This window comes from Chlorogloeopsis fritschii PCC 6912, from assembly GCF_000317285.1.
Taxonomy (GTDB): Bacteria; Cyanobacteriota; Cyanobacteriia; order Cyanobacteriales; family Nostocaceae; genus Chlorogloeopsis; species Chlorogloeopsis fritschii.
On sequence record NZ_AJLN01000102.1, the window covers coordinates 1 to 42,920 of the forward strand.

The window sequence follows — 42,920 nt, forward strand, 5'->3', positions numbered from 1 at the left end:
CCTAATTTTCCTCAAACCCTTTTTTTACGTTGTGGACAGTGCCCACCTTACGGTTTTAGAACTTACTTATGATGCGTTTACCATAGGTTCCCTAAAAGCAACGTGCAGATGTTTTGGCCCGTGGAACACGATATTGTTTGCCCATTCAACCTTTTCATCTAGCAAGTGCAGTTCGGGTAAACGGTTAAGCAGGACATTCAAAGCAATAGCCGCCTCGGCACGTGCCAATGCAGCGCCAAGGCAGAAGTGAATACCACTACCAAAGCCGGAGTGCTTGCAGTCTTGACGTTGGATATCAAGGAAATCTGGATTGACAAAGCGTGCAGGATCTCGGTTAGCAGAGCCAAGTACTAACCCTACGCTGTCACCACGTCGGATGAGTTTACCGCCAATCTCAATGTCTGCAAAAGCCCAGCGCGTCACCATTTGCACGGGGCTGTCGTAACGTATGAGTTCTTCTACTGCTCCGGTAATGAGTTCTGGGTGAGATCGCAACAAATTAAGGGCATCCGGATTGCGAAGCAACGCCAGTGTTCCTTTGGCAATCAGGTTAATCGTGGTTTCGTGACCGGCTGTAAGGAGATGGATGCATGTGGCGAGAACTTCTTCATCGTTGAGTTTATTGCCCTCGTCTTGAGCCTTGACTAAGGCAGTGATTAGATCCTGGCGTGGTTCGGTGTGTCGTTGCCCGATCGCCTGTTTAAAGTAGTCGATAAATCCCCAAGTAGCCTGCTCGGCTTGAGCGTAAACCTCTGGTGAGGGAGTCAGACGAGAGGCGCTGGCGTGCTGTAAAGCTAGCGCCCATTCACGGAACATTGGGCGATCGCTCGCATCTACTCCTAACATAGTAGCGATGACCATGACTGGCAGAGGAAAGGCAAAATCTTCAACTAAGTCCATCTCGCCACGGGCTTGAACCCGATCCAGTAAACTATCAGCAATGTTAAAGATAGCTGGACGGATGTTTTCAACCATCCTGGGGGAAAATACTTTGTTGACTAGCGATCGCAACCGCGTGTGATCGGGTGGATCTCGAAAAACCATCCAGTTGCCAACCATCGACCGAAATCCTTTATAGGCAGCTGGCACTGGTGCACCTTCACCATCATCTCGGACTTTTGAAGCTTCACGACCGAATTTAGGACTTTCCAGCACCTGCATTACATCTTCATAACGAAACAGATACCAAGCACCAGGCAACCGGGGATTAGAAGCGACTCCCCAATGAATCGGATCTTCCTCTCTGTAGCGTCGGTAGAATTTGTAGGGATCTTCAATGACTTCAGATATAAATGGATTTAGTCTTTCAATCGTGGAAATTGTCATTATGAATATCCAATTAGGCTTTAGTTTTTTCTTCTTCCTTTGCGCTCTTTGTGTTCTTTGTGGTTCGTTCTCTTACTCATCGAATTTAGTCTGGTGGGCTACTAGTCCTAGTGTTCGACCATGCAAGTTAATGAACTAACCACAAAGGACGCTTTAGACGCGCAGCGGCTTCCCGTAAGGGTAGGACACAAAGGAAGAATGAAAGAAGAGAAATTAAAAAGTAGGTTTAGTCGGCAAAGTTGGTGTGGCGGACTACTAGCCCGCGTAAACTGGTGCTTCTTCTAAAGGTGGCAATTCTAACGGATATCGCAGTGCAGCCAGCATCCTTGCCATTTGCTCGTGCCCGGAGCGCTGAACCCGCATTACAGAAGGTCTCGACTCCAAACGCCTTACATAATCTGTTAAGGCTGGCAGATGTTTGTAGCTATAAACTATCCGCAAGTAGGTGAGGGTTGGGGCAGCAGCGCAGTCTGCTAGGGAGAACTCTTCACCTGCTAGCCAAGTGCGCCCTTGCAGCCGCTCTTCCAAAAGAGTGCACCCCGTTTCTAACAGCCGCTTTGCTTTAACGACGCCTTTGCCATCCCGTTCCTCAACCGGGCGTTGGGTGTTGGCAAATAGTACCTCACGTCCACCGTTGATATACATATCGATAACTCGCTCCAGTAAGCGAACCTTTAAAGCAAGTTCTGGATCTTTGGGAATGAGGCGAGGTTCGTTTTGACAGTACTGTTCGAGGTATTCAATGATGATGGCAGCCTCTATAATTACCTGACCTCGATCAGTTACAAGCGTTGGAATTTTACCAAAGGGATTAACTTGGGTATAGCGCGATCGCGCTTCGGGATTGAAAAGATTTACTTCGATGGGTGTGAAATTTATGCCCTTTTCGTAGAGAGCGATGAGAACTCGCTGGGAGTAGGATGAGGCAGGAGCGTAGTAGAATTTCATATTTAAAAATAGCCTCGAACACGGTCAATTACTGTGGTTGGATCGCTCGGCAATTTATCCCCTCTCCAAGCTACGTGTCCGTCAGGACGCACTAAGATATAGGCGCGCTCGTAGAGATTGGCAGTTTCAGGATTATTGATTTGTATGCTTGTAAAAGGTACATATCTTTGCTGACAAGCTTTCTCGAAGTTTTCGACTCCTTGCTCTCCTTGGAAGCACATCAACACAAAACTGTGACCGAATAAATCTAAGGTAGATTTTCCAGGCTCTAACCAAGCGTGGGGCGCTCGACAGCCTGGATAGCTACTTTGCGTCCACTGATGAGGATCGTTAATGGGTGGTGGACAGTCGTCAGGAATAATAGCAGGCGACTCGTAGCGGAAACCGAAGTGAATTCCTGGTGCTTCAAACTCCCGTCGCACATCACCGCGCTCCATTTTTGCAGCCATCTGCTTGCGTGCTTGTTCACCTGCGTCAGAGTCGTCCATAATCTCTGGAGACAAGGTGCGCTTGAGGGTGCGTTGCAAATTGACGTTGGCTTCTTCCATATTTCGCACCGCAATGGGACGCCGCTCAGTTTCATAAGTATCAAGTAGGTTAGAACCCCCCCAACCTTTAAGAACAGCCGCCAACTTCCAACCCAGATCAACTGCATCAGCGATGCCAGTGTTCATACCGAAACCACCGGAAGGCGAAAGAGTGTGAGCAGAATCGCCAACAAAAAATATGCGATCGCTACGGAAATGTTCGGCGACTCGGTGGGTAAGGTGCCACTGAAGGCTAGAAAGAATTTCTATTGGTGTATCGATACCAAGCGCCTCTTCAACCGCTTCTTGAGGATCGCGCATTTCGCCGTCTTCCTGTGGAACTGCTGTTAAGCGATACAACCCCTTGCCGTCAATTGAGCGGAGGGGATACCGCAACCTCTTGGGGTTAACCATATAGAATACTAAGGCTTTACGCGAACCCAGAATTTCCGGTAGCTCTGGTGCTTGGAAAAGAATATTCTGAAATATCCGTGTGGGGTGATATGCCGGAGCGTCAACGCCACATTCCTTACGGATTGGACTTTTAGCACCGTCGCAAGCTACTAAGTATTTGGCGTAAATTGTCTCTGTATTTTCACTATCAAGATAAGTTACTTGAGCAACAACACTATCATCTTTCTGCTCAAAGTTCTCTAAACGGCAGAGCAGGCGCACCGGGCCATAAGGATATTGACCCAGGTTACGTATTAACAAAGGTATAAGCCAGTGGTGAGGACAGGGATGCTCTGGTTCTGGTGTATAAACAGGTAAAGGTCTTTCGCCAGCAGACGGAAAATTAAGCCGAAAAATTTCGTGACCACCAACAGTGGTAACCCAGGCAATATCTAGGGGATGGTCGTAGGGCCAGCCAGCATCGCGTAGTTGTTGGGCAATACCCCATCTCCGACAGAGTTCCATTGAGCGTGGCCCGACAGTACCCACCTTCGGGTGAGTAATTACCCCATCAGACTCCTCAACGAGGATACAATCAATACCCTGATAGCGTAGTTCCAACGCCATCGCTAAACCGACAGGGCCGCCGCCGACAATTAGGACATCTGTTTCAATAATGTTATTATTCATACGCATACATTTCTTCTAATTAAATTTAGTGATGAGTGCCTAAGTAGTTGTTCAATAGCCGCAACTGAAGAATGAAAGAAACACAAACTTCTTCCTTCTGCCTTATATCAATGTAGGCGCTGAGGATTTTTGGCAAAATCTTCAAAGAATTTCGTGTAGAAATCGAACATCTCATAAACGGTGCTGTGAATTGCCCCACACTCCCTAGCTCTACGGGCTAAACTTTCAAATCGACGGGCGATCGCTTCACAGGCAACTTCTGGTGTAGGAATATACATTGGCATAGCAATCTCGAAAGTTGGCCCTGCTGTCTTGCCGCGCTTACCGGAAGGCATACTCACAAGCAGTTCACCTAGAGGGCGCATCATGCCTGTCATCACATCAATGGCAGCGTTCATGATTTTTGAGCGTCTGAGACTAGCGGTGGGCGTTAACCCAAAGTGCTGCACCATCAGTTGCATCATAATGAAGTAACACTCATCGAAAATTTGCATCACAGCACGAGTTTCAGGAATAGTAACGACGCTGCTATTGCCATCCCGATAATGGAGTGTGGGGTTACGCAATGCAGGGTAAGCAGGGTTCCACGGAATCAGACTGCCTGTGGGAGTGATATGCTGTTGGGCTAGCGCCTCAGCCAGATGTCGAAATTGTTGGAAGTGGGATTGCTCAAATTTGGGTGAGTTGGGGTTGCATCCCTCTCCCTGCTCAACGATAAACTCTATGGCAAACAGGGCGCTTTCCACATCGTCAACCTGCAACTGATAGTCTGGGTGGACTTTGTTAAAATCTTCACGCAAGAACAGGTGATGTTCCCCCCCGACACGACCCTTTTTAACCACAAATAGATCTGGGATATTTTTAATCGCTTGGCGAATTTGCCGATATAACTCACTTAAAGAGCCATAACCGTGGAGGCGATCGGCTGTTGGATCGCTGTGTTCGATATCGTTAGCAAGGTCTTTCTCTAGAAAATCAGGCCATTCAAAGCGCATGAACCGCTGTATAGTTGTGGCAGTGAACGGTTCGAGCGCAAAATCCACTTCAATGGGGAAGCGTCGATTTAGCTCGCTAAAGTTGGGTACTGCCGGATAAAAAGGCTCACCCATAGCCATAAGGATATTGTTGACCATCAAAAAGTGGATCATTTCCTCATGGGAAACTTCCAGCAACACTCCTCGCATCCCGTAATTGCGCACTTCCTCGCCGTTACCACAAGCTAGGTATAATTGTTCTTGCGTCCACAAACCACGACTTACGTATTCTTGTCCGGTGACGTAGTTGGGGATCGAGTAAGCCGCGTAGATGTATTGCAGCATCACTGCTACTTCTAATTCTGCGGCATGACGCAGGGCAACAACCAATTCATCGCGAGTTTGAATGGTGCGTTGAGTGCGTTTTGGCACAGGTTCAGAATCAGGGACATAGCCCACTTGCTGCTGATTGTGCAGGAACTTACGTAGGAGCATTGCCTTTGGTTGGGAAAGGTCTCGTGTTGGCGGCATATAATATGTCTTGCCGCGATTGTTGGGGTCAGACATCTGCCACATTAGCCGAGCGTAGGTTTCTACTTTGCAGCGATCGGCGAGGCTAAAAACTTCTGCTTTCATGAAGGAGAAGCATAGCTCGTAGTAAGCCAAGATGTGTTCGTAAATTAAGTTGAAGTCTACTGCCTCATCCGCAACTTCCTCCAAGTACCAGTCATCGGGCAACACCCGCACAGCAAAGGAACCAGTACCAGACCAGAAGCCAAGCAAATCATCGTTATCGTAGGCGAGAATTGCTTGATCGGGGTGGTTAGGGTTACAGGGTAGTTCGTCGGGTTGAGCCGACAGTAGTACCCGTGTAGTTCCTGGTTGGACGCCGTGCAAAGTTATCCATCCACGCCCCTCACAGTTGGTTGAAACTACGCACGTAGGGGCAAAGTCGTTAATTTCCTCTCGCTTGCCCCCTTTGAAATGTAGGATGTTCAGTTCAGAACTAGGGGGGAAGTGGAAAGTTTGACCAAAGTTAGCGGTGTCTCGTTCAAATTCATAGCCTAGCTGAGGCAATCCTCTAGGATTGTAGAACTGTTGTAGATAGATGCTTTCGACTGCCGCAGGACGCCCTCGGACAAATGAGCGTATCTCTATTTCTTCTGTGTAATCTTGACCGCGCTTCCAGTCAGGAAACTCCAAAAATAGACAAGCGTCATCTACCTGGAGATTGATTTCTTTTTCCTGAACCAGAATTTGTCCTTGTTCGTCTATAATGCACAAACCTTGCTGTTCAATTTCATTACGCAGATTTTCAAAGGGTTCTGCTAGCGGTATGTCTACAATGCCGCTAGTGAGTTGATGTGCCTCTTTTTGGTAAGCTTCTGTAGGAATTCGTGCCACTAGACGTTGGCTTTTGACTGTACGTAATTCCAACTCACCCAGGTCAAGTTTAGAAGCGATCGCATGAGTTGGCCCCGGCCCCGCTTTCACTGCCCGCCCCACACACGGCACTGCTGTAACCATATTCAGGCTGACACCTTGATGAGTAACCTGGACAGTAAGGTTAGATAGCGCTTTTTCTTCCCTACCTTCGGAAGCCGCTCCGCGTCTACTGCCATCTGCCGGTTGGTGAGCGAAGTCGAACCACTGCCCTTTGACTTCTTTCTTAGGTGTCATACCGTTTCTTTGTGAAGCCGCGCCAAATTTTCTCCATACCTCCTCTCTTTGTGTACTTTGTGTCCTTTGTGGTTCGTTTTTCTTTCTTGCGCGCAGCGCATCTTCATACAGAATTGGTATCAACAATCGCCCGTGAGGATAAGTACTCATCTCGCCCTCACACCACAAACCGATACTTCCATGCAGTTCCCAGAAGGTTGGCGAATCGGGTTGCAGTGGGGTTGACATATTACTTAAGCCAAACTGCACAACCAGTCCCAACACATCGTCACGATTCATTGCCTCGCGTAACAACGATACGGTTGGTGAAAGTGTAGTCTCTTCACCCCACAGCAAATCTTTGGCTACTTTAGAGATAGTGAACTGATGTACAGCCGCACGCTGAAACTCACTGTTAAGGCAGTGTGCAGGCAATTCGCGAATATAGTTGAAATTCTGCCAGCGGGCAGGTTGCATCCCTTCTACAGGAGCCGAGAACATATTTGGGACTTCATGGGAGTTGCCTTTTCGCCCAAAGCTTAACTGTCCCACCATAATTGTGGTTGTCCAGTTGGATGCAGGATCGCAATCAAAGATGCGGGCACGATTGAAGGTAGTTCCCAAGTATTCGTTGTAGTGACCCCACATATCAACGCTGCGTCCCACTACTGGATCTTTTTGGTCAATTTCTCCAAACTCACGTTGGGTGCTGACAATTTTTGCATCTATGGCAAAATGACCATTACCCCCAAAATCCCATCCCATAGCCATGCTAAAAGGGCCATTGTCATCCCATTGCCCTTGGGCGTTAAACCTTGGCCCCAATTTATATAAATATTCGTGGAACTCAGACAATGAACGGTGGTGGTCGAAGCGAACACCGTTCATATAAACAGTATTGCTACCTAGATCCACTAGACCGTTTTTCTGTCCTGTGGGCGCGTGGATACGGGCAAAACCCTGGAAATGTAGGCGGGGGAAATCCAAGATGCTCATAGCTTTTCAATCAGGGGGCTAGGGACTGGGACTGGGGACTGGGGACAGGAAAACCGTAACCTCTCACCTATGCCCCGTAACCTACTAAAGTAGGAGCATTGACTTTTTCGACAGACACCGATGGGGTTGGAGTCGTAGATTTAGTAGCAGGCTTGGAGGCGGCAATATCGTATACTGCTTCTATGGATGACTCGATCGCACCCTGAAGCCAAGCTGGAAATCTGGAACAATGCTCGCCAGCAAACAAGAGTGTATTCTGGGGTCTGGCAGCTTCTAGGTAATGGATGTGGTGGTTAGATTCACTTGTGATGTCACCGCCCCAAGGAATAGAGCATCCACCAGCGCTCCACTTGTAGTTACCCCAGGCGATCGTTGCCATGTTGACAACCATACCGGGTGTTTCAATTTCAGGGTGAAGCTTGCTCGCAGCATTTTTCACAAAGGCGTAACGCTCTTGTTCGGACATCATGCCCAAGTGATCTGCATCGTCACCGATGGTGTAGCTAGCCAGCAGCGTGCTACTACTAGCAGGATTACACTCAACAGAAGGATAGTAGATTTGGCGGATGCCTTCGTCGTTGAATGAAGCACCACCCTTAATTCCGGCTTTTTGCCAGAAAGGCTCAGTGCAGTGAAACAGAACCTTGGTTGCTGGACAGTAAAAAGTGTTGTGGATAGAGGCAAGTTTATCATCGTCAAACCCGCCTAACTCCATCTGACGGACTATAGAAAAGGGGATTGTACACACTACGTAATCACAATGACGTGTACGTAGCTGCCCTTCTTCTAAGTAGGACACTTTTACGTAGTCTTCGTGTACGTGCAGACCCACTACCTTTTGGTTAAACTTGATCGGAGCTTTCACTGCTGCAGCGAGATGGTTGACGAGCTGATCCATCCCTCCTTCTAGTTGCAATAAATCGTGGCTTGTTTCAACCAGGATATCACTCAGGAACATATCGAGTGCTTTACTGCACCGCGCCCGCAAGCTTGGGTTTGCCTTGATAAAACTATGGAGGTCTATGGTTTGACTATGATCGTTAAAATATGGCTCTAAATCTAACCTCTCTAACTCGTCCATCAATTTTGAAGAGAGGTCGCACTCTAGACTGTAGCGCAGATTACCAGGAGATATCACATCCACAATTGTCTTGAACCAAGCTGCAAACAGCTTAGTTTTTTCACTGTAGCGCGTGTCCGAGAAAATACTTGGATAACGTTTTTGAAATATCTGAGGTGCATCCTTCATGCGGAAGACTTTTCCTTGGATACTCATCAGAGCATTTTGCTCCTCGAAGACTGTGACAAACTTGCAGAGCTTGTCAGCCAGCCCCATTTCATGTATGTAGTGTAGAACGTGTTTGTGTTCGCTGGGGATACGCATTGCCCCAAGTTCCCCGTAAGCAGCATTAGAGCCATCTGTGAAGCGATGAGTCCAGACTCGACCCCCAATGCGCGAGCTTCCTTCCATAATATCCACTTGATGGCCTAAACGCTCAAGCTCATAGGCTGCTACCAGACCTGCAATGCCAGCACCCAAGATGGTCACGCGCTTGCCTTCGTGGCGATTCGCCTGCTTGCACATATTAAGCATTCTTTTAATATCCATTGGCAAAATACTCCGAATTCTCTGGCAAAATAGCGAATCACTGTTGCATTTCTACTTTTCTACTGAAGAAATTGAGCAAGCTGTTCCAACTTTTTCCAGGCAAGCCCACTGTGAAGAATTTCTCTGGCAAGAACAACAGCTTTAGCAAAAGTATCAAAATAATCGCTAGACTTCGGTACTGTTTCGCCGACATAGAGCGCTAAAGCCGTATTTAATACCACTACATCTTGTTGTGCTTGAGTACCTTTGCCTTGCAAGACTGCCTTGAGAATTTCCGCATTTTCTCGGACATCTCCACCTCGTAGTTCACTAGTTGGAGTTGGGTTGAAACCTAGATACTGAGGATCTAATTCCAGCAGGTGCATTTTTTGATTTGTCACTACAGCCAAGTCAGTTTTATCTGCCAAACCTGCTTCGTCTAATTTCTCGCGCCCGTGAAGTACGATCGCCCGACGAATTCCCAGTTGATGTAAAACTTGAGCAAAAGTCTCAACCACTGCCGGATTGTTAACACCAACAACTTGTCCTGTTGGTCGCAAAGGATTGATTAAAGGGCCAAGTAAGTTAAAAATTGTTCGTACTTTCAGTGCTTTTCGCAGTGGTGCGATCGCTTTCAAGGCTGGATGCCAATCTGGTGCAAACAAAAAAGTAATGCCAACTTCTTCAACCGCTTCTTGAGTTTTCTTGGTGCTGGCCTTCAAATTTAAACCCAAAGCTTCTAACACATCAGCCGAGCCAGTTTTACCCGATGCCGAACGATTGCCATGCTTGGCAACTTTTACCCCAGCTGCGGCGGTGACAAAGGCAACAGCTGTAGAAATATTAAATGTTGAAGCTCCATCTCCGCCAGTACCGCAAGTATCAACGAGTGGTGAAGTTCCAACAACGCGATCGCGTAAGGTGGCTTTTAATGATTGAGAATATAGAACCTTAACCATACCCAGCAATTCTTCAGCAGATACTCCTTTCGCCTGAATTGCTGCTAAAATCGCACCTGACATTACAGGAGGAATAGCTTCTGCCAGCCAACCGTACATTAAATCGGAAGCTTGGGAAACCGAAAGTGATTGACGGTCTAGTAATTGCTGCAATATTACAGACCAATTGGGGGAGTCGTTATTTAGGGAATTTGTTTCAACACCGATAGTTGCTGTAACCATAAGATTGGGGATCGGGTACTGGTGATTGGGTACTGGGTATTAGGGATTGGTGACTGGGCAATTAAATTTTGGATTTCGGATTTGCGATTTTGGATTGGAATTGAATCCAAAATCTAAAATTCCTAGTCCCCAGTCCCTAGTCCCTAGTCCCTATTCCTCTTGAGGCGACTGTCTGCACATCCTTGTCGCCACGCCCGGAACAGTTGATGACAATTCGGGGACTATCGACCAGTTGTGGGCAAAGAGTTTCTAAATATGCGATCGCATGAGCCGTTTCTAATGCTGGAATAATCCCTTCTAGTTGCGAGAGCCGTTGAAATGCTTGTAGTGCTTGTTGGTCTGTCACACTATAGTACTCAGCACGCCCCATTTCTTTGAGATAACTATGTTCAGGCCCTACTCCGGGATAATCTAGCCCTGCACTGATTGAGTGTGCCTCAACAATCTGACCATCTTCATCTTGGAGTACATAACTCATGGCTCCATGCAATACCCCAACTCTTCCTTTTGTCAGAGTTGCTGCGTGCTTTTGGGTGTCAACACCTTCACCCGCAGCCTCAACACCAATCAGGCGCACAGAAGGTTCATCAACAAACTCATGAAACAGTCCGATCGCATTGGAACCTCCACCCACACAAGCTAGGAGAATATCTGGTAGCCCTCCCCATTTTTCTTGTGCTTGAGCGCGAGTTTCCTCACCAATAACTGCGTGAAAGTCTCGTACTATCATTGGGTAGGGATGCGGCCCTGCAACCGAACCCAGGATGTAGTGAGTCGTTTCTACATTTGTCACCCAATCCCGAATTGCTTCAGAAGTTGCATCTTTGAGGGTTCCCGTTCCTGCTTCTACAGAGCGAACCTCTGCTCCCATCAAACGCATCCGAAATACATTCAGGGCTTGCCGTTCCATGTCATGGATGCCCATATAAATTACGCACTGTAGACCAAAGCGAGCACATACTGTAGCAGTGGCAACACCGTGCTGGCCAGCTCCTGTTTCTGCAACTATGCGCTGTTTGCCCATACGCTTTGCTAATAGCACTTGGGCCAGAGCGTTGTTAATTTTGTGAGCGCCTGTATGGTTTAAGTCTTCACGTTTTAAGTAAATCTGCGGCCCTGTGCCATCAGTTCTAGCATAGCGAGCAGTTAAACGCTCGGCAAAGTAGAGTGGAGTAGGGCGTCCGACATAGTCCCGTAGCAGCGCCTGGAGTTCTTGCTGGAATTGTGGATCGATACGGTACTGCTTAAATGCAGATTCCAACTCAATCAGCGCTGAAATTAAAGTTTCGGGTACGTATTTACCGCCAAATTGACCAAATCTGCCGTTTGCATCGGGTTGCTGACTGAGGAGTTGAGTTGCAGCTTCTATTGCTTGTGTATTTATTAACATTGGATTTACCGAATAATACTGGAATAAAAGTGAAATAAATTTGGTTTCTCTAGTGGTTTATCGCACGCCATCGAAAAATATATTTTTTAACGCACAGGAGCGCAAAGAAGCGCAGAGTTTTGAACTCTTCTTACCTTCTGCCGTCTGCCGTCTGCCTTCCGCCTTCTATCGATGTCTTCAAATCACTACAGAAATCTTTAATAGCTCGCAGCCCTCGATATGGCGTGCTTTCTGCCAAACGCTCTACAAAAGCACTGCCGACAATAACAGCATCCGCGCCCCATTCTTTTACCTGACGAGCATGTTCTGGCCCTGATATACCAAAACCAACACCGATGGGTTTGTCTGTAACGTTGCGGATTTCTTTTAGTACATCTCTAACGCGTGTTTGGAGATGAGAACGCATACCAGTCACGCCGGTTACGCTTACTAGGTAAATAAATCCACGAGATTGACGAGCGATCGTCTCGATACGTTCTTTTGAACTTGTAGGAGTTACTAACAAGATGACTTCAATTCCGACAGCATCAGCAAGCTCTAGCAGATCGCTTGCTTCATCCAAAGGTAGATCTGGCACCACTAATCCTTTGATTCCCGATGCCGCAGCTTGTTCTAGAAATGAAATTTTACCCAAATTCAAAATTGGGTTGTAGTAAGTAAAAAGGATGATAGGCGATCGCAAGCTACGAGTGACTGTTTGAGCCATTTCTAAAACGTTAGCCAAGCGAATTCCCTGTTTTAAGGCACGGGTTGCTGCCGCTTGAATCACAGGCCCGTCCGCCAATGGATCTGAGTAGGGAACTCCAAGTTCAATGAAATCAGCACCACTCGAATCTAAAACTCGTAGAGCTTCTGCTGTAATTTCCAAATCGGGATCGCCAGCTGTTACAAAGGGAATCAAAGCACACTGATTGCTTGCTCGTAAAGATTCAAAATGATGGGAAATAGAAGTCATAAGTAGTCGTGCAAAATAAATGATCTATTTAGGCAAGGGAACAGGGAACGGGGAACAGTAAAGGAATACAGCGATTTTAGTCGTGTTGAAAAATGGCTAAATATTTATGCATAGGTACTTATGAAGCGTGAAGGATGAAGTTGTTCAGCCTTCATATTTTATCCTTTAGCCTTTTTACTGCCTGTTCTAAATCAGCTTGCTTGATTAGGGATTCGCCAATCAGGGCTGCTTCGGCTCCCGCCTGGGCAACAAAGGCTAGGTCAGCGGATGTGTACAAACCAGACTCACTCACGACTGTTATACCTAAACTCATTAACTTTTCCCGACGCTCTATCAATAAGCGTTGAGTTGTTTTTAAGTCAACAGTAAAGTCTTGAAGATTGCGGTTGTTAATCCCTACCAATTGCACATTTGATAGCTTTAGCACCCGATCAAGCTCATCTAGAGTATGCACCTCTACTAAGGCAGTCATGCCCAGATACTGAACGAGTTGAAGAAAACTTTGCAGAGTTTGATCGGATAATATGGCAGCAATCAATAATACCGCATCGGCTCCATTAACTCGTGCCAAGTAAATTTGATAAGGGTCAATAATGAATTCCTTGCATAACAACGGCAGTGCTACACTCTTTCTTATTTTTTGCAGATTCTCAAAACTGCCTTGAAAGAATTTTTCGTCTGTCAGTACTGATAGACAAGTAGCGCCACCTCGCTTGTATGCCTGAGCAATTTCAATTGGATCAAAGTCAGCACGAATGACTCCTTTACTGGGTGAGGCTTTTTTAACCTCTGCAATTAAGCTAGGTTTAATAGGATTCTGCTGTAAGGCACCCAGGAAATCTTGGAGAGGAGGAGCAGCACTAATCTGATTTTGTAAATCAACCAAAGGTAGCTGCTCGCTCATGAGTACAACTTCTTTTTGTTTGTGCCATACAATCTCTTCAAGAATATGGCTCGGTAAAACCGAGTGTGCAGGCACCTGGTTATTTATTTCAAGGGTAGAGACACTCTTGCTTGCATCCATACGGAACCGGGGTGATTGATGGTAACTCAGAAAAATTCTGCAAATAAACAGGTGGACATAATTAAACGTAAAATGCCAACCAGTAACACTCCTCCTGAAGATACTTTTTCCTTCTGCCTTCTTATGCAGCGACAATTGAGGAGGATTTTTTAGTTGCGTATACACTAACTACATTTTTAATAATTGCTAAACCGACTCCTCCAGCCAAAGTCATGATTGATTCTGGATGGAACTGAACACCCACTATGGGTAGTGTTTGATGCTCGATACCCATAATCACACCATCATCTGAAATTGCTGTAACTTTTAGTTCTTTAGGTAGACGCTCAGGTAAAGCAAATAAAGAGTGATATCTACCAACTTCAAATGATTGTGGTAAGTTTTTGAAGATGACAGACTCGGTCGCAACTACAGAAACACGAGACATCTTGCCATGTTGGGGATAGCCAAGCACTCCCAGTTCACCTCCGAAAGCTTCAACAATTGCCTGCAATCCCAAACAAACACCAAAGATGGGAATTTGCCGTTTGATGCAAGCTGCGATTGTTTCTGCCATACAAAAGTCATGAGGTCTACCAGGGCCAGGAGATAAAACAACAAGGTCTGGGCGTTCTGTATCAAAGACTGATTGGGAAAAGCCGTGACGTAATGTTTTGACAGTAGCACCAGTCTGACGAATGTAGTTGGCAAGTGTGTGTACAAAAGAGTCTTCATAGTCAATTAGTAAGACACGCTTGCCAGGTTCTATGCTGGTCTGCTGATGTTCAATTTCTAAGCTACTTGAGAAATCACTACTTTTGAGTTTAGCCTGATAAAGTGTCTGGAAGAGGGCAGCAGCTTTGGTGATAGTTTCTTGAGCTTCGGCTTCGGGAATTGAATCGTAAAGAACTGTCGCACCCACCCTCACTTCTGCTATTGAATCTTTCAACTGAATAGTTCGCAGGATTAGACCAGTGTTCAAATCACCTTGGAAGGTTAAGTATCCGACAGCTCCACCGTACCAACGCCGAGGGCTACGCTCGTGCTGTTCGATAAACTGCATTGCCCAACGTTTTGGTGCTCCTGTGACTGTGACTGCCCATAGGTGGGTAAGAAATGCATCTAAGGCATCAAACTCAGGTCGCAGTGTCCCTTCAACGTGGTCAACTGTATGGATTAAATGGCTGTACAACTCAATTTGACGACGACCAATTACTCGTACTGAGCCGGGTTCACAGATCCGTGACTTATCGTTACGATCCACGTCAGTACACATCGTTAATTCTGCTTCATCCTTACCTGAGTTTAATAGCTTCAGGATTTGAGCAGCATCATCAATGGCATTTTGTCCTCGTTTGATAGTACCGCTGATTGGGCAAGTTTCGACGCGTCTGTTTTCAGTTCGTACAAACATTTCTGGAGATGCGCCAACAAGATACTCGCCACCTAAATTCAAGATGAATCCATAAGGACTGGGATTAATCTGCTGTAGTGTTCGGAACAGTTCGGTTGGAGGTTTATCACAAGCTTGAAAAAAGCTTTGACTGGGAACAACTTCAAATAAATCACCGCGAAGGAAGTATGAGAGTGCTTTCTCCACCTGCTGTTCATACTCCCCAGGTGCATGATCGGAAGCTTGAGTAGCGGTGAGATGCTTGCCTCTGTAATTAATCACCTCACCACTACGAGGCAGTCCCCTAGTGCTACCATTCTTGGTTACGAATTCATACTGCAAACAAAATGCGCTTTGTTGATGATAGTCAACAATCAATAATTCATCAGGTAAATACAGCACTAAATCTCTTTGGTCTTCAGCACGTTGCAAATGTTTTGGCATTTGCTCAAACTGAAATACTAAGTCGTAGCCAAAAGCACCATAAAGCCCTAGATGTTCATCTTCTGGACTACTGAAAGTATGTAGAATTTCTCTGATTATGCTGAAGACTGAAGGTTGCTTACTTCTTTCTTCTTCTGAGAAGAAACGTTCTGTTGGTCGAACTGAGCCAGTTATACGATTAATTTTCCAGGTTACTCCCTGAAGTTGGGCTAAATTGTGTAGACGTTCTGCCAGATACTCTAGCAGCACCATACCCCGCTCATTATGGGCTGTGAGTGTGAAATTGTTGTCGCGAGTGGCAATTTCTAGGGGTGGATTGACAAAACCGATCGCCCACCTCTTATACCGCCCTGGATATTCGTAGCTACTTTTTAGCAACCCTCCACGTTGAGAATCAAGACGCAGCAGGACTTCTTCAATTGCAGCCTCCATTGAAGTTTTAGTCACGGAGCGAGAAACAAAAATTTCGCCTTTAGTTTTGTAGCAATGAGTATTCAAATACATTGATAATTCCTCGAAAACTTTTTGAGAAAGCGTGCAGTTAGACTGCAATCATCTTGTGTTCTACTCCTTGAAAAGTTTTAGCTTTGTCTAAATTCCCAAACCAAGGGTGCTGTGTTGATCTAGAATTTTCTTCTCATTCTGCATACCTAGTCATTGCAGACATGGATTAGCCAGAGAAAATGGCTGTGGTAGAAGAAACTTGTAGCGATAATGTTGCAGATGGACTGCGATCTTGAGTCCAACGACCGAAGAATCTGCCCAAACCAGCTATCTCCTGCATAAATTGTTCAAATCCTTCCACTGTCAAAGATTGAGGCCCATCTGAGAGTGCCTTAGCTGGGTTGGGATGAACCTCAATCATCAGCGAATCTGTGCCAGCAGCTATTGCAGCCATCGCCATAGTAGACACATATTCTGATTTACCAGTAGCATGGCTGGGGTCAATCATGATTGGTAAGTGCGTGAGCGATCGCAATACTGGAATTGCAGATATATCTAATGTATTGCGGGTATACTGTCGGTCAAAGGAACGAATTCCCCGCTCGCATAAAATTACATTGGGATTACCAGTATCTAGAATGTACTCGGCTGCCATCAACCACTCTTCAATAGTTGCTGACAGCCCGCGCTTGAGCAACACTGGCTTACCCGTTGCACCTACTTTTTTCAATAGGGAGAAATTCTGCATATTTCGGGCACCAATTTGCACTATGTCTGCCACAGATGCAACCTTATCTAAGTCACTTGTATCCATGACTTCTGTAATAATCCCTAAACCTGAAGCGAGGCGAGCTTTTGCTAATAGCGATAGCGCACTCTCACCGTGTCCTTGGAAAGCATAAGGTGAGGTACGGGGTTTGTAGGCTCCTCCTCTAAGAAACTGCGCTCCTGCGGCTCTTACCCTCAGCGCTGTTTCTACTATCATCTCTTCGTTTTCTACAGAACACGGCCCGGCGACAATGACTAAAGGGTGGTTTTGACCAAAAGTTATAGATCCATTTGGGGTTGGTACAACTACCTCTGTGGGTTCTCCATATCGGAATTCTAAACTTGCCCGTTTAAAAGGTTTTTTTACTCGTAAAACCTGCTCAATAAAAGGGCTTAAATTTTGAATTTGTTTGGGATCTATTTCCTCTGTATCACCTACTACGCCAATAACTACTTTGTGTTTTCCAATAGATTTTTCTAGTGTAACATCCCAAATACTTAGTTCTTCGCTAACTCGCTGAATTTCTTCTATTGGGCTTTTGTTTCCCATGACAATAATCATTAGTTAAGCTCCTCGAATATATTGTCACTAATGGTATTTACAACTCAGACAAATTATCTAGAATTAAAATTGATAATTTTCCTAAGTAAATGAATGTAATTAAATCTCTTGTCTATCTCAGAGAATATTTCTATGGAGATGAATTTTTAGAGCCAAAACCCTGCACTGTTTCACGTGCCTTGTCAATGCAGGTGTGTGATCTAACTAAAAGTCTTAACAGTAAGTAGCCTTGCTATTGTTTAGCTACAACTTTGCATATGCAACTCTACTTCTCATTAGTTGCATAAATTCAATAGTTTACCTATATTGTCAAGTCCACAAATATTGAGAATTCAGCCGTGATTAATAATAATAACCAACAATAAATCCTACACTGCCACTATATTTAATCAGGCTTTTTAGGTCACTTTTTGCTTGTTGATAATTTTAATGGTTATCCACTCAGTTTGATATTCTGAGACTACCAAATATAATGAGACTACCTGAATTAATACACAGGATTTTCTAACCATTATGAATCTACAAAAAATGAGTTGGAATTCGGATTCTAAGACATTTTCATACACTCCTTAAGAAAATTTAAATATATTTATAATATAAGCATATCTGACTTCAAAATTTATTTGCAATCACCTATCCTTTGATATTAATAGCAATTCCTTTGCTCTTGCTTCTCCTCTTATAAGTTGCTCTCTTCTCCAAGCTTGGGGGCTGGTGTGATGGTGTTGGCGAAACTGGCGAAAGAAATGAGCTACACTGTGATATCCCACTTTGGTAGCTATCTCCTCTACTGTTTCATCAGTTTCCAACAGCAAGGTGCGAATGGCTGCCATTCGACGCTCAATAATCCAGTTCTGAACGGTTTGTCCTGTTTGACGTCGCACCAGGTTAGTAAGGTAGGTTGAAGAATAACCAACTGCAACAGCTACGTCGCAGAGGGTAATTTGTCGGTGATAATTAGCTTCAATGAAGTTAAAGACTTCACTTAATAGAGGATCGGACGGAAATATAAACTCATGTTTTGTCGGTTCTCTGGTGTCAGTTGGTATTAGTTCTGCGCACGTTTGGCACTGTTGATGAGATTTGTCTAGTGGCAGTTCTGCGCATACTTGGCATTGTTGATGATGTTCGCTCAATGGTGGTTCTGGCAATGCTTGGGACTGTTTAGCATACCAGTACTGGAGGATATTTCTTTTGTGTAAGCAAGCGGCGATCGCCCTGAGCAATTCATCTCCTGTACAGGGTTTAGTCAGATAATCATCCGCTCCTAGTTCCATAGCTTTGCGAATATCGCCTCGATTCACTTTAGAAGTGACAAAAATTAAAGGAATAATAGCTGTAACAAAGTTTTGGCGGAGCGTGGTTAAGACACTGTAACCATCGAGTTTAGAAATCGAAATTTCACTTACGATTAAATCGGGTAACTCTTGTTGTGCTCGTTGGACACCAATAAGACCATTTTCAGCAGCTATGATGTAAAATCCTTTTGCTCCGAGGCTTTTTAACAATATATTTCGGATTTCTGCCTTAGGTTCAATTACCAGAATTTTTTTTTCATTCCAATCTTGCCTACTACCCATAAGCATCACTCTAATATCTCGCCTCATCGAAGAACACTAAAGGCATCAATTCCAAGCAATAACTACTAATACTTTTCTAATGAATCCAAGTTGCATACTTACAATGCTTGGCAATCTTTGATGCAAATTAACGTGAGAAAGTATTACTAAACAAAACTTTTATAAATAGTAAAAAATTACCCAATAAAAACAGGTGAAAATAACCGAGATTAGTATAACAGTATTACAAATCGTTTTGTCTATCTTTCTTTTGGAATAATTCGACTAAATTCTCGTGATTTATAATACAAACCAATTTTACACTTTAAAATAACATACTTATAGTAAGACTTCTACTAATTTTGGGGCTGGTAGTAGATCCAATATTTATATTTTAACTTTAAAGTAAGAAAAGTAGGATTTGGAGTAAGAAAAGTGGGATTTAGCAAATTTAATTAAATAATTTTATACTGAAATTTTCTTGACTTATTATTTTCTAAAATTCTTAAAATCTCTTTCTGTATACGTTTCAAGTTTTTAAACTTAAATAGTTACAGAAGAAGAATTAAATATAAAAACTTTTTATTGTCTATGCTTCGCGCATTTGACACTTTTTGATTTATGCTTAATAAAAAAAACTTATATATATAGTAATTCTGCTTTATTTGTGAGATGTTTAGAACTGACTTTTATTTGTCATCTGTCAAAATTTGCGTTTCAATGTGAACTGGGTGTTGAAATCCTTATAATTTCATCTATTTTTGAGATACTTGTCTTCAGAAAGCCTAGAAAGCCCTATTAGGATGAAGAGGCATTTCTAATTCACATCAGGCGTAATTGACTTGTGGTGGCTGATGACAAATTACAGATCCAAAGAGTAATCTAGCAACTCAAATAGCATGGCTGTATTGAGATTTTTGTTGTTGTTTATTTTTTGAGTTTGTCAACAATCTCAGCTTGACATTTAGGTTTTTTCTTTGCAGTAGGAACTGTCATAATGGGCATACTACGAGGAATATTGTCCCGTAACAAAATTTTAATGTTCGGGAAAGGGTGGGGTTTTATTTTTGCAAACCTTACTCAACGACTAGTATCAAAGTATTCAAAAACTATTACAATTGCGGTCTTAGTAACCGCAGCTGTTATCTGTGGACATACTGTGTCGGCACAAGTAACATCGTCAACAGATTTGGCTTCGCTGAAAACTGTATCGGTTCCAGAACCTGATAATCTTGGAGACTTCATCAGAGATAAGACAGCTGCAATCAAGCTAGGAAAATCCCTCTTCTGGGATATGCAACTTGGCAGTGATGGCGTAATGACCTGTGCTAGCTGTCATTTCCATGCTGGCGCAGACAACAGATCCAAAAATCAGATCAATCCTGGTGTTGAGCGTACCAATATTGACGATCCCCTAGTTCAGGATGCAACTTTCCAAGTTGGGGGTGGAGCAAACTACCAGCTAAAGCCGGAAGATTTTCCATTCCACAAACTGTCAAACCCAGATGATGTCAATAGTACGGTCTTGTCTGACAGTAACGATATCGTTTCATCTCATGCGGTATTCAATACGGAGTTTGTTGAAGTTGTTCCTGGTCAGGCGGAGGACAAAGTTAATCAAAAAGAAGATTCGATATTTAACGTCAATGGCACGAATGTACGGCGAGTTGAACCGCGGAACGCTCCAACGGTGATTGATGCAGTATTCAACTTCCGTAACTTTTGGGATGGAAGGGCACAGAACATCTTCAATGGTGTAAATCCGTGGGGTTTAAGAGATCCCAATGCATTTGTTGGCAAGGCAAACAAGCCTAATGAGCTAGAACTTGTCAAAGTTAGTCTCAAGAATTCATCTCTAGCTTCCCAGGCGCTGGCTCCACCAATCAGTTCTTTTGAGATGTCGGCTGATGGTCGCACGTTTCAGGAGATTGGTGACAAATTGGGACGAGTTGACAGATTGAGACAAATTGGCGAGGGATTTGAATTAGACGTCTTTGAAAGGGGCAGAAAACTACCTCGAAAACTGGGTCAAAAGTTGCTTCCCATCCGCCCGCTAGGCAAACAAATTGTGCATCCAGAGGATAGCGTTTTAGGTGCTGATAGTAGATACCCCAAGCCTGGTCTCACAACTCTAACCTATGAAAGATTGATTAAAGATGCCTTCAAGCCAGAGTGGTGGAGATCTACTAAGCGGATTCAAATTAACTCTGATGGCTCGCGGACTATAGTTGACGTACCCGATCCTCAAGACAATAACCAGTACAGTTTAATGGAGTACAACTTCCCCTTGTTCTTCGGGCTGGCAATTCAGTCATACGAGTCCACGCTCATCTCTGACGATACGCCTTTTGATCGCTTTATGGAAGGAAATACCACTGCCCTCACTGAAGAACAACAGCGGGGATTGCAGGCTTTCCAAACGCAAGGATGTATTGGTTGTCATATAGGTGCGGAGTTTACCATTGCTTCAGTTAGCCATATAAAAACCCAAGGACGCATTGCACCTGCGCTATTTGGTCAACAACCTGTCGAAGATGTTGGCTTCTTGAATAACGGTGTCAGACCTACGGCGGAAGACCGTGGTGTTGGTGGTAACGATCCTTTTGGCAATCCGCTTGCAGAATCTCGCCTAGCCCTTAACGGTACATTCCAGCAACTGCTCGGCGAAGAGCCATCAGTTCTCCCTACGGGTGAAGAAAACCTGGGTGTAGAGGGAGCCTTCAAGACACCAACACTACGCAATATAGAACTTACTGCCCCTTACTTCCATAATGGTGGGCAGCTGACTCTGGAACAAGTCGTAGATTTCTACAGTCGTGGCGGAGACTTTCGCCAAGGAGATTTTCCTGGTGTCTTGCCAGTACTTAACTTGAGTGCTCAGGATAAACAGGATATTGTTGCCTTTCTCAAGAGTTTGACCGATGAGCGAGTTCGCTTTGAGAAAGCGCCTTTCGACCATCCGCAACTGTTCATTCCCAATGGACATCCAGGCGATCAGAACTCTGTTACAGACGATGGTACTGGAAAAGCCACAGATGAACTGATAGAAATCCCCGCTGTTGGTAAAAATGGTGGCAATGCCATTAAAAATTTCCTGGAACAAGGCTAGCATTGTTTAGATAATTGACGCATCAAAACTATCTGGAGATAGAAGATGTAAATTATCTAAATGATTAGGCTACCTGACACATTCATCTTCTCTTGTATTTATATCTAAAAACCCTTACAATGTAAGGGTTTTTTATTTTATTTATATCTGATTTTAATTGGAAGATAACTGCCAAATTTTGATAGTATCATCGGCACTACCACTAACAAGATTCTGTCCATTCAGGGTAAAAACTACAGACCGAACTGCCTTATGATGTCCTTCTAAAGTGCGAACTAATTGCCCGGTTGTTATATTCCACAGCTTAATCGTTTGGTCATAGCTACCACTAGCAAGATTTTCTTTGTTGGGGCTAAAACTTACAGAGAAAACTGCTTGATTATGTCCTTTTAAAGTGCGAAGCAATTGTCCAGTTTTTAAATTCCACAACTTAATTGTTTTGTCTTGACTACCACTTGCTAGCGTTTGTCCATCAGAACTGAAGTCTAAAGAGAATACTGCGCGATCGTGAGCAGCTATTGAGCTTCTCATTTGAGCATTACTCAATTGCCAAATTATTATTTTTCCATCTTCACAACCAATGGCAATAAATTGCCCATCTGGACTTATAGCAACTGTTCTTACTGCACTTAAAAGTTTGAAATTGTGAAGCTTCGTTCCTGTCTCTACATCCCAAAGCTGAACTGTATTGTCCCAACTACCACTAGCTAAAGTTTTTCCATCTGGGCTGAAGGCTACAGACTTAACATCGTCTGTATGTCCAGATAAAGTACGGATCAGTTTACCTGTTTTTAGATTCCATAATTTAACTTGATGATCCCAACTACCACTAGCAAGAATCATTCCATTGTTACTAATGGCGATAGAATCGACTGTATTTCCATGCCCCCTAAAAGTATGAACTAATTTTTCAGTACTTAGATTCCAAATTTTGATATTCTTGTCATAGCCACCACTAGCAATTGTTTGTCCGTTGGGGCTGATAGCAATTGAATAAATCCATATAGAACGAGCATCCAAAGTACGCTCATTTTGATTTGATATTTTTGGAAAAATTAAAGAGATTTTGTTGATAAAATTTTCTTTTGTCAAGGCAAAAGATAGAGACATGAACAATAACGAAAATATAAGATAAATTGAAGAATATTGAATATTAGGACGAGCCATAGTTAATGAATAATCGAATATTTTTATTTAATAAATTATTTAAACTTTTTCATCTGAGAATATTTGTCTTGACACTCCAAATACCGCCTGGTTAAAAATAAAACAATTATTACGAAAATACTAATAATTGCCAGTGGAGTTATAAGGCTCCACTGACCAAACATCTTGTCACAGATATGCCAAGCTAATAAAAACATTGCCAAGTATGTTAACTGGTGTAATCGGCACCAATTTTTCTTGAGCTTCTTTACGCTCCAATTATTAGATGTAGCAGCTAAAAAAATGAATATAATAAATGTTGAAATTCCTTGTATGTAGATTGTATAAGTTTTCAAATCAAGAAAATCTAAATTTCTTTTAATTATCAATATCCAGCCATGTCCAAGGGCTAATATAAATGCCAAAATACCTAATTGGCGTCTAAATTTCAATAAAAGAACTGGGATTTTAGTTTTTCTAGTAGATGGAAAGACTACTTTTAGGCAAGTAGGAAGTATAGTTAAAATATAACTAAACAAAGCTAAAAAACCTAATATATTAGCAGTGCTGACAGTATTCAATTTCCACATGATATTTTCAAAATCAATAAATTTGTTTTCTTGAGGCTGACATCAGTGGTTAGGCAAAATTAAAGTTACGGGTGGAGTGAAAAGAACTCTTAACAGTGAACAAAAACGTAGAGAGTTTGTAATTAATTTTGTTTAGTTACTGAGATTTTGATTATCAAGAAAAACTGTTAATTAATAAATAATATATTTGTATATTATTTTTTTGCTACATAACTGAAAATTATTCCATATAAAAATAATAAAACATTATATTAAATTCAGATAAAATGGTTAAATTAAAAAAAATTATAATTCTTGAAATTAAGCTTTGTCTTTTGTTCAGTACCCTATTTATTGCTTTTATTGGTTTAGTTGCATTGATTTCAACAATCTATTAAGCTAAAAATAAATACTCCATTTCTGATGAAAGTTCTTTAATGATGCCGTAAAATCCTTAAACTCAATAATTATAATTATAATAAATACATACGAGATAGCTAAATTAGTATTATTGTTCAAAGACTGCGTTTCTAAGTCTAAGTATTAGAAACCAATATGTCAATCTTATAAATGTTTAAAAGTGATTACAATATCAATTTATATAATATGCAAAACCTGTTTTCAATCACCTATCCTTTGATATGAATAGCAATTCCTTCGTCCTTGCTACCTGTAAAAATTAACAGGTTAAAGCTGACACTGTAAGACAGCGCTGTGAGAGGTTTGCCCTTCGCAAACGACTGAAAACTTGAAGAGAGGCACCAAAAAATATTAACCCTGCAAAATTACTCAGAGAAACTGACTAATTAGATTGGTTTTAGAGTGTAAGCGAGTATTCTTTTTGTTCTTGCCCCGATAGTTTTGAGAGAGCATTGGCCTTATTTTGCTTGCCAAACTGCTGGCTAAAATAAAGACGATACAACTCGCAACTGAGACGAGCTTGGTTGCCATCTAGTTTGACTAAACCCAGGCTTTCGAGCTTATAAGCCGCGATCACGTCTAGTTGCACTCTATCATCAGCAGCAACAATCTGTTGCATAGCCCAGAGCAATTGTGGTTCAGCTTGGAGTAGGGATAACAATTCTCTGAAATGTTGACTATAAATTCCAGTTGAAGTTGGAGCTGTTTTTATTAGCATCTCTAGTGTTATTTTCCCGCGATGCAGATGATAAAGTGCAAGGTTCACTAAATAGGGATGTCCTCCTATCATTGCTTGTAGGGGAGCAAGGCGTTGTGCCCCTTCTTGATCTGCTGCCCAGTCTAGCCCATAACACTTTGCTAAATTCTGTACCTGCTCTAGGGTAAATGGTGGGATTGGAACTGTTACCCCCAGATTTAAAGGAGACTGGTTGAGCTTGAGCGGAACATAAATTTTTGTTGTGTGGACTAATACTATCCGCAATTTTTGCCAAGTTTGATCCTGCTTTGCTACCTCGTGCCAAAATCCCAGCATGAGCAAAAAGTCTTGGGCAATGTTGGGATGTTCAAAAACCCGATGAAGCTCATTTAAAGTTAAGACGACAGGACTATTATCAATGTATTGCAGCAGATATTCCTCAAAATAGATTTTGCAGCTAACTTTGCTGCCCATCTGGGTATTCCAAAAATCATCTAGACAGGGGAAGAGATTCAACTGCCTGCTAACATTTATACAGAACCAACGCAAAAATTTATCAAGCGAAGCAAAAACGTCTTCATCAGCTTCTTGAAAGTCTAAATAGGCAATTTGATAACCCCACTCCTTAGCATGAGTAAGCATCCGGTTGAGCAGCGAACTTTTTCCCATCTTCCTGGGTGCTTCGATTCGGATTAAGCACCCAGGTTGCTTAATTTCGTTACAAACAAGTTCTTCAAGTGGAGGGCGATTGATGTAAAAAGGAGAATCTAGAGGCACAGGGCCGCTGAAAAAGCCCATTTTACTAGCTGATACTAGGTCTGAAAATTCATTTTCTGAACTATAATCTAATTGAAAATTCTGTAAGAGCTGATTTTTTTGCGGTTCTATTCTGTCTTGCAGCTTTTTGCTTAAGACTAGATGTAGATTTTTTTTTGTCACCCTCTCTCCAAGTGCTTCAGAAAGATCTTGCCATAACTGAGAGCCAACTTCTTTAATGTAGTGGCTCCGATAGCCCGATATCTGAGCCATTTGACTATAAGTTTTGCCCAACCACGATTCATGAAGCACAAACCGCTGAATGGAACTGAGAGACTTATCTTGTAGAATTCTTTCTACAGCTTCCATAAGTTCTTCCACGGCGATTATAATTATATAAAGGTTAAACAACAAGTAGATTTACAAACCTATATGTGCTTGCTATTAACTTGATACTTATTATCAATGATAATATACCTGTTAAGAAATATTCACATAAAAAGTATTCTGAAATAGAAAGCACCTTACTGGTCTAGCATAGCTGTATCCATTCACAGACTTGAAAGTCTCTAGCATCTTTTGTGAATTAACTGCTCTATAATATAGAGATAGTTAATTAACATCATTATAAATATTTGCTTTGGTTTAAATACCTAACCTCGATCACTCTACCAGAGCATTACTACTTTTTGCAAGGCTTTAATCCTACTGAAAATTTTACTTTTGAGGCATACAAAGTTGCCGCGTTATTTGAGGAAGTTGGCGGCACAGTTGCTGGAACGATTGTGCATGAAATTGCGACCAAGCATAGAATCCTACTGTTGTACCTCCTAGTAATACAACCAACAATCCTATCAGCATAAACTTTGGTTTATGCTGACGAGGTTTACTTTTGATAGGGGTTTGGGCTGCTGTGGCTGTAGCAGGTTCCGAAATATCTAAATCTAATAGGAACTGGGAACTTTCTGCTAATTCGGGTTCTGCTGCTGTTTCTAGTTGTGTTTCTGTGACGATTTCTACTTTCTTTTCTTCGACAATTTCGATTTGCGATCGCCTACTAGTAACTAGAACCGGATAATCTGGGGAAACACGGTAATGAATTAGAACCAGTGATATATTATCGTGAGCATTTTTCTCACTAGCTAGTTTCACCCAAGAGTAGAGAGCGTCTTCTAGAGAAAATTCACCTGTGAGTGCTGGTAAAGCATAATCTCGCCAAGACTGTTCTACCAAATTATTGTCACTGAAACCATCAGAGCACAATAGCAATATGCCATCTTCTTCGATAATTAAGCGTTGAATCCAAGGACAGAGAAATTCTCCATCTTTTGTCCCCAATGCTTGAGTAAGGGCACTGGCATCTGGGCGTTGTAGCGCTTTGTGATAAAAACTGCGAGCATTACTTACTTCCCGCGCAACTACATCATCATCGACTGTAAGTTGTTGACAGTAGTTACAAGTAATCCAGTAAGCACGGCTATCACCGATGCTCGTTAAGTAAAGTTCATGGGAATTTTCTGACTGCGAGCCAGAAGTGGTGCGGATATTTTGCGGCACTTGCACTGCCATGACAACAGTTGTTGCCATGCGTTGGGTACCTCCGCGTTTTTGCTCGTTATTACAGTTGCAAATTACGTTATTTACAACTCGCAAACTAGCTTCTAGTTGTTTTTGTACAACATCGGGCGGTACAATTTCTGTTTGTTCGGCTATATCTTTGATTAAAGCGCGGATTTGCAATTTTAAAGATTGCATTGCTAAAAGACTTGCAACTTCACCACCTTCATGTCCACCAATACCATCGCAAATAATCGCTGCTTGCAACAGTAAAGGATCTTCTATTGAATCATTGGCAGTGGGAAAACAAGAATCTTCATTTTGAGTCAGTTCTTGCGAACCAATATCAGTTGCACCTGCCATTTTTGGAGTTAAGGGTAATTGGGCGGCAGCTGCCAGTAACAAAGTATTGAGTTGAGTAGAAATTGCCACCAAGTCAGCGTCAGGATTACTCATATGTCGGACTATTTTCTCCAACGCCACTGCGACTTGCGTTTTGGCAACATTTACCCAAGGCTGCCAACACTCTGCCAGATCCTGTAAACTAGGCTTTTTTGTTGTTTTTGACTGCTGAAGTTGCAATAGCCGCACACACCAACCTTGCACTCGTAAATTGTCTGGTTTGAGTAAACTCGCTGCAACTCCCAATTCTGATAAAGGCGTCCATAGTTGTAGAATTTGCCATAGCCAGTAAACTTGTCTAATTGCTGTTGCTTGCTGCCATGAAGAAGCGATCGCTGGGTAAAGATTTCCCACCTCATCTACAGGCGCGTTTTCCAGCAAGAGAATATCAGCTCCGTCTTTTGCTAGGGAGCGAACACATCCATAAATTTGTGGTAAGTGCAATCGCTGTGGATATAAGCGCAGGTAAGGAATAACTTCATCTGATATTTCTTCTGGGATTTCTGGTAGTTTTCCCGGTTGAGTATCTAGCCAGATTTGGGGTGCAATTACCTCATACCGTTCTGCTACCATTTCTCCAGGTGAAATTTTGGTGGGAAATTCACCCACTGCCCAGAGATAGCGCTTAATTAATGGAGTTTGACAACTTCCACAAAGACTGTTACCCACAGGATTAATGGGGTTAGCACAGGTGGGATTTGGACAATAAATTAACTGCTCGGTAGAAATCATGCAGGTGTAAATATCCGAATAAATGGATAGGTGAAGTTCGATTAAATCTAGCTGTCAAAGACTAAATGGTTAGATTAGACTGGATTTAGCTGTTTTCGATTCAACACTGATTACTTAAAGTAACCAAAACTTACGTAAAAATTCTAGCTTCCGATTTATGGAAATAGTTAGTGTATGTCTGTATTTGAAAACAGAAATACATTTACGCAAATGTAGTGTCTAGGATGGCGCTATGCCAATTTATACTGCAACATCAATATCCAGTTCTACCATAATCTGGCTCGTGTTAGGAGCAGGTTTATGTTTAATGGAACTGTTGCTGCCAACAGCTTTTGTAGCTTTCATGATGGGAATTAGCGCCTTCGTAGTCGCGTTACTCTCTGGGGTGATTTTAGGGAAGTTATGGCTGCAAGTGGTGGTTTGGCTACTACTTTCCGTGGTGTTAATTTTGGTTTGCCGTCGGTTTGTGAAACCACGGCGAGCAAAATCAAAAATTCAGGATGCAGTTTTAGCCGAAACTTTAACAGAGATACCAGCCGGGAAAACAGGGCGAGTGCTATACGAAGGCAATTCTTGGCGCGCCCGATGTTTTGACGATCATTTGGCGATCGCATCCCATCAACGAGTTTATGTAGTCAGGCGCGAAGGTACAACTTTAATTGTGATGCCAGAATATTCTTCAATTCAATAGTTACTGGATAGTGGATAGTGGTTAGTGGTAAACAACCAACTACTGTACGGGCGGGTTTAGAAGATAAATAGTCGGTTTGCACCCACAAATCATCAATAAAACCCGCCCCTACTAACAGCCATCACGGAAAGAATATTTTCTTTATATCACCTACTTAAAAAATCCGGGGATAAATTTATGGAAGGTATATTATTCCTAATTAGTTTAGTTTTGGGCGGTTCTGCCATAGCGGGTTCTGTGAAAGTAGTAAATCAAGGCAATGAAGCTTTGGTAGAACGCTTGGGTAGCTTTGATAAAAAGTTAGAACCAGGGCTGAACTTTGTTGTTCCTTTTATTGATCGAGTCGTTTACCGTGAAACGATCCGCGAGAAAGTTTTAGATATTCCACCACAACAATGTATAACCCGCGATAACGTCAAGATTGTTGTTGATGCAGTGGTGTATTGGCGTATCGTCGATATGGAGAAAGCTTACTACAAAGTGGAAAATCTCCAAGCGGCGATGGTGAATTTGGTGATGACGCAAATTCGCGCTGAAATGGGCAAACTGGAACTAGATGAAACCTTTACAGCTCGTTCGGAAGTAAATGAACTTCTGTTGCGGGATTTGGATATTGCTACCGATCCCTGGGGAGTGAAGGTGACGCGGGTGGAACTGCGGGACATTCTTCCGTCTCAGGAAGTGCAGCAATCTATGGAATTACAAATGTCAGCAGAACGCCGCAAGCGGGCAGCGATTTTAACTTCTGAGGGTGAACGAGAATCTGCTGTTAATAGTGCTAAAGGAAAAGCAGAAGCCCAAGTTCTAGAAGCAGAAGCACGTCAAAAAGCAGTGATTTTGGAAGCAGAGGCTCAACAAAAAGCGCTTATTCTCAAAGCCCAAGCTGAACGCCAGCAGCAAGTTCTCAAAGCCCAGGCAATTGCTGAATCTGCCGATATCATTGCTCAAAAAATCAAAACTAGTCCTAGTGCCCAGCAAGCTTTAGAAATACTGTTGGCATTGGGTTATCTAGATATGGGTGCGACTATTGGTAAGAGCGATAGCAGTAAAGTCATGTTTATGGATCCGCGCACTATTCCCGCTACTTTGGAAGGTATACGCTCCATAGTCTCCGATGTTTCCACAGATCACCCGATACTAGACAGCCAAGTTTCACCAGGAAGTAACAATCGTTTGGGTTGAGGTATCAGTTATCAGTTATCAGTTATCAGTTTTTTCACTGTTAACTGTTAACTGTTCACTGATTGATCCCCCTACTCTCCAGCAGCTTGAGCTATTTGACATTGTCTGCACAAGCCAAAAAATTCTAAAGTGTGGTAAAAAATTTTAAAATTATGGTTGGTTTGTAATTGTGCTTCTAGTTCATGGACTGGACATTGATAAATCGGAATAGAAGTGCCACATTGCAAACAGGTGAGGTGGTGTTTGTCTTGCTGTATTAAACTGTAAAGAGCTTCGCCGTTAGCTAATGTCCGCATTTGCACTAAGCCTTCCAGCTTTAAAGCTTCTAAGGAGCGGTAAACAGTTGCCAAACCCATACTTTGGTTGCGATTACGTAATTCTACGTAAATATCTTGGGCAGAAATGCCTTGTTTGAGGGTTTTGAGAAGGTTAAGAATACGCTCTTGAGAGCGGGTGTGCGCGGATTTCATAGCTATTTTAAACAGAACGCTAATCTCGTTCAGATTGTATATTTTGGCAAGCTTATAGCTTAAGGCTAATTGCTCTTTAATAGTATTGTCGCTCAGTTGCAACAGAAAGATATAGTATAGCGATCGCAGTGTTCAGGAAAAGTCAGTGCAAAGGAAGTATCGAGCTAAAATTTTAGTTACCCTCCGTCCTTCAGTTTTAGATCCTGCTGGAGTAGCAGTACAATCTGGGCTAAAACAGTTGGGATACGATAATGTTGAACAAGTGCGGATTGGTAAATACATTGAATTGAATGTTATTTCACCGGATGAAACTTCCGCTCGTAAAGATTTGAATCAGATGTGTGACCAAATGTTAGCAAATCCGGTAATTGAAAATTATAAGTTTGATTTGATTGAGGTAGAATCCCAGACGGGAGTGTATTAAGGGATAGGGGATAGGGGATAGGGTATAGGGGCTAGAAATTTTAGATTTTGGATTTTAGATTAAATTCCAATCCAAAATCGTAAATTCAAAACTTGTACTGAGCTTGTCGAAGTATCCAAAATTTAATTACCCAATCCCTAATCACCAGTACCCAATCCCCAATCCCCAATCACCTATACCCTTATTAACCACTAACTCTGAACCAAAAATGAAATTCGGTGTTGTTGTTTTTCCAGGTTCTAATTGCGATCGCGATGTTGCTTACGTTACCAGAGATTTGCTGGGACAACCAACTCGGATGATTTGGCATCAAGAAACGGATATTGCGGATTTGGATGTAGTAATTATCCCTGGTGGTTTTAGCTATGGAGATTATTTGCGTTGTGGCGCGATCGCTCGGTTTTCACCCGTAATGCAACAAGTTATCGAACACGCTCAAAAGGGTAAATTTGTTCTTGGTATTTGTAACGGCTTTCAAGTATTAACTGAAGCTGGGCTTCTACCGGGAGCATTGGTAAGAAATCGAGATTTGCATTTTATCTGCGATCGCGTTTCCCTAAAAGTTGAGCGTAACGATTTACCTTGGACACAAACTTATTCTGCTGGTGAAGTGATTCAATTGCCCATAGCTCACGGGGAAGGAAGATTTTACGCTGATAAGGCGACTCTATCAAAACTTGAAGATAACGGTCAAGTTGTCTTCCGCTACGTGCAAGATAACCCTAACGGTTCAGTGAGAAACATTGCTGGAATTTGCAATCCTGAGGGCAACGTCTTGGGGATGATGCCGCATCCAGAAAGAGCAGCAGATTCAATGCTAGGCAATACGGATGGATTGAAGTTATTTGCTGGCTTGGTGGAGAAAGTTACGGCATTAGTCTAGGTAATACCAAATCCGGTTAAATTACCCTCTTTAATTCTTTAGTCCACGTAGGCGGACTTTGTTTGTTTAGCTGCGACTTCCAGTCGCCAAGGCAAAGAGTGGTTGTGAAGGCGGATTTAGTATAAATACTCCGCTCTTGTACCCCAAGCTCAAGACAAGAGCGGTATTTTACTCTCAAAACAGTAAATTGTTAGCTGTTTTGGCAAATTTCATCATATTTGGCACGTACAGCTTGAATATCTTGCCACATTAACCATTTGGGGCTATTAACTTCGCGAGAAGGATTACGCAACAAATAAGAAGGGTGAAAAATTGGCATACACAAATGCCCTTCCCACTCCATCCAAGTTCCACGAATCTTAGTAATCCCTCGTTTATCGCCAAGTAGTCCTTTTACAGCAGTAGCACCCGTCAATAAAATAATTTTGGGAGCAACTAGGCGAATTTGTTCTAATAAATAAGGCTTACAAGCCTCCATCTCTTCATTGGTAGGAACTCGGTTATTAGGCGGACGGCATTTATTGATATTGCAAATGTATACATCTTTTTCTGTATCTAGTTTTACAGAAGCCAAGATTTTTTCTAAAAGTTGTCCCGCTCGCCCGACAAATGGTAACCCTGTTTCGTCTTCATTTTGTCCTGGAGCTTCCCCTATAACCATGATTTTTGCTTCAAGGTTGCCCCTACCGACAACGGCATGAGTACGAGTTTTTCCCAATTCACAGCGATGACACTGGTTGCAATGCTGTGCCAATTCGGTCATATTGGCATAGGTGCCAGAAGGAATAGGAATTTTACTGTCTGTGGGAATCAGTTCTTTTTGATTGGAATTGGATTCTTCAAAAAGGCTTAGTTGTTGTTCGCTACTCATGAAACTTTGAATACTAAATGTAAGCGCTAGCTGTCAAATCTAAATTAAATATTTAGATTGTAATGAAGTTATGTTATAACAAGGAGCAGTGATTATTATCTATGCTAGTGGTGATATTTCTACTTCATCTGCTGTTGGTATTCCATCGCTTTGACATAATCTCCTAAGGCGTAGCAAGCTACTTTGAGACTAGCAAGAATTTGTTGCTCGTTGCTACGACGATTAAGACTCCTAGCTAACTCTAAACGTTTTTCATAATAAATTATTGCTTTGGTATAATCTCCCAAAGTTTCACAAGTAATTCCTAAACTGTCTAAACACTGTTCTTGAGTACGTGTGTCTTGGATTTGTTGAGCTAATTGCAAACGTTCCTCATGGTGCACAATTGCTTTGCTATATTCGCCCATAGCATGGCAAGCATTACCTAGATTTTTAAGTAGCTGAATGGCGCTGCGGCTGTGATTTAGAGAGCGTGCGATCGCAAGACACTGCTCGTAGTAGTCGATCGCCTTTGCATAGTACCCTAAAGCATAACAACAATTGCCTAAATTCTTTAGCACTTGTTCCTCGCCACAGTGGTCTTGGAGTTGTCGTATAATTTTTAGACTTTGCTGCTGCAATTCAATAGTTTGGGGTATATCGTTCAAAGCTTTATAAACTAATCCCAGGTTGTTTAGTGCTGCGACTTGACTTCGCTCATCTTGTAACTGCTGGGCTACCTGCAAACATACTTGTAAAGACTCAATGGCTTTATGATTATCTCCTAAATGACGATAGGCGTTGCCTAAATGGGACAATGCCTGCACCTGCATCTGTAAATCTTTTATATCTTGTGCCAAAGATAAACACTCGTGAGAATAGGAAATTGCACCTTCGTAGTCTCCTAAAGTGTATGCAACCAAAGCTAAACAACAAAGTACTTGTGCTTGTTTTTGGCAATCTCGAACTGTCTGAAATAACACCAATGACTGTTGCAACGACTTCATAGCAACAGCTAATTCACCTGCTTGTTGCTGTTGAACACCTTGTTGCCATAGCCTAAATGCTTCCGATTGACAATCGTCTTGCTCCTGTGGATTTGGAGTACTGCTTGTGAACATTCTTTAAATTTTTGGCTAATTTTACCGCGCTTGCTGTGTTTGAGGTAGGTTTCTAAGTAGTTGTAAAAAAAGTGCGTGTTTCGAGTTAGGATGAAATCCGCCTTTCCACATCAACCTTTTTCTAATTAATTTTGGTGATATGTATTTAGTCTTCCCTAGAAGTTGTATACATCATTCATAGAGCAGGGAATGGAGAGATGAGGAAATGACGAGCACAACAGGAGTAGTATGGGCAGGTTTATGAAGATAAATTCTCGGTTTTAACAAAAGATACTCAACAAAACCCGCACGCCAGTTGCGACAATGGGGGAGAACCCCCAAAGGCGCACTGGCTCCCCTACTAACAACTAACCACTGTACGGGCGGGTTTAGAAGATAAATTATCTGTTTGAACGGCAAAATTATCAAAAAAACCGCCCCTACTAACTATGGATAGAGTTTTAGAACCAGAAGTGATGGATTGCCTCGAAGAAGCTATTGAGTATGATGAAATGGACTTCACTGAGGTAAATGCTGCTTTTGCCGAAGAAGCGATCGCTCTTGCCCCAACAGAATATGCTTTGGTATTAGACGCTGGTACCGGAACTAGCCGTATTCCAATTTTAATGTGTCAGATGCGATCGCAATGGCAAATTATCGCTATTGATTTAGCTGAAAGTATGCTGCAAATTGCCTCTCACCACATCAAGCACGCTGGTTTACAGTCGCAAATTCGTCTGGAACTAGTGGATGCCAAACATTTACCTTATGCAGATAGACAGTTCGATTTGGTTGTGTCGAATAGCCTTATCCATCATTTACCCGATCCCCTATCCTTTTTTTCCGAAATCAAGCGCGTATTGAAACCCAACGGCGGTATTTTTCTCCGCGATTTATTTCGCCCTGCCGATGAAGCCACAATGAATGCTTTAGTTGACAGTATTGGTAAAGAATACAACGAGCATCAGAAAAAATTATTCCGCGATTCTCTCAATGCGGCATTGACTTTAGATGAAGTGAAACAGTTGATTTCTCTGGTAGACTTGCAAGGAGTAGAGGTTTATCAATCAAGTGATCGCCACTGGACAGCAAAAAGATGTTGGAGTCACGAAAACTGACTGCTAATAGTTAATAGCAATTAACGATTAACAATTAACTACTTTATTTAAGCTGCTTTCATCTATTTGTTGGTATCTTTGTCTGCCAAACATCTTCAAATTCTGCTTTTGTAATTTCAAATTCTTGCATCTCCTCTTTACCTATTGGTTTATCACAAAGCATTCCATAATCATCCCAAAAATGAGCTTTATCGTAAAATAAAACATTTCCGTTTTCATACACTTCTATCTGCCGAGTTGCGTAGAAATTATCACGAATTTCAAAAAAGTAAGTACTAGTACCCCAAGCATCGAATTCCCCACCTAAGGGTTCATCCCAAAACCATTTGTAATATTTCATACGTTTCTCAATTTACATCTTACTAAAAATCATACTTGAAATTATCTGTCATTGATATCTGCTTAATTTTATCTTTCTTCTTACAACCAATGGGTAGTGTGATATCCAGGTACTCCGGAGGCTAAAGCCTTACCTTCGTCTACAAAATATAATTAAAATTTAAACTCTATTGCTAAAGAATACTTTAGAAATACTATTTAATAAAACATAACTTATTTCAACACTTATTGTTGTGAGCGCTCATGCAATATTTCTCGAACTTCCATTAAAATTATTCCTAACATATTTTTACCACTACCATTAGCACCACAACCCCAATAAAAATCAATCGGGGAATTTTCTACAATTTCTTCATCACCTGTAGAAAGTAAAATTTCTCGAATATCAGTATGGATTTCAAACTTGCGTAACACTGCTTTTCGCATAATATCGTCTTTGACTTGTTCCCAGTCTGCACGCAAGGGGCGCTTCCGATCTCGTCCCATTCTCGCTGCATCCTTTGGTGTTTTTGCAAGACGAATTTCTTCTAAATGGGGTGTTTCAACAAATTTTTGGGCTTGAAAATAGTGTTCGCTCGTATACCAATATAAACTATCTAACTCGAAGCCGTGGTATGAGAAATTAGAGAAACAGCCATATTGTTCGCGAGTGTTATAAAAATAGATTGTCATATAGTCGTATTTTTGTTGTCTGAAAATTTTATTTATCAATCAATAGATTGTATTTAGGTATATTATTTGATAATTTAATATATGTCTTCTGTAAGACTACTAATATTGTAAATAAAAGTTAAGAATTACCATTAGCAAAAGAATGATGTCGTGGCGTGATGCATCTAAATCGTGCAACAGAAAAAGTTCGTAAGTGAAGAGAAAAGTAAACTGTTTGTAACCACGACTTCTCCCAAACTCTCTTTTGAGAGCAACTCCTGAGCGGGAAAAATTTATTTAAGAGTTTTGTCACTATTTGTGAAGTCTCTAGGTTCATAATAACGGCAATTCTCACACGGGCCATTGGGATTAACGGCACAGCGCAAATACCCAGAACGAGCATTATATCGACAGCTAATATCGCCAATCAGGTAACCCACTCCTTCTAGGTAATAGCGATCGCCCTCATCGGTTCTGGTATGTATCCGAAACTGCTCCATCGGCAAAGCTACAGCAGTACGTCTGAGCAGCAAACGTGTTCTATTCCGGGTTTTACGCATCAACCACAGCGAGAATAGAGACGGCAAGAAACCGATGGCAATTACCAAAAGTGTCTTTAACACCTTCTGTTTACCTCTTTTATGCACTTATATCCTCTCTGGTGTTGCATTCTCTGACGAGAGTGCAATCAGGTAGTTTTGCTACTACAGTGTGGAGTCAAGGCAAGAGAAAGAATGCTTGCTACCACATAGATTCAGCATAACCGTTACAGCCCAAATAGGGAGTTTTAGACATATGTTTAGTTATTTAAGATTTGTTTCCTACTGCTCCAAAAAGTGCCATCTATACTGTAAGTACACAACTGAAAATATGGGCTAGAGATTAGAAACTGAGGACTAGATAAAAGTATTTTTTGATACATTATGCCTTTTTACTTAGATTGCTAGTAATAAAATACTTTATATACTTCAGTATATAACTCTGTATATCAATTCTTTATGAAGAAAAAGTTTAATTATTTAAGAGTAGATTGATACTCTTGTTGAGTAGAGTTAAGCTAATGAAAATATAACTACGCTATTTTTGAAACTTAAACTTAGAATGACCGCAAATAGTTTACAAAGTATTCATGATGAACAGCCTCTTTTTAAAGAGAAATTAAAAAATTCAGATATACAAGTTGTACAGGAGAAAATTTACATTTTTTTGATCGAAATTGTAAAAGTATGGTCTCCTGAAGATGTTTTGCGGGAATTTAAACGTTTATTTCTAGAAAATTTGGATTCAGTAAGTTTAGATTCTGCACCAGGAATCTATAGGCTTTTGAATCTTATTGATAATGAGCAAGATTTTCGCAACACTCTTAAACGTTGTTGCTATATATTAGTGAATAATTGGGAAAATCATCGCAAATATAAATACATTCAAGAACTAGTTCAACTTTTTATTGACTATAAATCAAACAGACAAGAAAAAAATAATAGAAAAAATAGTATTCACCGAAACTGGATCAAAAATTTTATTAAAAGTCAGGATTTTCAAGAACTCAAATTATTTGCCTCTAGAAATGAAGATAAAACTAAAAATCACTGGAGCAATCGCTATACTTCTTATTTATTAGTAGCTCAATCTGTCGATAACAATAATTCTCAAGAACAACAAGAAGCAGCAAGAAAAGCTTCCAAACAACTAAAAGATAAATATAAATTTGAGCTAGCAATGTATATTGCTCGTTCTCAGTCCAATACTTCTGGTAAAACACGCTACCAAAATCCAAGTATATTGGGAGATGAGTTGTTACGTTTAATCAAAGCAATTGTTGTCAAAAAAGGTGTCTTCAGTTACGAGAATATTGCTAATATATTTCTGAAACAAACTGCAAATCAAACTTTTAGTAGTTTTAAAAAAAGTTTACAAAAATATCTAATTTTTTCTGTTCAACAACAACAGTTTATAGAAACCTTAAACCAACAACTATTAGATAAAATATTGAGTTGGAAGTCAGAATATGATGAAGATATTATCGATAAAGACTTATTATTAAGAACTTGTAATCGAGTTATTGATTATCTCACAATAGAAAATAAGCAAGAACCTTCACCTTTGTTTGTTTTATTACTTTCCCAAGGACATCCTCTAACTTTAGTAATTGTATTACTGAAAATTATTTTCATTTGTCCAAATTCTCGCAGTCATCTAGAAGCTCGTATAGCTCATTTAATTCGTCACTATGAACAGCATTCAGAAGAAGAATGTAAGTGGTTGATAAATTTTATTGAAATTTTTAGGATTACATTTGCTATTTATGCAGAAAATGTTGAGTATAACTTGATTAAGGTTGAAGAAGATCAGCACGCTTGCGAACCCCAGTTTAACCCGGATGCTTACCGTGTGTTTTCTCAATTAAAGGCAGATGCACAATAAGAAAGAAGACACACAGATGCAGGGAAGATTAATGAAATGCTTTCTAAAATCCCCGATTTTTTAGAAAAGTTGGGGATCTGTATTTTTTGTTTATTCAAAGAAGCGCTCGTCTAGAGAAGCTAGAACTGCACCACTAGTTTCAGCTACAATACTGATCAATCGATATACACCTGTTGCACTTATTACTACCGCCACAGGAAAATAATTCTGTAATAGTGCGATCGCTGTTGTTTCAAACACACCTAACCCACCCGGCGCACCCGGAACAACTAAGCCTAGCAACCAAGCAAAACTAAAAGCCCCCAGCAATACAGGAATTTGACTCCAATTCAAAGGACTCAGGGCATATAAAGTTAAAATAAACCCACTACTACGCAATCCCAAAAAACCTAATTCTCCTAATAAAGGTTGCAGGGGATAGTTTTTCATGCCTAAATTAACATTTGAGGTAGCAGTATCAGATTTTTTGGTTTTCAAACGGTGCAACAGGCGAATTAATGGGTTCAAAAAACGGGGATGAATCGCACAAAGCACTAAAACCAAACCAATTATTTGCACTACTCGTACAGTCGTACTCGTATTAATTGTAACTACAAAACCGCCAAGCAAGACAATAATTAAAGCTGCTGCTGCCATTAGTAATGGTTCTAGTAATACGCTAAGAGTAGCTGCACTAGTCGAAATATTTGCATTTTTCGCTGCCATAATTCGCCCGTAATAATGCCAAACATTTCCAGGCAAATACTTAGCAATGTTAGTTTTTAAATAAACATAGATAAACAAAGAAGACTGCACAGATTGATTTAAATCTTTGAGAATCCAAGTCCATATCCAACCAGCCCAAGTATGCGCCAGTAAAGTGACACCCGTAGCGATCGCGATAATTGCCCATCCTGCGGCATCGATGTGAATGGCAGAAATTTCTTGCCAGTTATTTTTTAAAGCTGTCGCCAAAAAAAATAATGTTCCACCCAAAATTAGCCAGCGTAAAATTTTCTTGATCATTGTGGTGATTTAACTGAGCAGCGACTCTTATAGTTGAACACCTCAAATCATATGTTATGTCAGTAATATTTCCCAAACTTTTCATGGGTATAGCAGTATCAAGATCCCCGACTTCTTAAAGAAGTCGGGAATCTGCGCATCTCGATTTTCACATTTGAAATAAATATAAAAAATATATTCTTTTAAAATTTTTGCTCTCATTCTTACTCGTTATTGACAATTTTTCAGCAAACTTCTCAGTTAAGTCATAACATTAATTTTAATAATTTAAGATTCAATAACTAACATCAAAAGTTAATTATATAAACTTATATCTCTCTTAAGTAAGAGAAAAATAACACTCTATTACAACCGAGAATGTGACTTCGGCTAGAGGAAAAGTTTCCTTTTTATTACGTATTCTTAAAAATCGATTGTTGTTTCTAATCAATTAAATCCAGCAAGAAAATTTTGGCTGGCTGAATCATAATAAAATCTCAGCGCTGAAGCTTGTTTGGAGTATAAAGGAGGAATTGGTGAACAGTTTAACTGCTCTTTTAAAGAAACTGCAAATTCGCCAGATATTAACTGTGTTTTTGGCAGGATTATTGTTGATAGTTAGTACTGCTTGTAGTAAGCCATACCCTAACGCAGCAAATCCCAATAACCCACCCGTGCAAGCTGGTGGCGCAAATAATCCCTACAAAAATGGTGGAGACAAGTACACAAACTTGAAAATGTCCAAGTCTGGACGCGATCAAGCTAGTTTGCAGCTAAATTCACAACAACTAATTGCTGCCACCAATAGCGAAGAACTGCTTTATCCAGGTGCAGAAACTCCTGTAGGCAGAGCATACAAAGAAGGTGAATTGCCAATCAAATCTGAAAAAGATTTTCAAAAGTCTGAGCCTGGTGGACAAATTCAATACGAATCCAATGTAGGCGAAAGAGTTAAAGACAGACTTGAGACTGTTAAAGAGGCAGTTCAAGAAGCCTCTGGTTTTTTGAAAGAAAAAGCAGATGAGGCTGGTGCTAGACCTGAATTACAAAAAAATCCAGCTGTGGGTAGATAGCAAATAAAGGTAAGTAATTTTTTGTCCCAACTTTTCAGATTTAATGCTAATCCAAAATCTCAAATTTCAAGATTTTGAATTGGTAATGCTTAACTTTTAACTTCGTCAAATAACTGCAAGGAGTTGCATAATGAACAAAGTAATTACTTGGATCAAAAAAGTGAACCTACGCCAAATTCTCCTGGTTTTTGTAGCAGGAATTCTACTATTCTTTACCCAAGCTTGTAATAGCGCTGGTGCAACACTGCCCGGACAAAATGGTGTACAGCCCCGCCAAGCTTCCCAGCCTGGCGTTAGACCTAATTCGGAACTGTATGTTCCCAAAGGGGATAATGTCCTCAATCCTCCTGAAGGCGGAATGAACAACTTTAGCGATAGCGATGTAGATCCCAGATCCAAGGGAGCAGCTAGCCAAGCAAAAGCAAGAGCTGAGTTTCTCAAGGAAAATTCTGAACAATTGCAATCAGAAAGGCAATCAAGCAACCCATCTGAACTCGTTCGTCGGGTTGGTTCAGATGCAGGAAAATTAGGCAGAAATATTCAGCAGAAAGCTGAAGATGTAGGAGAAAAAGCTCAAGGAACTGCTGAAGACTTTGCTAGAGGAACCAGAAAAGGGCTTGAAAATATCAAGGAAAACGCCCAAGATGCTGGTAGCTACGCAAAAGAAGTTGGTAGAGACACTGTTGGCAATCCACGCAGCTAACAGCAATGGAATAAACGCTGACTGAAGTAGCTAATAAACTTCTTCCCTAAGTCTGTTTGTTATAGATCCCCGACTTTTTAAAAAAGTCGGGGATCTGAACACTTGCAACCGAAGTCTGAGGAGTTTAATTTTATTAACTAAAGTGCTTGACGATCGCCTCGGCAAATTCAGAACACTTCAAGGGTTCGACTGGTGGTTCCATTAACCGTGCCAAGTCATAGGTAACCTGACGGTTGGCGATCGCATCTCCTAAACCTTTCTTAATCAAGTCCGCTGCTTCTTGCCATCCCAAATATTCCAGCATCATCACACCAGACAAAATCACCGAGCCAGGATTAACTCTATCCAGCCCTGCGTGTTTTGGTGCCGTACCGTGGGTAGCTTCAAAAACAGCGCATTGATCGCCAATATTAGCACCCGGCCCCATGCCCAATCCACCAACAATTGCTGCCGCCGCATCAGACAAGTAATCACCATTCAAATTCATCGTCGCCAGGATAGAATATTCATCCGGTCTGGTTTGGATTTGTTGGAAAATACTATCGGCGATGCGATCGTTTACCATTACTTTGTCTTTCCACTTGCCATTTCCGTGCGTTTCCCAAATTGAATTAAGAACTGTTTCCACCTCCTTGACAATTTGAGCTTTTTTCTCTTCAGTCAAGGCATCAAACCCAGGATCGATCATCCGGGCGTTTGCTTGTGGAGTCAGATCGGGATTTTTTTCTTTGTTGCCCAAAATCCAAGATTCCCGCTCTGTGACGCACTCTTGCCGAAACTCGCTTGTTGCCAGTTCGTAACCCCAATCGCGGAAAGCACCTTCGGTGTACTTCATAATATTGCCCTTGTGGACTAAAGTCACCATCTGTTTATGCTTGGGTAACTGCAGAGCGTGTTTGATGGCACGCCGTACTAAACGCTGGGAACCATTTTTACTGATAGGTTTAATACCAATGCCAGAGTCTAGGGGGATTTGCTTTTTACCATGTTCTGGCGTAGCAGGGATGAGTTCTTTGTTGAGATACTCTATTAAAGTATTGGCAATTTCGCTACCTTGCCGCCACTCAATCCCCAAATAAATGTCTTCCGTATTTTCTCGATAAACAATCACATCGAGTTTTTCTGGGTTCTTATGAGGAGAAGGCGTACCTGCATAATACCGACAAGGACGCACGCAAGCATAAAGGTCAAAAATTTGCCGTAAAGCAACATTGAGCGAACGAATGCCACCGCCGATTGGAGTTGTCAACGGCCCTTTAATAGCAACACCATATTCTTGAATTGCCGTTAAAGTATCCTGTGGTAAATACTGATAAGTACCGTATAATTCACAAGCTTCATCACCTGCGTATACCTTGAACCAGCTAATTTTACGCTTGCCCTTGTATGCCACTTCCACAGCAGCATCAAGCACTTTTTGGGTAGCAGGCCAAATATCAATACCAGTACCGTCGCCGCGAATAAACGGGATAATGGGATTGTCAGGAACAATCGGCTCACCGTTGTTGAAGGTGATTTTTGATCCAGTTGAGGGGGGGGTAATTTTTTCGTACATTCACACACTCCTGATTGTGACGCAGCGACATCAATAGACTTTGGGCTTTCAGCTTTAATATCTTAGTGGATAGTGGATAGTGGTAAATCACTAACTACTGTACGGGCGGGTTTAGAAGATAAATCGTCAATTCTAACCCAAAGTTAATCAATAAAACCCGCACGGCAGTCGCACTCGACGCGCTTAACCCGACGCCAGTTGACGCCAGTCGCTTCAACGGGGGGAACCCTCCGAAGTCGCCTCAACGGGGGGAACCCCCGCACGGCGCTTCTCTGGGCAACGCGC

General features: G+C 41.7%; 33 protein-coding genes. 9 read left to right on the forward strand and 24 right to left on the reverse strand.

Annotated features, from left to right (window positions below):
- Window positions 1–66 precede the first annotated feature (66 nt).
- From UYC_RS0121180 to UYC_RS0121235, 12 genes are all read right to left on the reverse strand, one after another.
- Window positions 67–1,326, reverse strand: coding sequence for a cytochrome P450 (locus tag UYC_RS0121180; protein ID WP_016875307.1), 1,260 nt, complete (start codon window positions 1,324–1,326; stop codon window positions 67–69).
- 255 nt (window positions 1,327–1,581) lie between these two features.
- Window positions 1,582–2,274 (reverse strand): glutathione S-transferase family protein, encoded by a 693-nt coding sequence (locus UYC_RS0121185; RefSeq protein WP_016875306.1) that lies wholly within the window; start codon window positions 2,272–2,274, stop codon window positions 1,582–1,584.
- A 2-nt stretch (window positions 2,275–2,276) separates the two neighbouring features.
- Window positions 2,277–3,884, reverse strand: a complete 1,608-nt coding sequence (locus tag UYC_RS0121190) for an FAD-dependent monooxygenase (RefSeq protein WP_016879652.1) — start codon at window positions 3,882–3,884, stop codon at window positions 2,277–2,279.
- A 107-nt stretch (window positions 3,885–3,991) separates the two neighbouring features.
- Window positions 3,992–7,513: a ferritin-like domain-containing protein gene (locus tag UYC_RS0121195; RefSeq protein ID WP_016875304.1), complete on the reverse strand. Its 3,522-nt coding sequence runs from the start codon at window positions 7,511–7,513 to the stop codon at window positions 3,992–3,994.
- 67 nt (window positions 7,514–7,580) lie between these two features.
- Window positions 7,581–9,122: a flavin monoamine oxidase family protein gene (locus UYC_RS0121200; protein ID WP_026087495.1), complete on the reverse strand. Its 1,542-nt coding sequence runs from the start codon at window positions 9,120–9,122 to the stop codon at window positions 7,581–7,583.
- 59 nt (window positions 9,123–9,181) lie between these two features.
- A complete protein-coding gene (gene trpD, locus UYC_RS0121205) occupies window positions 9,182–10,282 on the reverse strand; it encodes an anthranilate phosphoribosyltransferase (RefSeq protein WP_016875302.1) in 1,101 nt (366 codons plus the stop codon).
- Window positions 10,283–10,418: 136 nt separating this feature from the next.
- Window positions 10,419–11,672: a tryptophan synthase subunit beta gene (gene trpB / locus UYC_RS0121210; RefSeq protein WP_016875301.1), complete on the reverse strand. Its 1,254-nt coding sequence runs from the start codon at window positions 11,670–11,672 to the stop codon at window positions 10,419–10,421.
- A gap of 130 nt (window positions 11,673–11,802) precedes the next feature.
- Complete coding sequence (gene trpA, locus UYC_RS0121215) at window positions 11,803–12,627, reverse strand: tryptophan synthase subunit alpha (protein ID WP_016875300.1); 825 nt, start codon at window positions 12,625–12,627, stop codon at window positions 11,803–11,805.
- A gap of 151 nt (window positions 12,628–12,778) precedes the next feature.
- The gene (gene trpC, locus UYC_RS0121220) at window positions 12,779–13,651 is read right to left on the reverse strand and encodes an indole-3-glycerol phosphate synthase TrpC (protein WP_016875299.1); all 873 of its coding nucleotides are present in this window, start codon (window positions 13,649–13,651) and stop codon (window positions 12,779–12,781) included.
- A 121-nt stretch (window positions 13,652–13,772) separates the two neighbouring features.
- Entirely contained in the window at window positions 13,773–15,971 is a 2,199-nt protein-coding gene (locus UYC_RS0121225) for an anthranilate synthase (RefSeq protein ID WP_016875298.1), read from the reverse strand.
- A 166-nt stretch (window positions 15,972–16,137) separates the two neighbouring features.
- The gene (gene aroF, locus UYC_RS0121230) at window positions 16,138–17,241 is read right to left on the reverse strand and encodes a 3-deoxy-7-phosphoheptulonate synthase (protein ID WP_016875297.1); all 1,104 of its coding nucleotides are present in this window, start codon (window positions 17,239–17,241) and stop codon (window positions 16,138–16,140) included.
- A 629-nt stretch (window positions 17,242–17,870) separates the two neighbouring features.
- On the reverse strand, window positions 17,871–18,821 hold the full coding sequence (locus UYC_RS0121235) for a response regulator transcription factor (RefSeq protein WP_016875296.1): 951 nt from the start codon (window positions 18,819–18,821) through the stop codon (window positions 17,871–17,873).
- Between the two features lie 1,018 nt (window positions 18,822–19,839).
- On the opposite strand from UYC_RS0121235, the gene UYC_RS0121240 reads away from it, so the two are divergent.
- Window positions 19,840–21,909 carry a cytochrome-c peroxidase gene (locus tag UYC_RS0121240; protein ID WP_016875295.1) on the forward strand — a complete coding sequence of 690 codons (2,070 nt, stop codon included), beginning with the start codon at window positions 19,840–19,842 and terminating at the stop codon, window positions 21,907–21,909.
- A 153-nt stretch (window positions 21,910–22,062) separates the two neighbouring features.
- On the opposite strand, the gene UYC_RS0121245 is transcribed toward UYC_RS0121240, so the two are convergent.
- The 4 genes from UYC_RS0121245 to UYC_RS0121260 all read right to left on the reverse strand — a co-directional run bounded on the left by UYC_RS0121245 (window position 22,063) and on the right by UYC_RS0121260 (window position 28,188).
- A complete protein-coding gene (locus UYC_RS0121245) occupies window positions 22,063–23,019 on the reverse strand; it encodes a WD40 repeat domain-containing protein (protein WP_016875294.1) in 957 nt (318 codons plus the stop codon).
- Window positions 23,020–23,111: 92 nt separating this feature from the next.
- Window positions 23,112–23,645, reverse strand: a complete 534-nt coding sequence (locus UYC_RS0121250; protein WP_016875293.1) for a ferric reductase-like transmembrane domain-containing protein — start codon at window positions 23,643–23,645, stop codon at window positions 23,112–23,114.
- Between the two features lie 796 nt (window positions 23,646–24,441).
- Entirely contained in the window at window positions 24,442–25,866 is a 1,425-nt protein-coding gene (locus UYC_RS0121255) for an AAA-like domain-containing protein (RefSeq protein ID WP_016875292.1), read from the reverse strand.
- 348 nt (window positions 25,867–26,214) lie between these two features.
- Entirely contained in the window at window positions 26,215–28,188 is a 1,974-nt protein-coding gene (locus tag UYC_RS0121260; RefSeq protein WP_016875291.1) for a PP2C family protein-serine/threonine phosphatase, read from the reverse strand.
- A 232-nt stretch (window positions 28,189–28,420) separates the two neighbouring features.
- On the opposite strand from UYC_RS0121260, the gene UYC_RS0121265 reads away from it, so the two are divergent.
- Window positions 28,421–28,879 carry an NfeD family protein gene (locus tag UYC_RS0121265; protein ID WP_026087494.1) on the forward strand — a complete coding sequence of 153 codons (459 nt, stop codon included), beginning with the start codon at window positions 28,421–28,423 and terminating at the stop codon, window positions 28,877–28,879.
- A 177-nt stretch (window positions 28,880–29,056) separates the two neighbouring features.
- The gene (locus UYC_RS0121270) at window positions 29,057–30,061 is read left to right on the forward strand and encodes an SPFH domain-containing protein (RefSeq protein WP_016875289.1); all 1,005 of its coding nucleotides are present in this window, start codon (window positions 29,057–29,059) and stop codon (window positions 30,059–30,061) included.
- A gap of 71 nt (window positions 30,062–30,132) precedes the next feature.
- Here UYC_RS0121270 and UYC_RS0121275 read toward each other — a convergent pair whose 3' ends face one another.
- Window positions 30,133–30,531 carry a Fur family transcriptional regulator gene (locus UYC_RS0121275; RefSeq protein WP_026087493.1) on the reverse strand — a complete coding sequence of 133 codons (399 nt, stop codon included), beginning with the start codon at window positions 30,529–30,531 and terminating at the stop codon, window positions 30,133–30,135.
- 145 nt (window positions 30,532–30,676) lie between these two features.
- On the opposite strand from UYC_RS0121275, the gene purS reads away from it, so the two are divergent.
- Window positions 30,677–30,955 (forward strand): phosphoribosylformylglycinamidine synthase subunit PurS, encoded by a 279-nt coding sequence (gene purS / locus UYC_RS0121280; protein WP_016875287.1) that lies wholly within the window; start codon window positions 30,677–30,679, stop codon window positions 30,953–30,955.
- A 208-nt stretch (window positions 30,956–31,163) separates the two neighbouring features.
- Window positions 31,164–31,838 (forward strand): phosphoribosylformylglycinamidine synthase subunit PurQ, encoded by a 675-nt coding sequence (gene purQ / locus UYC_RS0121285; protein ID WP_016875286.1) that lies wholly within the window; start codon window positions 31,164–31,166, stop codon window positions 31,836–31,838.
- Between the two features lie 190 nt (window positions 31,839–32,028).
- Here purQ and UYC_RS0121290 read toward each other — a convergent pair whose 3' ends face one another.
- Both UYC_RS0121290 and UYC_RS0121295 read right to left on the reverse strand, forming a co-directional pair.
- Complete coding sequence (locus UYC_RS0121290; RefSeq protein WP_016875285.1) at window positions 32,029–32,709, reverse strand: uracil-DNA glycosylase; 681 nt, start codon at window positions 32,707–32,709, stop codon at window positions 32,029–32,031.
- A 119-nt stretch (window positions 32,710–32,828) separates the two neighbouring features.
- Window positions 32,829–33,809, reverse strand: coding sequence for a tetratricopeptide repeat protein (locus UYC_RS0121295; protein WP_016875284.1), 981 nt, complete (start codon window positions 33,807–33,809; stop codon window positions 32,829–32,831).
- Between the two features lie 428 nt (window positions 33,810–34,237).
- Between UYC_RS0121295 and UYC_RS0121300 the strand changes: the two genes are divergently transcribed.
- On the forward strand, window positions 34,238–34,906 hold the full coding sequence (locus UYC_RS0121300) for a class I SAM-dependent methyltransferase (RefSeq protein WP_016875283.1): 669 nt from the start codon (window positions 34,238–34,240) through the stop codon (window positions 34,904–34,906).
- 58 nt (window positions 34,907–34,964) lie between these two features.
- On the opposite strand, the gene UYC_RS0121305 is transcribed toward UYC_RS0121300, so the two are convergent.
- From UYC_RS0121305 to UYC_RS35690, 3 genes are all read right to left on the reverse strand, one after another.
- Window positions 34,965–35,246, reverse strand: a complete 282-nt coding sequence (locus UYC_RS0121305) for a hypothetical protein (RefSeq protein ID WP_016875282.1) — start codon at window positions 35,244–35,246, stop codon at window positions 34,965–34,967.
- Between the two features lie 224 nt (window positions 35,247–35,470).
- Window positions 35,471–35,917, reverse strand: coding sequence for an NADAR family protein (locus tag UYC_RS0121310; protein ID WP_016875281.1), 447 nt, complete (start codon window positions 35,915–35,917; stop codon window positions 35,471–35,473).
- 272 nt (window positions 35,918–36,189) lie between these two features.
- On the reverse strand, window positions 36,190–36,519 hold the full coding sequence (locus UYC_RS35690; protein WP_200862392.1) for a DUF6464 family protein: 330 nt from the start codon (window positions 36,517–36,519) through the stop codon (window positions 36,190–36,192).
- Window positions 36,520–36,997: 478 nt separating this feature from the next.
- On the opposite strand from UYC_RS35690, the gene UYC_RS0121315 reads away from it, so the two are divergent.
- Window positions 36,998–38,320: a hypothetical protein gene (locus UYC_RS0121315; RefSeq protein ID WP_016875279.1), complete on the forward strand. Its 1,323-nt coding sequence runs from the start codon at window positions 36,998–37,000 to the stop codon at window positions 38,318–38,320.
- A gap of 90 nt (window positions 38,321–38,410) precedes the next feature.
- On the opposite strand, the gene UYC_RS0121320 is transcribed toward UYC_RS0121315, so the two are convergent.
- Window positions 38,411–39,325, reverse strand: coding sequence for a lysylphosphatidylglycerol synthase domain-containing protein (locus UYC_RS0121320; RefSeq protein ID WP_016875278.1), 915 nt, complete (start codon window positions 39,323–39,325; stop codon window positions 38,411–38,413).
- A gap of 515 nt (window positions 39,326–39,840) precedes the next feature.
- Between UYC_RS0121320 and UYC_RS0121325 the strand changes: the two genes are divergently transcribed.
- Both UYC_RS0121325 and UYC_RS0121330 read left to right on the forward strand, forming a co-directional pair.
- Window positions 39,841–40,377, forward strand: a complete 537-nt coding sequence (locus UYC_RS0121325; protein WP_016875277.1) for a DUF6658 family protein — start codon at window positions 39,841–39,843, stop codon at window positions 40,375–40,377.
- A 130-nt stretch (window positions 40,378–40,507) separates the two neighbouring features.
- Window positions 40,508–41,080, forward strand: coding sequence for a DUF6658 family protein (locus tag UYC_RS0121330; RefSeq protein WP_016875276.1), 573 nt, complete (start codon window positions 40,508–40,510; stop codon window positions 41,078–41,080).
- A 133-nt stretch (window positions 41,081–41,213) separates the two neighbouring features.
- Here UYC_RS0121330 and UYC_RS0121335 read toward each other — a convergent pair whose 3' ends face one another.
- Window positions 41,214–42,635 carry an NADP-dependent isocitrate dehydrogenase gene (locus tag UYC_RS0121335; protein WP_016875275.1) on the reverse strand — a complete coding sequence of 474 codons (1,422 nt, stop codon included), beginning with the start codon at window positions 42,633–42,635 and terminating at the stop codon, window positions 41,214–41,216.
- Window positions 42,636–42,920: the final 285 nt, after the last annotated feature.

Excerpts from the sequence above, each read along its gene's own strand:
- UYC_RS0121180 (WP_016875307.1), bottom strand. The coding sequence starts at position 1,326 with ATGACAATTTCCACGATTGAAAGACTAAATCCATTTATATCTGAAGTC.
- UYC_RS0121185 (WP_016875306.1), bottom strand. The coding sequence starts at position 2,274 with ATGAAATTCTACTACGCTCCTGCCTCATCCTACTCCCAGCGAGTTCTC.
- UYC_RS0121190 (WP_016879652.1), bottom strand. The coding sequence starts at position 3,884 with ATGAATAATAACATTATTGAAACAGATGTCCTAATTGTCGGCGGCGGC.
- UYC_RS0121195 (WP_016875304.1), bottom strand. The coding sequence starts at position 7,513 with ATGAGCATCTTGGATTTCCCCCGCCTACATTTCCAGGGTTTTGCCCGT.
- UYC_RS0121200 (WP_026087495.1), bottom strand. The coding sequence starts at position 9,122 with ATGGATATTAAAAGAATGCTTAATATGTGCAAGCAGGCGAATCGCCAC.
- trpD (WP_016875302.1), bottom strand. The coding sequence starts at position 10,282 with ATGGTTACAGCAACTATCGGTGTTGAAACAAATTCCCTAAATAACGAC.
- trpB (WP_016875301.1), bottom strand. The coding sequence starts at position 11,672 with ATGTTAATAAATACACAAGCAATAGAAGCTGCAACTCAACTCCTCAGT.
- trpA (WP_016875300.1), bottom strand. The coding sequence starts at position 12,627 with ATGACTTCTATTTCCCATCATTTTGAATCTTTACGAGCAAGCAATCAG.
- trpC (WP_016875299.1), bottom strand. The coding sequence starts at position 13,651 with ATGGATGCAAGCAAGAGTGTCTCTACCCTTGAAATAAATAACCAGGTG.
- UYC_RS0121225 (WP_016875298.1), bottom strand. The coding sequence starts at position 15,971 with ATGTATTTGAATACTCATTGCTACAAAACTAAAGGCGAAATTTTTGTT.
- aroF (WP_016875297.1), bottom strand. The coding sequence starts at position 17,241 with ATGATTATTGTCATGGGAAACAAAAGCCCAATAGAAGAAATTCAGCGA.
- UYC_RS0121235 (WP_016875296.1), bottom strand. The coding sequence starts at position 18,821 with ATGGGTAGTAGGCAAGATTGGAATGAAAAAAAAATTCTGGTAATTGAA.
- UYC_RS0121240 (WP_016875295.1), top strand. The coding sequence starts at position 19,840 with ATGTTCGGGAAAGGGTGGGGTTTTATTTTTGCAAACCTTACTCAACGA.
- UYC_RS0121245 (WP_016875294.1), bottom strand. The coding sequence starts at position 23,019 with ATGTCTCTATCTTTTGCCTTGACAAAAGAAAATTTTATCAACAAAATC.
- UYC_RS0121250 (WP_016875293.1), bottom strand. The coding sequence starts at position 23,645 with ATGTGGAAATTGAATACTGTCAGCACTGCTAATATATTAGGTTTTTTA.
- UYC_RS0121255 (WP_016875292.1), bottom strand. The coding sequence starts at position 25,866 with ATGGAAGCTGTAGAAAGAATTCTACAAGATAAGTCTCTCAGTTCCATT.
- UYC_RS0121260 (WP_016875291.1), bottom strand. The coding sequence starts at position 28,188 with ATGATTTCTACCGAGCAGTTAATTTATTGTCCAAATCCCACCTGTGCT.
- UYC_RS0121265 (WP_026087494.1), top strand. The coding sequence starts at position 28,421 with ATGCCAATTTATACTGCAACATCAATATCCAGTTCTACCATAATCTGG.
- UYC_RS0121270 (WP_016875289.1), top strand. The coding sequence starts at position 29,057 with ATGGAAGGTATATTATTCCTAATTAGTTTAGTTTTGGGCGGTTCTGCC.
- UYC_RS0121275 (WP_026087493.1), bottom strand. The coding sequence starts at position 30,531 with ATGAAATCCGCGCACACCCGCTCTCAAGAGCGTATTCTTAACCTTCTC.
- purQ (WP_016875286.1), top strand. The coding sequence starts at position 31,164 with ATGAAATTCGGTGTTGTTGTTTTTCCAGGTTCTAATTGCGATCGCGAT.
- UYC_RS0121290 (WP_016875285.1), bottom strand. The coding sequence starts at position 32,709 with ATGAGTAGCGAACAACAACTAAGCCTTTTTGAAGAATCCAATTCCAAT.
- UYC_RS0121295 (WP_016875284.1), bottom strand. The coding sequence starts at position 33,809 with ATGTTCACAAGCAGTACTCCAAATCCACAGGAGCAAGACGATTGTCAA.
- UYC_RS0121300 (WP_016875283.1), top strand. The coding sequence starts at position 34,238 with ATGGATAGAGTTTTAGAACCAGAAGTGATGGATTGCCTCGAAGAAGCT.
- UYC_RS0121305 (WP_016875282.1), bottom strand. The coding sequence starts at position 35,246 with ATGAAATATTACAAATGGTTTTGGGATGAACCCTTAGGTGGGGAATTC.
- UYC_RS0121310 (WP_016875281.1), bottom strand. The coding sequence starts at position 35,917 with ATGACAATCTATTTTTATAACACTCGCGAACAATATGGCTGTTTCTCT.
- UYC_RS0121315 (WP_016875279.1), top strand. The coding sequence starts at position 36,998 with ATGACCGCAAATAGTTTACAAAGTATTCATGATGAACAGCCTCTTTTT.
- UYC_RS0121320 (WP_016875278.1), bottom strand. The coding sequence starts at position 39,325 with ATGATCAAGAAAATTTTACGCTGGCTAATTTTGGGTGGAACATTATTT.
- UYC_RS0121330 (WP_016875276.1), top strand. The coding sequence starts at position 40,508 with ATGAACAAAGTAATTACTTGGATCAAAAAAGTGAACCTACGCCAAATT.
- UYC_RS0121335 (WP_016875275.1), bottom strand. The coding sequence starts at position 42,635 with ATGTACGAAAAAATTACCCCCCCCTCAACTGGATCAAAAATCACCTTC.